Below are 57,671 nucleotides of genomic sequence, written 5' to 3'. Positions count from 1 at the left end.
TTATTGAGCAAGCTTTTCCTGCTGTGACCTTAAAGTGTATTAAAAACAAACAGGGGAGCATTTTAGGTTTTGTGGGTGTCCATGATGCCAAGGTTGAAATGCTGTTCATTCTAAACGAAGCCAGAGGACAAGGTATTGGTCAGCGGCTACTGCGATATGCCATCGAGCAGTTAAATGTCACCAAAGTAGACGTGAATGAGCAAAACCCTCAGGCTGTCGGTTTTTATGAGCATATGGGGTTTACTATCGTTTCACGTTCACCCTTAGATGATATGGGAAAACCTTTTCCCATTTTGCATATGGCACTGAAATAAAAAGGTATAATGGACGAGCGTTTTTTTGAAAGAAACAGGGAGAGACAATGAGAGAAATACTCATAAGCGGTGCCGATGTGGTGATTTTAACTATCATGGTCTGGTTTGTCGGCAGTTTTATCAATAGCAAATGGCCCTTTTTAGAGCGCTTTAATATTCCCGTTGCTGTAACGGGCGGTTTTTTATTTAGCCTATTGATGGCCATGATTTATCTTATTTTTAACATAAAGATACTGTTTGACTTGGCACTGAGAGATCAAATGATCTTAGTCTTCTTCTCCACTGTGGGCCTGACAGCCAAATTTCGAACATTAGCCGCAGGCGGCAAGGCACTCCTTATTCTCACTCTCGTCACGGCGGTGTTTCTCATTTTACAAGACTTATTGGGAGTGGGGATTGCCACAGCGTTGGGCGTGAATCCTGGATATGGGCTCTTTGGCGGCAGTGTCTCCTTTGCAGGCGGCTTCGGCACCGCGATTGCTTGGGGTGAGATAGCACAAGAAGCCGGATTAAAAGGGGCAACGGAAATCGGCATCATGTTTGCCACACTTGGCCTCATTGCTGGCGGGATTGTTGGCGGGCCGGTTGCGAGATTTCTCATCAATAAAAATCAATTAACAGCGTCAAATGAGGATATAACTCAAAAGCCTGAGCCAACACAGGCCCCCGCTAATCTTTCAATCGAGGCTAGAGTAAGAGGCGCTCTTGGCACCTTGATGATTTTGGCCATATGTGTGCAGGCTGGTGAACTGGTTAATACCTATCTTTCTGGGCGCGGCGTCACCTTACCCGGCTTTCTCACCGCCATGTTGAGCGCCATCATACTCACTAATATCGCGGACGGTTTTAAACTCACCTTGTCAAAGAGCGCGGTGGATATTGCTCAAGAGATCAGCTTGCAATTGTTTCTTTGCCTGAGCTTAATGAGCATGCAACTTTGGATATTGTCCAATACTCTAGGCCCAGTATTATTCGTAACCTTGGCACAAACAATACTCATGGTATTTTTCGCTATCTTTGTCGTATTTCGCTTTCTTGGACGTGATTATCAGGCTGCGGTTATCTCTTCTGGGTTTGTGGGGCTGGGATTGGGCGCCACGCCCGTGGGCATCGCCAATATGAACGCTGTCACGGCAAAACACGGCCCTTCACCTAAGGCCTTTATTTTGGTGCCTTTGGTCGGCGCCTTTTTTCTGGATTTAATGAATGCCACCATCATACAAGGATTTCTGAAAATGATTGGCACATATAGCTAAATCATAATGCCCATTCCCCTCTCATTGCCTTTGTCAATGAAAGGGGAATACATCCATTATTTAATGACTGGCATTCATATATGTTGTTGAAGGCAAAATTTTACAAACTGGGCTATTCACACGATTTTTTCGATCGATACAAATTTCTTGAGCCCAGTAACGCATGGCTTTAAAAGGAAAGTTCATATTGTAATCTGTGGAGGAAATCACCTTTGGATTAATTTGATCTTTAGCCACTTCACCACTTCTATTTTGAAACCAAGTCATCCATTGAGGTGTATTATCTTTATAAAAAACAACCGCCTCTTTATTATATTGATACTTCTTACCTTGAAATTCTCCACTGGTATTGGCATAAGCATGCATACTCGGAACTGGCGTGCCAAATTCAGAAATTTCTTTTAAAGGAACGGGTAATAAAAAAGAAGCCATAGTGTATTGAGCCGCACTATGGCAACTCATACAAGATGACATGGCAAGGTTCGCCCCTCCTTTATCGACAAAGGTGCAACTGTCTCCTTCACACAGCGTATCAGGATCACAGCCATCGCCAGAGCATTGATAATAAGGTGGCGCTTGCACCGCGCCATCATTAGGACCCGATAACCTTCCTCCCCACCCTAAGGTTTCTCTTGCATATAAAGGCGCTTGCTGGTTTATCCATGTTTCATTTAATGCCCTATTAATGTTAATGACTTGAGGATCATTACCCCACATCGCCCCCAGAGGCACCATATGTTTCCATGCTGTCGCCGCATCGGGAACAGTATAAAGATCGCCAACATCATGGACTAAAGTACTAAAGACCCATTTCGTCTCAGGCGAGGCTATCGAATCTTTGATCACAATATCAAATTGAAATAAATTGACATCAATAAGCTCTGGTTTATCGATTGAACTGGCGATATAGGTTTCAATGTCTTTACCTGCAAGATCACCCACTTTCTTAGCATGAGCCGTTTCATGTAATACTTTACTCGCCCCATTGCAATTAGTCGGGTTGACATAAATACTCCAAGGAAGTGCGTATTGCATAGGTTGCCATGTATCCGCATTGGCTGTCGTAAACGCCGCTTTTACAATAATAGAGCCTTCATCAAAAATCGCCGCATTATTCGTAAAGTTCGGTGATACAGCCCCTTGCCCCCAAACACGATACAAAGACTGGGCAGCAATATCATTATAAAAAACCAGAACATAGGTTGAAAACGGTTCCGTTAAACCAGATTTTGGAAACAATGCGGGTGACATACACGCTGAACCTAAGTAAGCACCATGTATACCATCACGAATGGGCGATAACCAAGGTTGATTATACCAACCACGTGACGCAGCATTCCACTGTGGAAATGAGCCCACTTTTCGACTATCAGACAATAAGGCAATCATGTCATCTTTAATGTGATTTTTAAGCAAGTTGACATATTGCTCAGCCGTTGCAGCATTAATGGGTTTGCCCTTTAGTGAACGTGTCCAAGGATAGCCTTTAACAGGGGGTTTCTTGTTAAATGCAGGGTAATTATAACTGCCTTCAAACCCACGATAGCCCGCAGGCACTCCTGATAAAGGGGGATCAAAAGGATTAATATTGGTATTTGCGATACGATTTTGATTATTCATTTCAAGGTCTGGCGTATAAAATGCCAGATTAGTTTGAATCGTTTCAAAGACAGTCGGCTCTTTTTTATGACTGGAGCAAGAGACAATAATCATTGTGCTTAGCAAAAGTAGGACAACTAATGAAATGGTCGACTTTAAAAGAGTCATAACAATATCCTTATTATCAGTATATTAATTATACAGCTGAGTATTGATTGCTCCCCAGTAAAGTGCCTGTCTGGAAAACATAAATTAAGCGTAGCAGAACTAAAATCTAATGAAGGATTAAGGCAAAAAATGGGTAACACAGCCAAAAAGCATCACCCCATCTTCATTGAAGGAAATTAACGATACTGCATGTTATTTAAGAGCAGCTTACTCAATACTCTGCTCCAGAGCTGATCCTCTGATGCCATAATAAGCAATATACACATAACACAATAAGGGTAAAATAAAGGCCAGTTGTAGACCAATACTATCAGCAATAACGCCTTGTAATAATGGTATTAATGCACCACCAACCACAGCTAAGCATAAAATACTAGAGCCTTGCTCAGTATGTTCTCCCAACCCACGTAAACCTAAACTAAAAATCGTAGGAAACATAATAGAATTACACAAGCCAACAAATACAATTGCCCACATCGCAAGGGAAGAATGAGTAAGAATAACCAAAATAAGTAAACCTATTGCTATAAGTGCATTAAAAAATAATACTTTTCCAGCAGGTAGTCTTTTTAAAACAAAAAAACCAATAAAGCGGCCTATCATGGCACCCGCCCAGTAATAGCTTAGGTAAACAGCGGCTTTTCCAGGGGTTAATCCCGCGATATGCGGTTCGCCTAAAAAACCGATTAAAAAACTGCCTACGCCCACTTCGGCTCCGACGTACAAAAAAATAGCTACGGCACCGAGTAATAAATGAGAAGATCTCCAGGGGGAGCTAATCTTCTTCGATGACCTTTTTGATACCGATGGCGATTCAAATTCAATCTTAGGTAACTGCAATACGGTAAAAATGATTGATGTTCCAAATAAGATGATCGAGAGAAAAATATAGATAAATTGTACAATTTGCATTTGGGTCATTTTTTGTAACCCAAACAAACTCCCCATAAGAATAAATATACCTGACAAGGCTAAAAATTGACTGAATAAAGGAGAGACCGTTGTGCCGAGAGAGTTAAATGCTTGACTTAAATTAAGTCTGCTCGCAGCCGTTTCTGAGGGACCTAATACAGTCACATAAGCATTGGTTGTGACTTGAAGCAGAATAATCCCCGAAGCAAGAACGAATAACGCCAGTAAAAATAACGGATAAATCAATAGCTGTATTGCCGGATAAAAAAGTAAACACCCAATACCAGACAAGAGTAGACCCAATATAATACCAGACTTATAGCCTACTTTTTTAAGTAACAGACCAGCAGGCAATGACACGATAAAATACGCAATAAAAAAAGAAAATTGGACTAACATGGCATGCGCATTATTAAGCGAAAAGATAGCCTTAACCTCTGGAATAAGAATATAATTCAAACTTGTAATAAATCCCCATAAGAAAAATAATAAAATCAAACAAGTTAATGTGAACATGTGCTTTTTTGAAGGAGGCCCACTCTCATTTTGCCCCATATAGGATGATGAAGCCGAAGTTGGGGTTAATGCCTTTGCCATATTGAATCTCATTCCTTTTGATTTTTAAATAAAGCTATGTCTATAGAAAAGGTAGTTGAAAGTCATTCAAAGCGATATGATCTGTTATGAATAAAATAAATATCAAGGTTTATCGCCACAAAAAGAGAATGAATAATCCCTAACCAAAAAGAACTAAAAATGCCAGTAAGCTTAACTTACTGGCATTACCTCTTAAGATCTTTTTTCTAGTAGCACTCTAACCAAATGAATGAGTCGGTTGCCCCCTAAAATGCTTCAGAACCCAATAAACGGGAATTAAATCACGCCCACCCCGATTTTTAAATAAGGACACAGGATAGTATAACCATTGCCATTTTTCTAACCACTTAGCTGCACTTTGCCAAACCGCTTCACCACCATGTAAACGATACTGCTCAATGGCTGGCAAAATAAAATCATGCAAGGGTCCGAGATAACGATACAAGCTATGGATAAACACGAGTAGATCTCGCACTTGTTGATGATTCAGATCTTTTTTGTATTGGCTTGCTTCAAAATCAATAAAGGTCACATGACCGTCTTGCCAACTAATATCACGTAAAGCTGGGCGACCATGAGCTAAGCTCATGGTATGCAAATTCGCCAGTGCCTTGGCGCTGTCATTTAAAATCTGGTGCATACGAGGCTTGCTAATAGACTTCTCGGTCAGCCATTGTTTTACCGTTGAGCCCACATCCTCAACCACAAAAAAGTCTCTTTCTGCCAACACTAACTTAGGCACAGGAGCCAGCTTCTCCGCCATGGTTTTTAAGGTTAGGACTTCGGTTTTGATGGCCTCTAACGGACTGGGTTTTAACATTCGCATCACTCCAGAATGATGCTCCGCTTGTTTCAACCAATACCGCTTCCCTCGGTATTCAAAATTTGAAACTCGCTCACCTTTATTAAGGACTAACAGCTCTGCAATAAAAGCCTTAAAAACATTATCTACCATAACTCAGACTCCATTCACATAAGACGGTAAATTGAATACTTACAAGAGAAAATATAAACAGAATAGAACTCCATCTAACAAAAAAGAGTGAAGTAATTAATAGCTTATTATATATCCTTGAAAAGGGAGCCACAAACCTTGAGCGAATAAAAAAGCGCCTTACGGCGCTTTTTGACATATTTACTTACGTTTAAACAAAAAGCCTTAACGTATTCAATTGACTAGTATTACTAAGTATTAACGACTTGCCTCTTCAGGCACCCAATCTTGAGCTTGATTCTCAAGCAAAACGGGAATGCCGTCATTGATGGGATAAACTAATTTATCAAACTTACAAATGAGCTGCTGTGCCTGCTTATCATAGCTTAATGCTCCCTTACAAACAGGGCATGCCACTATATCTAACAATTTTTTATCAAATATCATTGAATATATACCTTTAATCTTGACCTTATTTAAGAATATTCGCCCTTGGTTCCATTGACCTGCTCACTAATATTAACCAATAAGGCTTGCTCAAACCCCGATGACATAGTGGCATCAACCGCTAAATAACCCCAATTATCTTTAGCAAAATCTAGGCATTTAATGGCATCTTTCTCTGTCATCACTAAAGGATACCCGTCTGCTAGCTCGCTAATGGTGGAAAATTGATAAGCTTGATGATCATTAAACCCATGGGCTTTGTGCATTCGATACCCTAATTGTGCCAAGCTATTAAAAAACCGTTGCGGGTTGCCGATCCCAGCCATTGCCACAATAGGCTCATTTCGCTGAAAGGTGAAATGCGACTGTGCAAGCAGCGGTTTAATGGGTTTAGCGTGCAGATGCATTTGATATTCGCCCTTTTTTGCCTCGCCACCATTAACGATAATAAAATCGGCTTGACTCAATCGCCAATTTCCCTCCCTTAAAGGCCCTGCGGGTAATAAGCATCCATTACCTAAACGTCGATGGCCATCCACAACAATAATTTCAATATTTCTTTCCATGGCATAATGTTGCAGTCCATCATCACTGATAATAATGTCCACATCAAAATCGGCCAGTAACTGATGAGCGGCTTGAATACGCATTGGACCCACAACCATAGGTACCTGAGTACGCGCGACAATCATCGCAGGTTCATCACCCACTTCAACGGCTTTTGCGCCAGGATACACAGACTTTACGCCATCGATTGTCACACCATAGCCTCGACTGATCACGCCAGGTTTATAGCCATGTTCACGTAATAGCTCAATCAAATAAATCACTGTCGGTGTTTTTCCACTGCCTCCGACAGTAATGTTACCCACAATAATGACAGGCACAGGTAATGCTGTTTTTTGTTTAAGTCCTACAGCATACAAGTGCCGCCTGATTGCCGTCACCATGGCATACAGCCAAGATATCGGCATTAACACCCAGCGCCACAAGCTATTGCCATACCAAACTTGATTAATCCAGGCTTGCATTATTCACCAAACTGCATTTGATAAAGATTGGCATAGGCTCCATTTTGTTCCATTAACACATCATGGGTGCCTCGCTCAATCACTTGACCTTGATCAATAACCAAAATTTGATCTGCACTTTCAATGGTCGACAATCGATGCGCAATCACAATCGACGTTCGGTTTTGACGTAAGTTATCTAATCCTCGCTGAATGGCTTTTTCAGATTCAGTATCCAATGCTGAAGTGGCTTCATCTAAAATGAGCACAGGCGCATCACGCAAAATAGCACGAGCAATGGCAATACGCTGCCTTTGTCCGCCCGATAGCATGACACCATTCTCACCAATTTCTGTATCCAGTCCATTAGGGAGATCCTTAATAAATTCCATTGCATAAGCCAGCTCTGCAGCATGCTCTATTTGCTCTCGTGTCACGTGACCTGAATAAGCATAAGCAATGTTATTGGCGATAGTATCGTTAAACAGCGTCACTTGTTGGGACACAAGAGCCACTTGTTGACGTAACGACTTAAGCGTGTATTGCTCAATAGGCACATCATCAATACAAATATCACCCGCACTTAGCCCGGAATAAAAACGCGTAATTAAACTGGCAATGGTTGATTTTCCGGAACCAGAGCGCCCAACAAGGGCAATGGTTTTACCTTGTTCGACTGAGAAGTCAATGCCATTTAACGCTTTCTTGGATTGATTAGGATAACTAAAATCAACCCCTTTAAAGCATAAATCCCCACGGACTCGTTTCACTTCAAGTGAGCCCGTATCCTCTTCCGTTGGAGTATCTAACAACTCAAAGACAGTGGTGCAGGCCGCGATCCCTCGTTGAAAATCGGCATTAACACGGGTTAAATTTTTAATCGGCTGAAGCATCGCCATCATGGCACCGAGTAATGAAGCAAAGGTCCCCGCCGTTAAGTCAGCTCTCAGTGAATCAATACTGGCTGCATATAACACAAAGGCTAATGCAAAAGAGCCAATAATCATCACCAACGGCTGACTAATGGCCTGAGTGGTTGCCAATTTCATATTCTGATAACGATTACGATCATTAATGCGATGAAAGCGTTCAGACTCCACTTTTTGACCACCAAATGACAGCACATTCTTATGACCCTTGATCATTTGCTCTGTCGCCGCAGTCACGCCCCCCATTGCAGTTTGTATTTGCTTTGATACTTTTCGAAAGCGTCGACTCACCACTGTGATCACTAAACCTATAATCGGTCCAATGACTAAAATACACAAAGACAATTTCCAAGAATAAAAAAACATCAGCCCCAGCATACCCATCACAGTAATGCTGTCTCTGACAATAGTGATTAACGCACTGCCTGAAGCCCGTGCTATCTGCTCGGTATCATAGGTCACACGAGAAATTAAATTACCTGTGTTTTCGTTATCCATGTAACTCACGGGCAATTTCAAATAATGTTCAAAGACTTGTTGACGCATATCTTGAATCAGCCTAGCGCTCATATAAGCCACGCAATAGGTAGAGGCAAAGTTCGCCAATCCCCGCAATGTAAACAAACCAATCACCACAAAAGGCGCCATCATTAAGACATCACGGCTGGCATTAAAACCGCCACTGGTCCCTAAATCTAAGTGTCCCCCCATAGGACTTATTTTACTGGATCCTCCTCCAAACCCTTCATCAATAAAAGGTTTGATCACAGCAATAAAAGCAGCATCTACTAGTGCATAAACCATCAGTGCAATAATGGCACAAACAAAGACGGCTTTTAACGGTTTTAAATAGCCTAATAATCTCTTAAAGACCATCCAAGTTTCATTCTTATTAGATGTTATCATTGACCCAAGCTAGCAAATGGAAAAAGAGCATTCTACTCTGCTTTATCCACTTCGCCAAATCCAAACAAGCGGTTATACCAAAATGGGGCTAAATCTTGACGATATGTCACCCACCACCATGAATTTTGATCAAAAAAAACACTGATCTGCCCCATTTCCCCCGTATTCGCCACTTGGCTGCCCATATTCATATAACGAGAGACAACCTCAGGTTTTGGAAAACCATAACGGTTATTCAATCCTGCAGGAAAAACGGTCAACTGTGGCAAAATCGCTGTAATAAAATCATGACTCGATGAGGATAAACTCCCGTGATGAGGCGCGATGAGCAAAGTGCTATTGAATAAAGTACTATTTGCATCAGGTAGCTGCTTAAGCAATAATGCTTCTCCTTTCCCTTCAATATCCCCCGTTAACAATACGCTATGGAAAGCATCATTAATCTGGATCACACATGAGCCATTATTGCCTTTCATCTTTTGAATAGGGCCAAGCACCTTAAGTTGTAAACCTTGCCAATTTAGCTCATGAGGACGACAAACCTGCCCCTGATAAGCGGGAATATCTGTGATCACTTGCACATTAGGATAGGCACGAATCATATCATCAGCACCACCGGCATGATCATTATCGCCATGGCTTAATATCAAATAATCTAAATACCGAATTCCCCTCGCCCCTAAAAAAGGAATAATCACCCTATCAGCATAACTAAAATGCTCACCATAAGCCGCCCCAGTATCATAGAGTAATCCATGACCTGATTTTTCAATCAAGACGGCCAAGCCCTGACCCACATCTAAAATATGCACAGCCCATTGAGAGGATTTAGGGGGAAACAACCAAGTCAAGGTTTGCAAAATGAAAGGTAAAATCAATAAGGCACAACAGACTTTCCACTTTTTAGCGAGCACGCGAAACCAAAGGATCCCGCCCAATAACGCCAACATAGCGGTATCAATTACTCCCTCAGGCAATACTATCCAGCGCCCAACAAAATGAAAGCTCAAGGCTAATAGCTCACTAACAGGCCATAAGCTCCAATCAAAAAGTAAAAAAATGCGATGAAAGTCAAAACCCAATAAGAGTCCTGTGCTCCAAATGATGACAGTTAACACCATCACAGGGATCACAACCAGACTAAACCAAGGTACTAAAATCAAATTAATCCAAAAGCTGTGTAAAGTGATCCCACCAAAAAAAATGGCTTGAAGCACACCCAAACCTAAAGATAACCGCCATTGTATCCCCCAAAACAGCCAACATTTAGCCGTGAAATCTCCAACGAAAAGACGAGACTGACTTGAGGTTGCCACCGCTTCCTCATGAGACTGAACATGAGCAATATGACTTTGAATGGTCAATAAGATAATGGCCAATGCACCAAATGATAGCCAAAAACCTGGACTTAAACAGCTTACCGGATCCAGCAATAAAACAAAAAAAAGTGCATACAATAAACGCTCCCAAGGTGAGGAAAAACGCTTTAATAAACTCAGCCCCATCACTAGACACAGCATGATAAATGCCCGCTGAGTTGAAATGGAAAAACCCGCTAAATAGGCATAAAACCCCACAAGAACAAGACTTGAGAACGTCGCAATAAACAAGTGACTTCGTCCTAAAGGAAGAGTAAATTGCCGTAAAAGCCAAAATACACAGACAAAAACCCACACGCCAACAACACTTAAATGCAACCCCGAAATCGCCATTAAATGCCCAGTTCCGGTTTGCCGCAAAGCTTGCCAGCGGTGCGCTGAAATCCCTTGCTTATCTCCAGCGATCAAGGCGAGCATTAAATCACCATTATCAAAAGACGCCAACACAGGGACTAGAGTATGAATGAACTTCGCCCTTAACGGCACATTCTCTTTCAATAAGCGTCCTGAAAGCACTTTTCCCTTTGCTATGATATGCTTACTCAACAAATTTTTTTGTTGATTGTAACCCCCTTGATTCAACACACTTGATATCGACTTTGGTCTAATCGTGAGTTGCCAAGTTTGTCCTATTTGTAAAGGAGGCGGTTTTGACCAAGTTAATCTTAACTTTTTAGTTACCAAGTGGAATGAATTTACACCTGTTAGCTCAATGTCTAGATTTATCCAGTCGCCGTTTGAGTGAACTAATGCTATTATTTCGCCCTCGATTTTTACAGAGCTTGGATCGGCAGACCCATTCCATGACATAAGTTGATGAAAAAACAAGCTCAGCCAAGCGACAGCAAATAGGCTACCGGAAAGAAAGGGTGACAAACGAAATACAAAGCCTGATGTCAGCAATAAAATCAAGACAAAAGAAAAAGGTGGCAACGCAGGCCACAAAAGAGCAGAAAGAGTCGTGACACAAAAACCTAATAGAAATCGATTCATCATGAATAAGTTAAGGCTGTAAAGTAAAGATATGCCAAAAAAATTAATAGAAAGGTTTATGCCAAAGCCTGAAGTATTGCAAAATCATAAACATTTACGCATCTTTGGCAAATTGCTTCATAAAACCAATTTATGGGCATTAAATAGACGCTCTGCGCCTGGCGCATTTGCTGTGGGTCTTTTTGTCGGCTGGATCCCTATGCCTTTTCAGATGGTATTGGCTGCAGCGCTGGCTATTGTGTTTAATGTCAATATCCCTGTCGCTGTCGCGCTTGTCTGGATAACCAACCCATTAACCATGCCATTTATGTTTTACGGCGCCTATATTTTAGGCACAAAGATTTTAGGCTACCATGAGCGACCTTTTGCTTTTGAAGCCAGCTGGCATTGGATTGAGTCTTCTATCGGCACCATAGGCCCCCCTTTCCTTGTGGGATGCCTCACTTTAGGCATTATTTTTTCGGCCAGTAGCTATATTTTAATCAAGGGAATGTGGCGATATTCAATTATTTTGAAATGGAAAAGTCGAAACAGTAAAACCTTATCTCGAAAATAAATCATTTAAAAAAACCAGAACATATGTTCTGGTTTTCTTATTCTTTATGAAAAATGCTTCACGAAAAACACGACTATTTTTTGGCTAAAACACTGGCCATCGATGGCACAATGCTTGTAGGATCAAGCCTCATTTGATACCAATTTATTCGCCAATCCAGATGTGGCCCCGTCGCTCGTCCTGTCGCCCCCACCTCACCAAGCGGTTGGCCTTGTTTCACCTTATCGCCCACTTTGACATACAGTTTACTCAAGTGTAAAAAGCTAGAACTCAGGCCATAACCATGATCAATAATTAAGGTGCCACCAGAATAAAACATATCTTTCACAGACAAGCTAATGGTGCCGTCTGCTGGTGCCACAACAGGCGTTCCCGTCTTAGCCGCCACATCAACGCCATAATGGGGTGTCCCGGGTTTACCATTATAGACTCGCTGGCTGCCATAGACGCCTGAAATTCTGCCGGTTAAAGGCCAAATAAAATCTTGAGTAAACCCTAAATCTGCGCTAAAAGTGGCTCTAGCGGCTTTCACGTCTGCACTGTCTTTAGCCGCTCTTTTTTGCGCTTTAGGATCCGGCTTCATTATTTTCTGACTGATCCCATTCACTCGTTGAATTTGATATTCACGCTCCTTGAGAGTCAAAGGCACCCTTTGTGACAAGCCATCAGGATACACTAAACGTAAAGATTGGGATAATGCCGGCTGCCTTGAAAAACCAAAAACAAACTGGCCATTCGGTGTCACTTTAATGGCTTTATCATTTAAAAATACCTGAGTACCGGGCGTCGTTTTAGCACGGATCACAGCGCCAGGTTGCACTTCACCAAACAATTGCACACTCGCAAACACTTTTGGGATCAAACACAGATCCATGAGTATAAAAAAGCAGATTTGGCGCATCCAGCATCCCCTTATTGTTATTTAAATCGACTCAGCCACAGGCCCTTTCTCGACAATCGCGCCTTTACCGACCCCCTCAAACGCAACGACTTTGAAATGACTCGTGGGCACTTTTTCACTCAATGTATTGGCAATAAAATCGGCAAGTAACTCCACCGTCGTATCATGAGGGATAATATCACAACAGGTCTTTGATATAGCCAGTTGAAAATCCCCTTGAGGCGCTTGATAATGAAATCCGTAGTGTGTTTTATCAGATACTTGTGTTTGCACTGACAAAGAAAGTGTCTCAATCGGAACAATATCCTCTTCACTGCCTAAATAAATATCCTGCCAACGTGCTGCCCAATAATCATCCCATTGCGTCGCTGCCATGCCGTTTTCATAAATATGGATCGGGCTACGGTGACCATGTGCAATACGCTGGCAATTACCATCATGCTTTTTAAGCCCATGACTGTAATGATAAAAAGGTGTCGCATGCTCCTCGTTACGTAAAGTCAATGTCATCCCTTCAACATTATTTGGCAACACTTGAGTTAAGGCTTGCTTTAAAAAACTATTCACGCTATCAAAGGTAATGGCTTCACTGGGAATCAGGGCAAATGCCTGCTCGGGACACGCTAAGTGAATATCCCCTTTAGCACTGGTAAAGTCCATCCACACTCTATCGCCTTGTTGTTGCCAGCGCACTTCACTGCATGCGGTGGGGATCAATAAACGATGATCAGCAATATCATCAATGGTATCTTTGATCTTGCGTTTAACTTTAGCAAAATCCAACACCATATTTTGCTCATCAAGCCCACCACTGAGCACAACATCCACAATCCAACTTTCCCCCACCATGCCACGCTCTGCACACAAATACGAAAAATCGATGACGGTTAAATCTTTAACAAACAATTGCATTGAAACTCCCAGGCAGAAAAACAGTCTACCTATTCACGCCCATTCAGCAATGGCCAAAAGGCAAAAAAATGTAAAATAACCCACCACACCCATAAAACACACAGTTATGACAAAAATCGAGACAATGTCTTATAACGTAAAGGCGAATCGCCTATTTTAATATGATCCCCTTGCTTTTTTCGAGTATTATATGGATGTCTTAGACATAAAAATTAACTCTTCAACTCAGGTAGCCTATGAAAACCCTTATTTGCAATGCTCAATTGGTTAACGAAGGTACAATCTCATCGCAAGATCTGTTAATTGAACATGGCCGGATCAGCCAAATTGCCCCACATATTCCACCGACGTCAGAAATGAAAGTCATTGATGCAAAAGGCAAGTATTTATTACCCGGCATGATTGACGATCAAGTTCACTTCAGAGAGCCAGGTTTCCCTAATAAAGGCACCATAGCCACAGAGTCAAGAGCCGCAGTGGCAGGGGGGATCACCAGCTTTATGGAAATGCCCAACGTCAACCCACAAACAACCAATTACCAAGCCCTACAAGATAAGTATAATCGAGCTCAACAAAGCTCACTGGCAAATTTTAGTTTTTATCTCGGCGCCACCAATGATAATTTAGATGAAATTAAAAATCTGGATCCCAATGAAGCCTGCGGCGTTAAAATCTTCATGGGGGCATCAACTGGTAACATGTTGGTCAACAATCCAGAAACACTAGAAGGTATTTTTAAATACTCGCCAGTGCTGATTGTCACTCACTGCGAAGATTCCCCCATGATTGCTGACAATGAAGCCAAAGCTCGTGAGCAATATGGGGACAATATTCCCATGCGCCTTCACGGTGAAATTCGCTCTCGCGAAGCCTGTTTAAAATCCTCACAATTGGCCACCGAATTGGCGTTAAAACACCAAGCTAGGTTACATGTATTACATCTAACCACAGCTGATGAACTTTACCAATTTAAAGCAGGTAAAACATTAAGCGAATTGAAAGATGCCAATATCACTGCGGAAGTTTGCGTACATCACTTAACCTTTAATGACAGCGACTATGAACGTTTAGGCACTCAAATAAAATGTAACCCCGCCGTTAAAAAGCAAAGTGATCAACACGCCCTGATCCAAGCGGTCAAAGATGATGTTATCGATATTATCGCCACCGATCATGCCCCCCATACTTGGGATGAAAAGCAAGCAGAAAGTTATTTTAAGGCGCCAGCTGGCGTGCCGTTAGTGCAACATGCCTTATTATCACTACTGGACTTACATGCTCAAGGTCATTTTAGCCTAGAAAAAATTGTTCAGAAAACCAGCCATGCCGTGGCAGAGCGCTATCAAATCAAAGACAGAGGTTACTTACGTGAAGGCTATTTTGCCGATTTAGTCCTCATTGATCTCGACAGCCCCTTTACCGCAACAAAAGACAATACTCGCTATCATTGTGGTTGGACTCCTTTTGAAGGCCACACTTTTGCAGGTAGCATTGCAGGCACTTGGGTCAACGGTAACCATCTATTTGACGGTGAGAAGTTTATCGATAATACCTTTGGACAGAAACTAACCTTTAACCGATAAGCCCCTCTCAACAAAAATGCCAGTGAAGTAACACTGGCATTCTTTTTGTTGGAAATTGTAGTGCTAATGCCAGTACAGGCTAATAACATGTTAAAGCCGCGCTCAAATCACCGAGACTTAAGGAGAGTTACCCTTTTCTTCTTCAGCCATTTCCTTCGCTGATAAAGTGAGTATTTTTTGAAGATGTTCCGTTAAATAAACCCCTTTAGGATCCCATTTTTTCAGTCTGTTTCGAAAATGATCCAACTGAGGATACTGAGAGCGGATATAAACATCATCAAGGGTATACACCTTAGCCAAATGAGGCCTACCACCATATTGCTTATAGACCGCCTCTACAGAATAAAGCACATCAGGGATCTGTTCAAAATCGGTAAAAATAACTGCACCTAGACAAACCACAGCGTGATCATGAGCTAAACTCAGATAGTTTTTATCCGGCGCTATTGCGCGAATATCAAACAATACAGGTAAAAACAGTTCATGATCATCGCTCAATTGCTTTAGGTGCTTGATCACTTTCAAAGCGACATCCACGGGAAAGGCATACTCACAACTGTAGAGTTTTTGGTTATGAGGCTCGGTAAGCACTTTATGTAAAGGCCCGAGTTCCCACCTGTTTCTAAAAAACATTTTAACCAGTAAGCGCTGCAAAAAAGGCGTCATCCAAGGCTGATGTAAAGCTAAATAATGTGTTAAAAATAAAGCCTTTTCAGACCAGCAATCCCACCAGCGACGACCACGAGATCCTATGTCTGTAACGCCTAAATCAGCACAGATCGGCGCTTGCTTATTGGAAAGACAGGCTAAGGCCTTACCTGTATGGGGAAACCAATAAATGCCAAAATGATCATGACGCATATTAAGCTCGGTATAATCTGCTATCCAAACATCATCATGCATCAACACGCACTCTTGATTGACATGACACACATCAACACAGCGGACTGTAAGCGTGGAAACAATGCCTGCTCCACCTAAAGAACAACGCATGGCGCGCATAGCCTCATCGCCTTCTTTGAGCTCAACGATATTTCCCTGCCCGTCAATAAAACGACAAGCAATGATATGCTCAGCAATGATGGATTCTTGAGCACCCGCGCCATGAGTGGCTGTCATTAAAATACTGCCCATATGCTGAACATCGAGGTTAGGCATGTTAGGTAGCATCCAGCCTAAATCATAAGCGTGCTGGGCAAATTCAGCCAAAGACATGCCAGCCTGTACTTCTAAGGTCTTATGTTCATTGTTTTGAAACCTAAGCTTATTATAATCTTCAAGAGAAATGATAATGTCAGCGTCAGAGAGTAGCGGCGCCCAAGAATGTCCCTTTCCTACCACTCGAATTTTTTTATTCTCATTAATTGACTCTCTAACTTTCTCAACCAATTCCTTTTCCGTTTTAGGTTGGTAAAAGGCCTCAACAAGACAAGTTTGATTGCCAGACCAGTTTTTCCACTCCGTGCTATGATTCGACATCATTCACTCTCAGATTAAGCTATTCTCGTCTACCCTGATCCCGCTCATTTCAAAGTCCATTGATTGAAAGCTGAACGAAAAAACCAAGCATATTGCTTGGTTTTTTATCTTTTATTGCTTAATTATAGCCATCATTTTTTGATGCTGGGCGATCTACTGTCATTTTAGGGATCCACATAAATGGTGGGGTAAAGCTGTCAGGTTTCTCTTTCAGTGTTATCAACTTTTGCTTTTCTAACTCCAGCTTACGTCTTGCAGATAAAAAGCGCCTCAATTTCTTATTGGTTTTTTTCAACTGTTTTTGCTTTGCTTTAGCGCCATCAATCTCAAACTCTAATTGATCATATTGCGCTTGCAGTGCATCATTCCATATATCACTCTTTTCAGCTTCCTCATCCATCGCCAATTGCTTAACAGTCAGTTGCTCAATCTTTTGAGATAACGCCTCATACGTGTCTGCTATTGCAGTATACTCATCCACATAGGTATTGTAGATCACAATACTATTTAAATGATGACGTAAATGATCTTTTAGGACATCTTTTAACATCATAGTGTGAAATGCATCTGTCATGTCATCACACCAACTAAAGGCTGCAGAAAAAGTATTTTGATATTCTCGATTATGTTTAGTCGCATAAAAAGCAATAGCTTCATCAAATGACAGCTCATCATTTGATTCACCATTAAAATGAAAGAAATGGCCATAACCTTTTTGAACGTACAAATACTCAAACAAGCCTCGATAACTGGGGTACACTTGTTGACCCGATGTGCGTTGCTCTTTGGCAGTCTTTTGTTCAAAACGCGCAAAATTGGCCTCAATCGTTAGGGATAATGCATTAATCACATCCATATCTTTAGCCGCCACATGAAACGCATTTTCCATATCCAGATTCAATCCACCACGGGCTGTGACCATACCAATATTATCGAGTAATGTTTGTTGATCTTTACTCATCAACACGCTAACAGGTAACGCTTTCACATCAAGATCCGCATAAACTGAATAACGAGGCCCATTTTCCAATTTGAGCTCATTCAGTGAAATCATTAACCTTATCATATCGGCACGTAAATAAACGGGCGCCGTATTGTTCGCATTTGACGTGAAAAAATCTGCATGTTGACGTACGCTGTCCAGAGTCCAAATGTCCTTTAAAGACACATGTGTCAATGGCTGATTGGCATCTTCAGTCAAGCGTCTAAATAAATCTTCTGTTTGAGTAATTTGACTCACACTCGATACCTGTTTATCAAACCACACATTGATCTTATAACCTTTTTCTACCCAATCCTGAATATAAGGCGCAATGGGAAGCCCCTCTCTTTCAGATGGGAACACAAAGGTATTATCGGCAACTTCTCTTTTTCCAAGCCAAATTAAATTCACTGAGATGCTATCAAGCATTTTTTGCTCTGATACCACTTCTTCAGGAAAAGCCGCATTATAATTTTCGGCAAGGCTATCTTCCCCTTCCCACCAATCTTCATATTCCTGCTGAGTGAATCTTGCCAGTGTTTTATAATCAAAAACAACTTCCCTAACAAGCTGCCCCTCATCATGAACATTGACAGCTTGCTCAAGGTCAACAGCTGCATTGCCACTAAAGGGAAAATCAACATCCTCATGCGCTGCATTCTCATGCACTACATTCTCATGCACTAATAGTACGTTATTATCATCTGGTTGATATTGCACAGCTTGCTGTGTCGATGCCATGCCCTTTAATTGATTGAAACCAGGTTCAAACTCGTCGACACTCTCTAAACCTTTAACTGGAGCAGCGAATGACTCATCCATAGAATCTAACAAGGCTAATGTAGCATCAACATCAGTCTCTTCAAGGAATGTGTCATCCAGAGCATTGAGTAAGGCCAACGTTGCATCAACATCGGCATCAGCATCGGCATCGGCATCGGCATCGGCAAGTAGAGATTGCTCCTGTATTTCAATACAATCATCGGTATACACATACCCTATTTCACCTTGATCATTTTTCACCCACAACCAAGGTGCATTTGAGTTATCGATCACTTCTAATCGATCACCTGATTGAGTCGCCAGTTCATGAGTCTCAGGATTGGCTAATGTATCCGTGATTGACTGAACAAAATACGTCTTTGAAAAGTATTGCTCTTTATTTTCCTCACCAGCAATGGTACTTTGCAAGCCGCCAAAGGTTAAACAGGCCCCCATCAATGCATTTATGGCAGACTTCAACGTAAAGAAATGACAAGATTTTGCAGACAAAAGTAAATCACCTTAAACTTAATTCATTTAAGAGAAAGTTTTATACCAGCCTACTATCGATAAACCTAAGGTTTTTTATCACCAAGTCATAATCATTAACTCAAATGATGCTATAAGTTTACTTTTTAATTAATTGTTATTAAATAAACAGCAAGATAATTGATTTCTTTTGAAATAAATCATCATTTGCAACCTATCACCATCACTCAATGCGGGCAGTAAAACAACCTACCGTTGTTTTACATTGCCCCATTAAAATAACCTCTATTCCCCCTTTAAGCGGCGATCTAGCTGATCTTTTAAATTAGCGGGTACACCTTTAATCATGATGGTGTCAGAAATGGGGTCATATATGACTCGCTCTCCTAAATGCGTACCATCAAAACTCAAACTCACTCCACCGCCTGTACCGGAGAACTTTTTCAATTGCCTTAAAGTAGGCTTATCTGCCGGAAATTCATCTTCCAGAGCATAATCCCCCCCTTGAGCAAAATCATAAAATGACTCCATGCCTTGATCCGCAAGCTCATCCGCTAAGTCTTTAATTTCAATATCCGCGCCACTGTCGCAACGCTCACTGCAATAATCAAAAACTCGTTCACGAGTTTGCTGACGCTCATCTTTTGTCAGCTCACTACTGGCGACAAAATCTTCAACCGCCGTTAAAAGCGACTTATTTTGCGCTTTAGTATTCACTCCTTCCACACAACCCATGAAATCAAGGAAGAAGTCTGCCACTTTACGTCCCGCTCGCCCTCGCACAAAAGAAATGTACTTGCGTGAGCTTTTATCCGCCTGCCATTCTGTTAAATCAATACGCGCCGCTAATTGCACATTGTTCAAATCTAAATGGGTGTTCTCCGACAGCTCCATATCGTCTAATACTGTCATGGATGATTTTGCGTTAAGTAGCGATACAAATAAGTAGTCACTGGTCATATAGGTATAACAAGATAGCAGTAAAAACCCCCCTTGACTGAAATCATACTTTGACAACTCCTCTTGCAGTAACCGACTGGCAAGACCTGAAAACTCAACAAAGCCCAATTCACCAGAACGGTAATCCGTTAACGCATTTTCAAAAGCCGGATTCGCTTCACCGTCTTCACCGGCAATACCAAAATGACCAAAGCCTTTGCCCGCTTTACTGGTATAAGTTTGATGCAGTTCATCAAGCATAATTTCAACGGCTTGACTGTTTAATAAAGGTTGTGGACGCAATCGACAACTGAGTTGCCCCTCATTATTTTGAGAAATTGCATGAATAATTGCTTGTTCGACGTGAATACTCATAAGCCTCGATAGTGATAATAGAAGAAATCCGTTATTATATGCCGCTAATTGAATTAAAAGTGAAACATTTTTATATTATGGCTATCCAATCAAAATATACTAACACACAAGTTGAATCTATCATTGCTGAATTATTAGCAGTACTTGATAAACATCAATCACCTACCGATCTGTCACTCATGGCACTGGGCAATTGCGTTACCCATTTACTGACCAGCAAAGTCCCAGCGGAAGCAAGAACTGAAGTGACCGAACAATTTGCAAAAGCACTATCAAACTCAGTGAAAAATAACTAATATTAAGTACATATGTGAGACTGGGTAGGTTACTATGATTGTCCAGTTCTCTCATTTTATATAACTGAAACGGATGAATATGGTCGAGCGAGAAAAACAAATGGGACGTGATCGCGTCTCGCATTTAGTCAACTGGGGACATTGGTTTGCCTGCTTCAATGGTTTTTTAGCCATGATAGTCGGCCTGCGTTATCTTGAAAATGTCGGCTACCCAGACACTATAGTTGGTTGGGGCTATTTGTTCTTGCTTACCGTAGGACAATTTAGTTTTTTAGCTTTTATTGTCTACTTAGTCTGCTTATTTCCCATCACTTTATTATTGCCCTATTCCAAGATCCTACGAGGCCTTGCTGCAGTACTCGCCACCTTAGGACTTTGCCTCCTTCTCTATGACACTATCATTTATGACGATTATGGCTTACACCTGAGTCCTTTCGTCTTTGATTTAGCTTGGGCAAACCTGCATGCCTTACTGCGAGGCACATCCTATATTGTCACGCCCATTGGTATATTGATCTTAGAGTTAGTTGCCGCTAACTTTATTTGGAAGCGCATTCACAAAATCAGTAAAAAGAACTTAGGCAATAAAGTCGTCGCTTTTATTGGTATTTGTTTTATTGGCAGTCATCTGATCCATATTTGGGGGGATGCCACCGATATGACCGAAATCACCCGTTTTGATGATGCTTATCCCGTATCCTATCCCGCCACTGCTCGCTCTTTAATGGAAAGCTACGGCATTGATAGTAATTCAAAACATGATCCACAAAACCCTAGAAAAAGCAGCCTCAACTACCCCATTAGTCCATTACAGTGCCACAGTGCCGGCGCAAGTTATGGCAAAAGCAATGTATTATTTATTGCTATAGACAGTTTCCGTGCCGATATTGTCGATAAATACTCCATGCCTTTCTTTACCCAATACAGCGAGAAAAACCAAAACTATACCAATCATTTAAGTGGTGGAAATCAATTTGATAGCGGCATGTTTTCACTGTTATATGGCCTACAAGGCAATTATATTTCCGCTAATGATCTTCATTATCAAAGCCCGTTAATGACACAAACCTTTAAACAACAAGGCTATCAACTCGGCCTCTTTAGTGGTCGCTCACTCGCTATCCAGCCACAAGCTATTTTTGATGACTTTACCTTAATCCCATCAAGTAGCATGAATGGCGCAGCGGAATCTGATTTAAACACCATCAAACACTTCAAACAGTGGCAAAGTGAACAAACAGCGCCTTGGTTTGCACTCGTTAATTTAACCGCTCCCGATAGCTATGATACTCCAGTAGGATTTTTAGGCATTAAAACGGTCAAATCAGATGTCGCATTAAAACCGGCTCAAAAAGTCCTTTTCAACCAATATCGTCAATCTTTAAACTTTATCGACGACCAATTGAAAGTCATACTGAAAAATGTCCCAAGTGATACGCTAGTCATCATTACTGGCGCGACGGGCAAAATGCTCACCAGCAACAGTAACGAAGCAAGAGTCAATTTGATGCCACAGAGTGTGATAGTGCCCTTTGTTATTCACTGGCCAAATCAAAAGATCCCCAATATTGTCCCTTATCGTACTAGTCACTATGGGCTCGTCCCCACACTCATGTCTCAAGTATTGGGCTGTAGCAACCCTGCCAGTGATTACAGTGCAGGGCGGACATTAACCCAACCCAGTAAAGAGTCTTGGGTCTATGTTGGCGACAATCGCATTTTTGCTATTTATCAAAAAAATGAAATTACTGTCATTAATCGTCATGGTAAATATCGCATTTATGATAAAAATTATCGGTCACGATTAAACAAGAAAATGCAAGCTCAGGATCTCATTCAAGTCATGGATGAGAGTCAACGTTTTCATAATCATTAATCACTTCCCCCCAGTCATGGACTGCCACCTAATATGACTGGGGATTTAATCTTCAAAAACATCGCTTAAGACTATAAACTAAGCAATCGACTCAATAATTTACATTTATTACTTGCGCTACTATGCCCCTCTTGATAAAGTGCGTCTCACACCAACACAGCCCCCATTACTAACGATAGTACCTGATGTGTTGGTTGAAAAATCGGTATGTAGCGCAGCCCGGTAGCGCACTGTCATGGGGTGTCAGGGGTCGGAGGTTCGAATCCTCTCATACCGACCACATTTAAATAAAAAAGCCTATCTTCTAGATAGGCTTTTTTATTGCCACTTTCTTGTAGCGGGTCGCATGAAATGAGACAAGAGTTGTAGCGGATCGCATGAAATGAGACAAAAGTTCGCATGAAATGAGACTGATTAAAAATGTCGACACAAGGTTTCTTTTTCTTACTTAACATAGCGTTAGAACGAACACTAAAGCAAAAATCTTTATATTTACTTTCTAGTTAGTATTTATGCCCCATTTGAGCAATAAGACTTAAGTTATTGATTTTATAATATATAATATAACTAGAAAGTAGAAAGTTAAACTAGAAAGTAGCTTTCTAGTTAGCGTACTTAAACTAGAAAGTAAATTTTTCTCTTTGTTTTAAACTTTCTTCCTTTTCATTGTCCAATTCACCATCAAAAGCCGTTTAATGTGAGTTAAACGGCTTTTTAAATCGTCATTAAATCATCTTCAAATCGTGATTAAACAAGTTAAATCGTGGTGATCTCCGTGCTTTCTGTGGCTGTGCTGTACTCGTCTAAGGTTTTAAGGTAAGAATACGCCGCCTCTCTGGGTGTCATGTCGGTGTATAACTCATCCTCGAGTCTGATTTGATAGATATGAATGTTATAGCCGTCACGCACTTGGTCTATGGGTGGCCTGTCCTCGCCGATGGCTTGCTCGCTGGCAAATACACTTAACTGAAAGGTACAGATGTGTGCGCCGCCTTCGACTATCGCCAGCTCATTGCTATTGTCTAGGGTTTCACTCAATGACAAATTATTGCTGGTTGATAACTGACTGATGACTAAACAGGGATTATTAACCGTTATTCCGCTGGCCATGTCGATGCTGGGCATATTTAGCGCCATGTTGCTCTCCTTTTATTGCTCTATTGCTATGATGGTTAAATATTGCTTATTGACATTGCTATCCCCGTGGTGGCGGGCGTAGCTGGTAACTTTTATTCTGTAAGTAAAGTCTTCGGTGCTTGAGCTAGTGTCAGTATAAGTGGTTGAGCCGCTGCATGATTCCGACGTCGCGTATTGACTAAACTCAGGCATATAAGTAGAACCACTGGTACCGTTAAAGGTGCCACTGGTGCGCGTTGACCAACTGCCAGTGCCCAAACGGCGTTGTAATTGCCAGCCTAGTTTTGGCGTGGTCACACTGCCTGAATTGGAACGTCCCGCTCCTGACATGTCATAAGAGAACACCACAGATTTAGTGCGTCCGGATGTGGAAAACGGCCCTACAGTGAGCGGGTATGAGTTCACTGTATAACGGCTTTTTACTGTTGTGGTGCCTTCGTTTTTCAATGTGCCTGACGACAAAGTGCCACCAAAGTGACAGTTGCCTCTGTCATCTTTGTAATTAATGGCGTTGGATTTTTTAAGGGCGTTCCAGTTAGGGTTTGAGCCACTCATGAGCTTAGGGCCATACCATTGAATAAGGTCGTCAGGGCCAAAGGGGGTGGCGGCGGTGACTTCCATGTGAGTGCTACCGATTAAACGAATTTCCCCACCTTCCAATATGGGACTCGTTATTTTTTCCCCCGCTTTGATGTGCTCACCAAGGATGGCCCCCGCGGCAATACTGTTGGCTGTGAGGCCGCCGAACGTGGCGAGGCGGGCTTGCAGGCTATTAAATAAAGCACTACTGCCCACCAGTTTATTAATAAGGGCACTGTCGGCTTTTATCTCGTTCGCCGTCAGGCCGCCAAAGGCGGCTAATTTGGCTTTTAATGTATTAAATAAACCGTCATTAGCCAGTAATTGATTGGCGGATATCACTCCGCTACCCATTTCTGTGACAGAGGGGTTAACCCAATAATCAGTGGTTTGTGTGCCATCATTACCCCAATTGAGCATACGCAGGCGCACTTGGGTGGTATCGGCTTTTAACTGAATAATATAGGAGACATTTTGCGTGTCAGGTACAGTCATAGGATCAACATTGGCGCCGATAATATAAGCTTTCATGACTCGCCACTGGCCTGTACTGACATCTCCCCCCCAAAAATAGGGGTTATTGGTTTCAGAATGAAACCCACGGGTGCTGGCATAATACCGCAATACAGTATCATAGCCCTCTGTGCCACCTCTGGCATGTATCCCCAAATAGCGATTCCCCGTGCTACCGCCCGATGCCCGGTACACGCTGATATTCACCTCATAGACTTTATTATGATCAACATCAAAATAGTCTGAATATCTTATTACATTACTTGATGAGACAAACCGTGCCCCTAATACCTCCCTCCCTAAATAGGTCACCGATGCCAGATCACTATTAGCAAACGACCAGCCCTCACAATGGCCTGTCATAGTAAAATTATTCACTAGATTGCGTGCCGTCACGTGGAGCTTTTCAGTGGTAATAGCATTGGCGGCAATGGCCTCGGCGGCTAGGCCGCCAAACATGGCCAATTGCGCTTGTAATGTTAAAAAAAGGCCATTTTCGGCAATCAGCTTTTCAATCAACGCATTATTAACGTACAACTGCTCAGCCGCGATCGCATTAGACTCAACCATTCCGGCGCGAACAAGGTTAGTAGACACACAATCCCATTCCATGGCCACTGAAATGCGGTAGGTATAGTTATGCCAAGTCGCCACCACAGGCGCAGCGCTGCCATTAACGATAATGCGCGGATGATTTGACGCTGAGCCTAAGGCTGAAATTAATGTCCATTGCCACGCCGATCCCGTCCATGACAACACGCCCACGGTTTTAGTCACAGTCCCCGTTCCCACTGTCACTAAAGTCACTGAATATTGGGCCTTCACATTACTGGTATCGGGGTAAAGGATGGGCAAACTGCTGCCGTCATGAAAAAGCAAAGGATCATGATTCGTTAAAGACGCATGATACTCTCGCGTCCATTTTTTGGTCATATGATACGTATTTAAATTTGCAGCCGCTTCCGCGACATCCGCTTTCTCTGTGGCATCCAGCGCCGCAGTATTTATGGCGGCTTGTTTAGCCGCTTCCGCCTTAGCTGTGGCATCAGCAATGGCACGGGCCTCGGAGGCATCCACTTTGCCATCGGCGTGGGCTTTTGCTGTGGTCTCAGCCAAATTAGCTTTGGCAAGCGCATAGCTTTCAGCCGCACTTTGCGCAGCATTAGCCTTAGCGGCAGCATCTAACGCGGCGGCATTAATGGCCGCTTGTTTCGCCGCTTCCGCCTTGGCGGTGGCATCTTCAATGGCGCGCTGCTCTTCGGCATCCACTCTGCCGTCGGCATGGGCTTTTGCTGTGATTTCAGCCAAATTAGCTTTGGCTTGTGCATAACTTTCAGCGGCGGCTTGTGCAGCATTAGCCTTAGCGGCTGCATCTAAAGCAGCGGCATTAATGGCCGCTTGTTTGGCTGCTTCGGCCTTGGCCGTCGCATCGGCAATGGCGCGGGCTTCTTCGGCATCCACTTTTCCATCGGCATGGGCTTTTGCTGTGGTCTCTGCCAGTTCGGCTTTAGCTAAGGCATAGCTTTCAGCCGCACTTTGAGCCGCTTGAGCTTTGGCCTCGGCATCTAACGCGGCGGCATTAATGGCGGCTTGTTTGGCGGCATCGGCCTTGGCGGTGGCATCGGCTATTGCTCGGGCCTCGGAGGCATCCACTCTGCCGTCGGCATGGGCCTTAGCAGTAGTTTCAGCAAGGGCCGCTTTGGCCAGTGCATATTCTTGGGCCTCTATTTTGGCCGTCTCCGCCTTAGCGCTCGCATCATCCTTAGCAGTGCTTATCGCCGCTTGTTTCGCCGCTTCCGCCTTAGCTGTGGCATCGGCAATGGCGCGGGCTTCTTCGGCGTCCACTCTGCCGTCGGCGTGGGCTTTAGCTGTGATTTCAGCAAGTTCGGCTTTGGCTAAGGCATAACTTTCAGCCGCACTTTGCGCCGCTTGGGCTTTCGCTTGGGAGCCGCTGACGGTTTCCATGCCAATATCAATGAGATCCCCTTGGGCCGTCATCTCATAAAAGCTCAGCTCGTCAATATCGGCGATGCCCGTGCCATTACGATAATTGACGATAGCCACCAAGCGCACATACACAGTGCCCGCTCTGAAATTATCGTGTGCATCGCCAATGCCTGTGATGCTACCTTCAAAGGTGCAAAAGCCATCACTTTCATGGATCACACTGGATATGCCGCAATACCTATGGGTGCCTGCGCCACCTGAAATAAATGCATAGTTCGCATCCAGTGTCACGACACCCGCATAGATTTTACTTTGTTCACTGTCTTGATGCTGGCGCACGGTAAATTTCACTTTATAACGTTTGGCCGTATCCACAGGAAAAGCGCCAATGGTGAACACATATTGCTCTCCCGTTAAGCGCAGGACATTGCCCCCATATTGCCCGGCCTTTATCACTTGCGCGGTGTCAGACTCGGGGATCGACACTAACTCATTAGCAGGGCCCACAAACCCATGGCTATAGCCCGTTAAGCCGGACTCCATATAAAAGTTGGCTTGAGTGCGCATATAGGCCACATTGCTTAAAAGCGGGTTATCCAGAGCCGCTTGATACACAGCGTCGGCTTTAGCGGTGGCATCCAGTGCCGCAGCGGCTATGGCCTGTGCTTTGGCGGCCTCAGCTTTTGCCGTGGCATCTTCAATGGCTCGCTGTTCGGCGGCATCCACTTTGCCATCGGCGTGAGCTTTTGCTGTGGTTTCAGCCAAGTTGGCTTTTGCAAGGGCATAACTTTCGGCGGCAGCTTGTGCTGCATTAGCTTTGGCCTCGGCATCTAACGCAGCGGCATTAATGGCCGCTTGTTTGGCGGCCTCGGCTTTGGCCGTAGCATCGGCTATCGCTCGGGCTTCTTCGGCGTCCACTTTGCCGTCGGCATGGGCCTTAGCAGTAGTTTCAGCAAGGGCCGCTTTGGCCAGCGCGTAACTTTCGGCAGCAGTCTGTGCAGCCTGAGCTTTGGCCTCGGCATCCAAGGCCGCAGCATTAATGGCGGCTTGTTTGGCTGCTTCGGCCTTGGCGGTGGCATCTTCAATGGCGCGCTGTTCGGCTGCATCGACTCTGCCGTCAGCATAAGCGGCGGCGGTGGTTTCAACCACATTGGCCTTGGCAGCCGCATAACTCTCGGCGGCGGCTTGGGCGGCACTGGCTTTTAATTGAGCCATATCGCTGCCGATAATGTTATCGGTTAGCACATGCTGCACATTATCAAAAATGGTAACTTGTGATACTTGCCAACCTGTGGCCCAAGTGTCAATGTCATAGTTTGAATAACCTGCTTGCACATCCCGCACGGCTACTTTTGGATAATAAAACAGACTGTTAGCGTCCCCTATCCAAATGCAGCATTTTTCCCCATCATCGCCAAAGCGCACCGCATGATCACTTTGACTGTCGCCAATAATTTTGGCCGTGTGCTGCTTCCATGTGGGCGTGGCCCCATAGTTATAACCTGCTACATATAAAGAAAAACTCTTACCTTCTCGGTAATCGTACACATCCACGTAAAAGCTCAGCATGGTACTGCTGTACCACACAGGCAGAGTGATCTTAATTGCTCCCAAAGCATTATATTCACGCAGGCTATAAGTCCCGCCTTGGGGGCGAGCAATGCGAGTAACGTTATTTTCCGTCACGTTATTGCTTAATAGCGGATCGCCTTTAGCGGTTTCAAGTGCCGTATGAATCGCATTGGTTTGCGCGGTTTGGGCTTTAAGCAGCGCCCCCGCGGGGGTTTCGCCGCCCAGCTCAAAGGCGCTAATGCCTTGATTAAGTAATTGCTGGGCATTGAGTAAGTTATTAGATAAATTGCTGTTATTGAGCGCTGCTTGCAGGGCTAACAAGTCATCACTGCCATCGGGCAAGCGCCCGGCCATAATATTATCCAGCTGGGTTTCTTCTTCGGGGGTAAATACCGGGGGGATCTCGGTTTGGATCTTACTCCAGGTATAATCCTGCCAATTGCCTGACGCCGTAGGCGTTGCTTTATCTGTGGCTATGCCCATCCAGAGCTTATTTTCCCCTTGGCTTTCATTGGTCGTAAAGCCTGTGCCTTGGTTATCATCGGCCCACGCAAACCAGGAGTAACTTTTAAAACTGTCGCCCAACAACGCAACTAACGAGGTGTTATCTGAGCTGGTTTGCACATTTCGCGGGCCAAAATAACTGCTCACGCCATAATTATTTTTGCTTCGCGCCCAGACAAAATAACCAGTATTAGGGTGCAAACTGGGCCAGATGATCTCTTTACCTGAGCCTATATAAGCGGCCCCTGCAAAATCGTTGCTAATCGAACCCAGTAGCTCAAAGGTGGTGGTGTTAGCAATGAGTACCGCCGTTTGGGGTTTAAGCACTAGCTCCAGCGCCCCTGCAATCACTTCTATGCCGACTACGGGCGGCGGCGCATCGCTACCGATACTGAGCATCGCAGGCACATTGGAGCGATTGGAAAACAAATTCACCGCCCACACTTTACATGTATAGGTACCCACATCTAGCTTAGGCACATAATGCTGACTGATATCAGGGCTTGCTTGATACACTAGCCTGTCGCTTGTGTCAGTGATTTCTAATCGATAGCGATAACTGCTATTGCCGCCAGGTGCGCTCCAGCTTAACAGCCCTTGCCAGTTGGCATCATCCCCCATGGCCTCCCAGCTTAAATCCGCCACTGTGGGCACATTGCTGGCGTTAGGCAAGTTTAATGGCGGGGTCAATTTTCGGGCAGTGTAACTGCCCTTGTCATAATCATAGAGATCGGGATGGGTTTCTTTGAGCACCACCTTAATAGGCTTGCCAAAATCAAAGGCCCAATCCACCACTGAATAGGCTTTGTTAATGCCTAAGCGGGGCAAGTTCACATTAACCACTTTACCCACGGCCAGCCCAAGGCCTATCATGTTGAGGCTCAAGGTGAGTTGCTGGCCTGCACGGTTTAGCTCTAAATAAAGTTTCGCCAGTCGCTGAGCGGTATAGATAGACTGAGTAAAGGCTAAATCGATATCATGATCGATATACTCGCCGTTATCTTGAGCTTGATAATAAGACGACTCGTAAGGCGGAAAATCCGTGGGCTGAAAAAAATTCTCAGGATCCACAAAAGTGCCGCGCACCGCATTACACAAAGAGGCTCTAGGAGTAAAGGAGCGAATCGATACCTCACCCGCAAGATCGGCTTCTGTTATATCCATTACCGCAGGCCCCTGATACACCCCTGCGTATAAATGGTATTGGCCGGACACATAGGTTTGCATGCCAGCACCCGCCAGCAATAATTTATCCAGCACAGAGGCGGGAGTCATAGACTGAGTAAAAGTACCATTGCAAGTATAACGAGCCTCGCTATTGCCTTCGTCGTCATACTCTACTAATTCGTCGCTGTCATTAGCCGCCAGCGCATAAGCCGTTAAATTAATTTCGCTGATCTCCGCGCCAATGCCAGATTCAAACAAAGTAAAATCCAGCACACACAAGGCCCAGTTATTCGACCATTCCCAAGTGCTGCTGTCATTCCAGCGGTGCGACCCCATGCCGCCCACCGTACTGTCTTTGCGGGGATCATATACAGGCTTACCCCGCACTATGGCCTTAACGTTAGGCACACCACTGGAGAAGACTTCTTGATCGTGTTTTAAGCGCACCGCCAGATACGTGATCCCACGGCCCACGTGGCGCTCAGTCCAGTTGACACACTCATTCACTAAATCTGCATCGGCGCTGGTTTGATTGCCTAAATGCACATTAATGCGTGCATGATCATTAAAGGGCGCTCGCACCACATTATTTTCAAACGCCAGCTCATCATTAAAATAAATGGCGTCTACCGCCTCGCATTCATGGCTCGCCAGCGGCAGCACAAGGTGCAAATATTCGTTATCGTTCCCCGTTTCTTCACTAAACACGATAGGGCCGGACACCATGGCGCGGCCGTAGATACTGCGTCTGGCCTCGGTGCTGGAGCGCAGCATTTGCTGCTGTTGCATGGCCTCGTTTTCAAAATCATCGGGCATGGAAGGCATCATGGCCTCACGCAGGTATTTGCCTACGCCGATTTCCCACCAGGCATCTATGCCTACCGCATCAAAGACCAGCTTGCCCAGCGGTGTACCATCAACAAGCGCATCCACCACTTTACCCATGACGGCCTCCTAAGCGTGATTGAACAAGCTCTGATGCGAGATGCAAGGGCCAGCCATATTGAATACTGCTTGCGGGTAAACTCACTACCCCCTTTTGACTTAAGCCCCACACCCCATCGCCACCTGCGATGCCAAGCGCGCTCTTTTGAGGATCTTGAGTATGTAGCTCTTGCGTATTTTGAGGCCCTTGAGTATGTAGCTCTTGAGTAAAATCAGGTTTAATCAGCACGACATCGCCGCGGCGGCATAACAGGGGCGGCACATGTGGCCCCAAAAGCGCATCAAACAACGCCGTTAAATCATCAAACCCTGCGGTTTTAACGGCTCGCATTGCGCCTAATGCATTCGTGTATTGGCCACGATAGTCAGCGCCAATGTCCCCTAAATCGGCTCGGTCACCCCGCGCCAAAATCCAGTCAGCAATAAACAAACAGCAATCATGATCACCCCAGTTAAAGTCACGGTGTCGATGTTCATCAATAAAGGCGGTTAATCTATGGGGTAATGGATGACTTATATTGATACTCATACTCGATTCACCCTACGCCCGCTGCTACTGCTGCCACTGCCGCCTCCGCTCGAAGTGGTAGATTTGCCACCCGGCACGCCCCATTGCAACTCTCGCTCTGTGCTTTCACTGACAAACTCAAAGAAATCATCGCTGGACTCGCGGGCTTGATGATCGGCGTGGGTATAACGGCCATTGCGGGCATTTTTCCAATCCACGCCGCGAGAGTTAATTTCAAGCTTAATACTGGCCTTAGCGCCGTCACTCACTGTCATCACATCCATACGGCCTTGAAACAAAATATCCGCGGCCTGAACCCGCCCGGTAGTCATATTTAAAGCGGCCAAGTAAATCACTCCGCTACGGTTTTGATACTCTTCGGTCAGCGCCGTAGAGACCAATGAGGGCGGAATACCCGACAAAGTGAGACTCAATTTATTGGGCTGCACTTTGCCGTTTTGGGTCACATTACCGATTTTGCCCAGTGCGCCGACGCCCAAATAAACTTGGCCGTCATACTCAATTTGGCCCACACCGCTATGCACGCACACATCCCCTGAAACAAAATCCAGTTTGGTTAATAGCAGACCGCTAATATGGGCCTGTCTTAAATAGGTTTTCATGGTCTCGGTGGCAAAGTTAATCATGTGCTCACATCCTCTATAAATTCCAAACTAAAGCTGGATATCACACGGCTTTTGGTTGAACGCCGCAGGCCTTGATTGTCATCTTTTAACTGCATAACGGCGCACGGGCTTTGCACTATGATGGGGCTGCCATCGGCAGGGGCGCGCCTAAGTGCGGCTTGAAAATTCAGTACACACTCACCATCACTGCTCGCGGTGGCGTCAGAGGTTAAAATCACTAATTGCTCACCAATTTGACAATAATCGCCTGCTTGCAAAAAAGTGCCTGACTCAACCCCATCAATCGCCAATTGATTGCCTGTTTGGTTACTGCCTTTCACAAACGGCGTGCCGCGTCCATGGCCCCTAGGCGCACTAAAAGCATGGTCAAAGAGTTTTACCCGCCCCGCCATGCCCTGCATGTTTGACACAAAGGCATGCAAAGTTTGGCCTTGAGCACGAGTCAGATTGGCAAACTGCAATTTGGCGTGCCAGTAGGCACCGGGCAAACTTAAGGTTTGTGTTTGATTGCTATAAGGGTTAGTAAACACTTTAGTGCGATGCACTAAGCGCCAGTCACACGATGTGGGGTAAATGCCCTCGGGAAAGGTCAACAAAAAAAAGCCCTCGCTGCTACTGAGTGAGGGCTTAGTGTGGCGTGATTTTAGCGCCTTAAGGATATGAAAGGTTTCGGGACTCCCCACCTTGAAAACAGCACTCAAGGTGGGGAGAAAATGGCGCTCACGCGCCGAATAAAGAACAAGACAATATATTTTTCACGTTATCAGTCTTATCTTGCCTATTAATTGTCACTGTCTTTTCTTGTTGCCGATCTTTCCTTATTTCGTCACAAGTATAAATACGTTCGCCACCTTTCAACAAATAAGTGCCGTCACTGGGAACGGTGCGATCTTTTTCATTTTTCATCTTTACTTCTTATTAGCCCTTTTGGGCCTGCCACACGTCGCCGCGATTGTTGAGATCTTCAATGACCGCCGCCTTAGTCATGGCCACCAGTTGCGGCAATACATCTTCTAGGCTCTCCGCCTCACTTTGATTATTCACTACGATGGTGTTTTGTTGCTGCATGTTCATGCCGCGAGCGCCGCCACCTCGGCTGCTGGCTTGCATGGCGTTCATCATCACGGCGTGCTGCTTACGCGTGTATATGGTCTCGCCGCCGTCCAGTAAATACGTGCCTTCTCTGGGGATAGTGCCGCCGCCATGAAACTGGCCAATAATAGAAGGTAATAGCGCCATGCCCGCCACCATGGCCGCCATGCCCACGATAGCCGCAGTACCAAAAGACGCGATAGATGAGGTGGCCGCCGCGGGGGCCATGGACGCCGCCATAGAGGCCCCTGTGGTCGCTGCTGTGCTTTGGGCCACCGCCGCATTGGTTTGCATTATGCCTCTGTCTAGTGCTGCCGCTGCCAGCTTTTGCACCCCGTATTCCACCAGCATTTTCACCACAGCCTTAGCCGCCCCTTTAGCCGCTTGCTGAACCCCATCACTGAGGCTCTTAGCCTCAAACATGGCATCGGCAGTGGCGCTGCCCACGCCCGCGCTAAATTGCTGGAAAGTGGTCGTCCACATCTCTTTATAATCCAGCGTCAACTCGCCGTTGATTTCACGGATCGCATCACTGTGACGCAGGGCTTCATCTTCGATCCGCTGGTGAATCTCCATGCGTTTGGCCAGATCATCCTCTGGCGTTATGGCTAATTCATTATTCAAAATCGCCATATTGTCTTGGTGTTTTTGATTTTCGGCGCGGGTCGGACTTAATTCATTACTGAGCCGTTCATAATCACTCTCTATTGCATATTCATCCTTTAATGCGGCCAAAAGTTCGCGGCGCTTCTCTAATGGCACATTGGCCTGCTCAAAATAAGTTTTTAATAACTTCTCTTTATCGGCTAATTCGTTAGCCGCTGTGGTCACAGGATCGATGGCAGAGAGCAATTGCAAAATGCTGTCTTGTTGATCTTGAATTGCATCGGCGGCGGTTTTACTGGCATCAGCGGCTCTTTTTGTGGCGTCTATCTCTTTGGCAGTTTGCAAAATTTTGGCATTGACCACAGGATCTAAATCTTTTAATTTACCGTGCTCAATTTCATAACGCACTTTGGCCGCTTCGCTCACATCACCGAAAAGGGCTTTTTGTTTGGTCAGGCTTTCAAGTAAGGTTTTTTGCTCATTATTGATTACGCTAACTTGAGTTTGGCTCGTTTTTGTTTGAGTCTCTGCTTGCTTGGCTTTTAGCGCGGCTAAATCGTCATTGGCTTGTTTTAACTTAGCATTAACCTCATTGATTTCTTTGAGCTGGGCTTTGGCCGCCTCGCCTTGTTGCTCACTTAAGGCGGTGATGGCGTTAAACTCGGCTTGGTAAATAGACGTAAATCGCGTCGGCTGATAGGTTTGACTCAGTGCCTCTTCCTTTTGATCCTCAAGCTTGTCTATTTTTGCCATTTGCTGCTCAATCACATTATCCAGTTTACGGCTGGCGATTTTCTCGGTGCGGCCTAAGAGTGAGTCCACTTCATCATCTAACCCCGCAATATCAGCTTTAGCATCCCGTGCACTGAGCGCTAATGAACCTAATGCCGCCGCGCCCATGAGTAATAACCCCGCAGGCCCTCCAGCTAATGACATAGTGCGATTAAGCGCACGCGTGGCTAAGGTGGTGCGGGCCGTGGCAGCGGTAACGGCATTTCGCGCCGCCACTAAGCGCTGCTCGGCCACCACAGCTTGGCCCGATGTGAGCACTGCGCCCCGCTGTATGGTCGCTCTCTGTAATTCGGCTTGGGCTGTGGTCATGGCGGCAGCCTGCGCGGCCCGTTCGGCATTAGCTTTTGTGATGAGACTCGCGGTATGGGTGACCGCCGCTTGAGTGGCGCGAGTGAGGGCCATCACAAGGCCCACACCCACTAATTGGGTTAGTAGCTCAGCATTGTTAGTGACCCATCGAATGCTGTCGCTCAAGCTGGTCAATGCGCCACCCGCCCCCGTATTGATAGGTTTTTCAAAGGCGATCAGCATTTCATCATAGCTAAGCTGTACGGCTCTGATTTTGGCACTGATATTATTCGCCGTGGCCGCCGCTGCGCCGTCATATTCTTTTAATGCCTCAATTAAGGTGGTACGCAGAAACGCACTGGTGACTTTACCCTCAAGCACCATTTTTCTAAAGCCCCCCGTAAGTGGATCCAGTCCTGCCACTTCACCCATTTTATTGAGCAAGCCCGGCAGTGGCTCAACTAACTGATTAAGCTCTTCGGCCCGCACTATGGGGGAGGCCAGCGCTTGAGACAGGCCATACATGGCTTGGCTCAACTGCACGCTACTAGCCCCGACTGACGATTGGGCGTTGCTCATGCCCTCAGTGATTTGCCGCGCTTGCTTCTGCGTCACCAGTCCTGCATCTTGCATATTCAGCATTGATGCATAGCTATTACCTAATACAGTCAATTCCTTGTTGTGTTCCCTTGCGAGTTCAATTAAATACTTTTGATTGTCGGCATAGGCACTTGCAGAGCCTGATAACTGAGTCAATCGAGTGCGTAAATCCTGAAAACTGGCTAAATCCCTCACCATTTTTTGACTCAAATTAATAGCAGATAAGCCCGCAAAAGCGCTCCCTGCATACACCCCAAGGCGTTTGAGTGACAGGCCTGTTTGGTTACTTTGGCGCTCAACTCGGGATAGCCCTTGGCTGGCATTGCTGCCACTGGCGCTTGTGGCGTTCAGCTTAGTATTCAGCTTAGCCACCGCCTTTTCACTGCCGTTGACCGTGGAGATTAATTGACGGCCATCGGCGGTGAGGGTTAGGGCTATCTGTAAATCACTCATGGCGTTTCCTTAACTTTTAGTTAGTGCTCAAGGCTGGTACATTAGCTTTTCATTAACTGTTCATTAATGAGGCCTGTGACGGTATGGCCGATAAGGCGCAGCTTTTGATAATCTGTTGAGTCAACCTGTCGGCCCGACATGGCCACATCCGCTTGCACGGCCACTAGGTCTAAGCCTTCACAAATCGTTATTTGATTGTGGCTGTAACGCATGAGATCTTGCACTTGTAGCCACCAGATAAGGGCCGTTTCATGCTCTGCCCAAAATTCAATGGGATCATGTTTAGCCGGTACATCGGGGGTGATATTCAAAAGGCGCATCTCATCATCCATGGCCTGCTGCTCTTGGGGATTGAGCCTAGCGTGCTGCACGTCATGAAGGGCGCGCACCCCCTCTATGAGTTTTTTCTTGCCGCCTCGCCGCTGTTGGCTTGGCGATAGGCTGTGACTAGAGCCTCAGTGAAGGGCACGTGCTGATACAAGGCGGCGCGGTTATCAGGCGTATCAGTTAGGGGCGAGCCATCGGCGGCTTGAATGCCGCTAAAACCTGTCATAATGCGGTCAAACACAGCTGCATCGCCTTGCTGCATGGTTTTGATGTATTCATCATTGGGCAGTAGCACTAAGTCAAGAAAAATTTCATGTTCAATCACCTGCCCGCCATCACTGGCAATTTTAATCACGGCGGGCCACTGCTTAACATGGCGCTCTGGCGTAAAAATAAAGGCGGGCCTACTTGTGTTCCCGTGGGTGGTGTTCCCGTGGTTGGTGTTCCCGTGGGCGGTATTAGGGGCTGAATGAGTAGTGGTGGTATTAGTGGTTTGGCTCATAATCTTAAAACTCTTAATAAAGGGGGTTAAAACACGTTTAAATTCGGTTTAACTGGCATTTAAATCGGGCTATTTCGTACAGGCTATTTTGTAATAAGCAAATCGCTATTGCCGATGGGGCGAATAGGAATTTCGTAGGTTACAATGCCGTCTTGATCGCCATATTCGGCGCGGCCCAATTGCAGTTCATTGCAACTAAAACTAATGGTATTGCCCGCCACGCCATGGGTCAGCTCAAACTCAAGGATTTTCGTATTGGCCGCAAAGGGGTCAAAATCAGTGAGGCTCGCCGCTTCCAGCACGATTTTACCGCTAGGGGCATAATCAGAAATAATCACTTCCTCATGGCCCACATATTCTATGTATTGCACTTCATTGCCTTGGTCATACTCAAAGCTAATGAGCTTGACTGCACGGCCATCCAGCATACACGCCGTATTAGCCGCGCCGACTTTAAGCGGTGTTTGCCAGGCGGCAAAGTTAGTGGCCGGAATGGCCGCTGCCGTGATGGCCACAAACAAGCCCGTAAAGGTAAAGCTGATGGTGGGAAAAGATTTCGCTTTTGCCTCCACTTTCACGTTACCCCGCGCGCCCGTTAATGCATGCAAAGCGCCATCTAAGTAAAAATAAAAGGTCACGCTGTCACTGCTATCATCATGAATATTGCGCTCAATTTGCCCTGCCCCTGTGCTGCTTTGACGCAAACAGGCATTGAGTAAATGATCATAGGGGGCATGGGTGGTGGCCTCACCACTGCCCGCCCAGTCGAGGCCAAATTCCAACGTCACATAGGTCTCGGTGGCAATTTCGGCGCTATTGCCTAATAAGCCGTTATCGTAATCTAGGGCTGTATTTTCCCCCGCCAAGGGCGTAATTTTCATCTCACGCCCTAATACGCTGGTTGCGGTTTCCCCCGCGTCGATGGCATCCATGCCGTATTGGGTCTCTTTGGCAAACACCAGCGCTTTTTTTCTAAATTTACGCATGTCTCTCTCCTTTTATTGCGCTGCTTGCGCAGTATATTCGGTCATGAATTTATCCAGCCATGCCACATGGCCCGCGTTGATTTTCAGTAATCCGCCACCATTGAGCCACAGCGGCTCATAGTCATCGCTATCACTGTCAGATTGCGGCACAAAGCCAAACAAGCGCGAGCGCACGGCCTGCCTCATTGGCGTTAAACTGGGGCAAGCCCCGTTGCGTTTTGACATTAAACAGATCACGCCGATTTCCGCTTGCACACTTTGCAGCGCAGGGCCTGAGCCGCGCACATCGGGCTTGGCCTGCTCCGTCAGTTCAATGACATACAACTTAGGAAAGCGCTTATTTGACTTATCATCTAACTCTGATAAATCCAGCAAGCCCTCAACGGATAACCAAAGGGGGCTGCCTGTCACATCCAAGCTGGCATCACTTAGGCGGCTAATAATGGAGGCTATCATTAGAGAAAACCTGTTGATTTATCGCGAGCAAACACGCTGCCCGCGCTGGTGATCTCGGGCAAGTCATCGGCCTGCACTTCGCCATCATCGCTTACGCCTAGGCTCACCTTACCCACGGCCAGCAGCTCCAAAAAGCGCATGGCATGCTTATGGCGATTGCTCACCTGCTCGCTGGCTTGTTCGTCATAGAGCTGATAACGGGCAAGATCACAACAAATAGGCACAAGTACTTGAGGGATTGAGGCCAGCGGCAGGGCATAACGCCCCGCCAGATAGCCGTCGATAGTGGCGCTGGCATCACTGAGCGCCCCCTCAAGTACCGCCTGCACTAGCTCACCCGCCTGCCCGTCTTTATCTGTGAGTTCGATTAATTCTTGCTCACCAAAGCGGGCTGTCATTTGCTCAGCACTGGCATACATCATTTAAGCGTCCTTGACTTCTGTTTGAGCCTGATTGTCTTGATAGGCTTGCCACATGGCGTCACGTTCGCTGGCGCTAACACTGCGATTTAAGCGCTTTTCAAGCTCCGCCGCCTGCGGCTTGCCGCTAACAGTGAAGTGATCTTTATTGTCAAGACTCAGTGAGGCAATGGCCGAAAACACCTGCGCACTGTCATCTTGAGCATTGTCATCTTGCTCATTGGTACTTTCAGCTGGCGTTAACGGGGCTGCACTTGCACCAGCGTCCAAGGCCCCGCTCTGCGCTTGGCTGTCATCGGCAAGGGCCGACACCCCAGCTTTTGACAGTAGCTTGAGGCGAGGATCTGCCTCAATTTGCGCCAGCTGGGCTTTATCCAACTTAGGCAATGCATTCTCACCTTTGGTAAAGGCAATGCCCGCTCGCCGATAACCTGTGTGAGCCAGATTAAGGATCTTAGTACTCTTATTAGTACAGGTATTAGCACTGCTATCAGCACTGGTATTAGTATCCATGTGTTTCTCTCCATACTCTGCATAACTTGCTCATTCGTGATTGGTTAAATGCTTGCTCATTCCGTTACAGCTCAGGCACAACAAGCAACTCAAACTTGCCCTTAAGCTCGTTATTCACTGTAGTGCCGTTTTCATCGATAAAGTCACGGGTGAGCAATTTCGTGGCTTGCTTTTCGTCATCCGTAGATACAACTAATAAATTCGGCTTGACTTTCAGCTTTTTGCCCCCATCGCGAGTAAAGGCTTTCATGGCAGAATTGGCTGCCCACACATTAGTGGCATTCAGTTCAATCTTGCCTGCAAATGCCAGCTGCCAAAAGCCAAAGCCGGATTCACAACGCAAATCTGCGCCAAACTGAAACTCGTTTTTAACCCAGGTTGCAGGATCCGTGGGATTAAACAGGGTATTGAGATCCAGCTTGCGCCGCTCTTGAAAAATCAGCGGCTTAAGTGGACGGGTGGTGTCCATCAAATACCAAGGCTTACCCGTGTAAGCATCATCCACTAACACGTTAGAGACAGAGCTGTCTGTGCCTGTGCCGTCATGCTTGCTATTGACGGGGTGATCCGTATCAAAGAAGTTTTGCCTATCATAACAGGCTGTCGTAAACCCATTGGCGAGCAGTTCATATACCAGCTCGTTAGGGAACTCTTGCCCTTCTTGGGCCAGTGCCTGCACCATAGGCGCATAAATGCCTAAGGTATCATCTTCCACATCATCGCGATTAATGCCGATAGTGTTTTCGAACGTGCGGTTAGTGATGCTGTAACCGTGCTCTTTAATGGAGTTGATCACCCTATCGCCAATCCATTCTCGAAAGGACGGCATACTGCCCAGCCAGCCATAAGTATTGGATTTAGTATTGGACGGCACCACAGTGGCTATTTTTTTATAGCTAGGCTCAGTATTCACTAAGGCGTTTTGAAACTCCCTGCGCACCATAGTGCGCAGAGCTTGCAAACTTGCTGCATTAATAATGGCCATTATTTGTCATCCTTTTTCGCTGCTTTAAATTCGTCGTGTGACATGCCCCAGGCGTCCGCCATTTGCAACTCTTCGCTGGATAGGGCCGCCCCTTGCATATCTCCGCTGGACAGCGCAGGCGGGGTCACGGTTGTGGTCTGCTTGGTAGTAAGCGCCGCTATGGGCTGGCGACTATCCAGATGAGCGCTTAACGCTGCCATGCCTTGCTGCTTGCCCATGGCGAGTAAATAGTCCTCTTCACAGGCCAGCACTTTGCCCGCATCCAGCGCATCTTTAACCGCTTGCTCGATAGTGAGTTGGCCATTTTCGGCGCTGAGGCTCACCAGCTTTTCACGCAAGGCATTAAAAGTAGCAATAGGCACATACTGAGTTAAATCCACTGTTTGAGCGCCTGAGGTTTGAGCTTGTGCGGCTTGATTTTGAGCCGCTTGAGTTTGTGCCGTTAGCGCCGCCACTTGGGTTTTCAGTGGCTCCAGCTCAGCTGCTTGCGTCACTAAGCTGTCCAATGCACTGAGGGCGGCGGTGGCCTGCTCATCGGTCAGGGCAGCATTGGGATCGCCTATGTCTATGCCCAGTTTCATGAGTAGCTTTTTTAGGGTTTCATTCACGGGAATATCTCCTTTTTGAGGGGGGTTATTAGATTCGGTATTAGATTGAGTGTTCGATGTACTCGACATATGCGCGCCTATGTCAGCAATAATTTCCGCGCTAAGGCTGGCAAGGGGCAACATGCCATCGACACCGGGGCGGTTAGTGAGCGCGCCGCTATGAATGTATTGCGGGCGGCCCGTGTCGGTGTCATAACCAAACACCAAGGAAAAATATTTGTATTCTCGAGCTGTGAGATGAGCCTGTGCCTTGTCGTTAAAATCCGGCTTAATAAACAGCCCTTGCCCCTCGCGATACTGAATATCTTTGATGTTAAAAAAACCTGCGGCGGGGGCGGGTTGGCCGTTCTTTTCTATATGTAAAGTTTGGTGCTCATAATCAATCACCAAGTCCCCGGCTTGGTGAGGCGTATTGGCTTGCATGGCCGCAAAGGCGGTGGCATCCATTAACCATTTGCCAGAGGCCACATCACGAGGGCGGCCATCCACAGCATTAAAATAACCATCCGGCAAGGCTTGAATATAGCCGTCATCGGTGGGCTTAAGGGCAAAGGTCAGACTACTGGTGAGGGCGGCAAGTTGAAACATAGACACAGGGCAATGAAGAGAACATATGGCTATGGTGCAAAAAAAATGGTGGTGAATGGATATGAAACATTTCAGGACTCCCGTTCACGAGTAAAAGCGTTTCGTGATCGGGAGAAGGACGCTAGCGCGTCAAGAGCAAAAAACTAACCTAAGTGAAACAGCATGATCAAAATAAGTGAAAAGAGGGTCAGGGTCAAACCATGCAATAGTGTTTAAACCCTGTTTAAATCGCTCTGTATGCCACGAACGGCGATTAAGGTATACCATTGCATGATTTAGGCTCAGTCACGGCTTAAAATGCGTTTTATTCACACTTTTATAATACCTTGCTTAAATGCTGATTGAGCATGCCCATGATCTCAACCCGCTCGAACGGGGCCAGCCCTAAAAATGGCCGCGCTACGATATTGGCCTCATCGCGCCCCAGTTGATGGGTGGCAGCGTATTCAAGCGGGCTGCCCAAGCGAAAGTGAGTGGCAGCTAATTGATAATTTAAGGTATCGGCCAGTGTGCCGGACTCAGTTAAAATGCGATCGGCGCGTTTTTTCGTCAGCAGGCTGTCGGGGCTTAAGGGCTGCCAAGGCTTACCGTCGGGGGCTTGTTGATCGATAAAGCGTCCCTGCGTGCTTTCCAGCAAATACTCGGCAATGTCCCCCAGTACGGGATTAAGGTTTTGCCCTTGCTTGAGTAGCTTATTGAGCGCCTTGGCGACTTTGATCTGGCCTCTGGCGGTGATGTCTATGTGGGCACCTGCCATTAGAGCAAGCCTTTTTCTTGGGCCTCATTAAACTCTGAGGCAGTCATATTGTCGGAGGCAGACAAAAAGAAAGCTTCGTGTAATTCGTTTATTTCGCCGTGATCGGGATCGGTTTTCACTTTTGCTAACTCATGATATTGCGCCAACACTTCAAGGGTGATGGGCTGCTGTAATAATTCAAATGCCTGCTCTAATCGAGTTTGATCTTGGCTCTGATCTTCGGTCATGGTCTATTGTCCTGTCGCTTGATGAGCAATGGCCTGTTTTAGCGTTTGCTCTATTAAAGTATAGAGGGTTTCATTGTAATTTTTTACTTGCATTGGAGCCAGCATATAGGCGGTAAACCATTCGGCGAAATGCTCTTTGTGATTGGCAAAGCCATATTGGCTGACGCTGCCGTGAGCCATTAAATCGGGCTGCTCTGCTTTAAAATGCACTTGATGGCCTATTTCATGAAGCCAAGTGGTTAACACTCTCGCCGCCTCACTGATTTGCTCAGTGGCAGCGCTCACGCTCCAATAACGGTGAATGGGATCGGTAGTCTTACCGCGCACATAAAAACGTCTGGGGCCATCGTTATTCATGGCGGCAAGCACTACCTTGTCTGCCGCTTGCTTAACCGCTTGCATATCCATACTGGCTAATTGCACATTGGCTTTGGCTTTAACCACCACATGATCCCAGAGCTTGGCCGTAAACCCATTGACTCGGCTCGCATTACGCGTGTAATAGCGTCCTCTAGCCTCATAGGCAGATAAATCTAAATAATCCGCCACATCTTGGACAATGTGATTTGCCTTCTTGCCTCTACCCATTTCCGCCTGTTTGACGAATAAGGTTTTAGTTTGCTGCTTTGCTAAAAACTGCCCTAATAATGCCACTTGAGCAGCGCTGTCTGTGCTCGCTAATGCATCAAGACTTTGATTTAAGCCATGAACATTCACCCCCTTAATGGTGGAGTAAGCCGATGGCACAACCCGCTCAGGGGGCGTAAAAGGCTTAGCCGCTTGCTGGCTTAAGGCCGTTTGCTTAATCAGGTTCTCCCTTTTACTGGGGGCATAGTCAAAGCCCGGATCTATGCCTTTAGGGATTTGATGGGTTTCGCCTGTGGCCTTGTCTGTCCAGTCATAAACGCCATCTTTCGGCGGCTTAGTCACGGCTTTGCCTGCTCTGGCCAGCGCCTGACCACTACGGCCACGCACACGGCATTTACAACCCCAACCATTTTGCGGCATGTGGGTTTGCCACCATGAATGCTCTTTGGGCAATAGGGTGCCGTGCCATTTGAGGTGCATTTCTCTAGGGTAGCGGCTATCGCCGTGCTGGTATTCCCAATAATCGAAAGACTGCAACTGCTCATAGCGGCCCGCGTTATAGCTTTGGCGCACATTAGTGTCATAGATCACACTGGCACGCCAGTCGCTGCTACCTGTATGCTGCCAGCCATGCTGAGCCACAATCTGGTTAAACTCCCGTTTAAACCAGGTTAAGCTGCGCCCTTCAGCAATAGCATTATCCACCGCGCGACGAAAATCATTGAGTAAGTGATCTTTTAGCGCGCCCGCCACCATAAAGCTCTGGTTATGCCCCGTTTGCCAAATGTCATTCCAACGTTCGCTAGGCACATTGAGCTTAGCGCGAAAAAAGGCGATAGCCTCTTTAAAAGGTAAACTGCCGTAGTTAACCACCATGGAACACCTCGGCTTGTTCGGCCTTATTAGCCTCTGCCTTTTTCGCCGCCCGTTTGGCTATAAAGGTGTAGCCATATACTAGGCCCCCTCGACAATTAAACACCGCCACTTTTTGAGGGCGATGGATAAACGCCAAAATTCCTAATTGCGATTTATGAGACGGTTGGTGTATGACCCCAAAGCCAATGCAGGGATAACGGTATACCCAATAGCAATCAATCACTAATGCAGTCAAGTAACGGCCCATATAATAAGCGCAGCCATATAACAGCAACAAGATCACCACCGCGATAATGAGTTCAAAATAAGTCATGCGTCTTCCTCCACTGCCGCCTCTTCCTCCACCGCGTTACGACCCGCCAGCTCTGCCGCCACAAAGGCCATGCGCATCACCTCACTGGCATCATCTAAGGGAAGGTCTAATGTTTGCAGCGCACTGGCAATGGCTTCGAGGCTATCCGCGCTATCCACTATCTGTTGGATCTGCTCGATATAATGGTTAATCACAGGTGACATCACATGTTTAAGCTGAATGGCGAACACATCGGCAATGTCCAGCTCGCTCTCGGCCTGATTTTGGGATTGAATTACGCTTGGCGCTTTGCTATTAGCCGCGAGAGCCACTAGGGCTGCCTTGTCCTCGCTATCGGTTTTATTAATAGGCTTGTTGCTCTCGCTTGGCTGCGTCGTTGCGCTAAGCTGCAAAACGGCTTCCCCTTCGCTTGGCTCAGGAATGCGGGTTTTATCGTGTAGCCATTTTTGGGGTACTTGCATGCCTAAGCTGACAAAGGTTTTCAGCGGCGCGGCCAGTTTAGTGAGATCTTCCCCGTCCTGAGTGTCAAACACAAATCGAGGAGCACGGCGCGGGCTGGTGTGACTCTTGCAATTGAGGGCATACAGAGGGTAAACCAAATCACGGCTTAAGGTTTCGGCGAGCTGGGCTAAGTCGCTATTGCGCAGCTCTTCTCGCACCTCATTGTGCACATTGCCCAGTGCATTGGTGGAGCTTTTCCCGTCCGCCTGACTCGTGAGCGTGCCGCCCAGAATCACTTTGGACATGGTTTTTTCGCCCCATTGGATCATCAAATCAAAGGGATCGGCATGGCCATTAGCTGCGGCGTGAAAGTCCATCACCATGCCTTTTGGCATGATCCCTCCAGCGTTATGGCCAATGCTGGTCACGGCTTGCAGTAGCGCCCGTTTTTCATTATTTGTGGCCCCGCTGGGGTATTGGCCAATCCTAAGCGGCAGGCCATAAATCTCTAAAAACTCGGCTAAGTCGCGCACACTGTAATTTTTAAAGATAAAGGGCCACACTAATTGACGGATTAAACCTGCGCGGCCCACATAGCCAGACTTGGCCGCATGCACATGGTTGATCCAGCCGAACGCTTGCAGCTCTGCCCCTTCATAACCACCATCGCGCAGGCGCAACTCATTGCGGCGCTCGGGGTGTGTCATAAACCAAGCGGGATCCCGATACTCAGGCACATTAACAAACCACTCGCGGCCTTTCCGGCTCCATGTTAATTCATGCAGGCTAAAGCCTTTTAACATGGCATCGGCCATGTTTTTAATTAAGGTGGGTAAAAAGTCGGTATCAAATAGCATTTCGCTTAAGTATTCGGTGTCTTTTATTTCTGCGGCGCTGGCATTGCGCGGCGGTTTTAAAAAATGATCGACACCTAATAGCGCCCGCTTGCGCTTGTCTAACTCTGCATATAAGTGGCCGTCTTTTTCTTCTAAATCTTCCGCCAGCTCACACTGGGCAATTAAGTCCCCTTGCTCAGCCGCCAGCAGAATTTCCGCCGCCCGTGCAGGCGTTAATCCACTCGACGGATGCTCGCTAAAGGTGCGTTTAAGGCCCACCAAGCGCACATCATCGGTTTGATACTCGCTAGCGGCTTGCCTCTCAAAGGGGCGACCGAATCGATCCACTATTTGCTTATCTTTATTCACTCGTTCTTGCATTGTCTTATCCTTTTACCAGCAGCCTTGGTGATGACTGAAATCTTGTGCGTCATCTTGTTCATCGTCACACACTTTGGCGTTGGAATCGCCATGATGACGATGTTGACCGTGATGATGACCGTAATGTTGATTTAGTGGAATGGCAGTAAACTCGATGGGGCCGCCGTCAAAACTGGCAGCATAGATCATTAAAAATAAACTGATAGCCGCATCGCCATGGCGCTCTTTCTTCTCCCCTGTTTTACCGTCACTTAGACGGGGCGTACCCCGTTGATTAATCTCAAGCGCTCGCAGGTCTTGCATAGTGTCGTCATCACGAGGCACAGTAATAAGACCGTCCTCAAAGTGACTCTTAAAGCGCGGCATTTGTTCGCGGTAAAAGCTCTCGGTGAGCATGACGCATTCGATTATCTCGCTACCGTACCTGTCTTTGGCATATTCTGCTAAGGATGAGCCATTGCCTCTGGCATCCAGCGCCGCACCGCGAAAGCGCGGCAAGCGATCACAAATAAAAAATAAAATCTGCTCTTGCTGCCTAAAGGGCATGTTTTTCAATTCCACTTGCAGCTTGGTTTTAACATGCAAGTCGCTGGCTATTTCCCCGATATCAAATACTGTTAAATCCCCGGTACGTGCAAAATCTTCACCAAGGCAGTGAGCTAAATCAGGGTTTAAACTGTCTAACACTGGAGCTAAGTGCTCGTTGCACCAATCGGCTATTTCATCGAAACGTAAGTGCTCGGGCCAATGGCCAAAGGCGGCGTCTTTTTTAAGGCGAACAATGGGCACAGGTTGCATGCAGGACTCAATGAGCGCGCGGTTTAAATATGCCCCACCGCCAGACTTGGGCACACAATAATACTCTTCTTGAGCGTCCTCTTTGGAATGAGTGGCTTTAAGTAGCCCGGCCTTCCAGTCATCCTCAGCCCCTTGGCTCCACTGGATGCCCCGTATTTGACAAATACGTTGATACAGGCCCTCGGCGCAGGCATCATCGAGTGTAATACGGTGCACGCTATAGTCTTTTTTACCCGCGCGGCTATCATTAATCAGCTCATTAAAGACATTCTCGATGCCATTGTGAGTACTAATGAGGCGCACCTTAGCGCCCCACATGGTCAGCGCTAACGCCGCCTTAAGCACTTCTGGCAACTTTTCGTGAAACGCCGCCTCGTCGATAGTGACATTGCCTTGCATGCCTCGCAGATTCGAAGGATTAGAGCTGAGGGCTTGAATTTTATAGCCCGATGCAAAGTGAATGGTAAAGATGAGAATTTCTTTGCCATCTTGGCCATCATCAACAAAAACACTTTCTTCAATTTCGCCTGCGGCCTTATTAAAAATCTTGGCCCACATGGCAGCGGCGTCGATAAACTCCCGCGCCATCTCTTTTTGTGAGCCCACATAAAAATGATTGCAACCGCCTTGGCCACGGGCGGCACTGGCACACAGCACAGCATCAGCGGCCTCGGCCCAGGTCAAGCCCGTGCGGCGAGACTTTTCGGCAATTTTGAGCTGAGAATCATCCGCAATCCAGCGCTTTTGATAACCCAGCAGCACCTCTTTTGAGTTAAATACACTGAGTTCATTGGCTGACTCAATGGGGGTTTTGGTTTGACCAATAACAACGTCATTCATGGAAGGCACCTTTATTTATTCCTTTATCGGTTTGGGCTATTAACATATGTTCAGCCAGCATAGTGTTGAGCTGTTCGGGTTCACTGATAATCATGTCATCAAGCAACTTGACGGCTTGGCCCAATAGCACACAAGACGCCACTAAAAGCAGAAAAACACTCATGGCAATAAAGGTATAAGTCATTGACGGGGCAAACAGGCTAAGCAGCACAAGATACCAACTCATGCCACAAGCAAGGCGGCTTATTCTGTAATAGCGCCGTACATTGGGCAGGGCCACTAACTCGTCGATCAGCTTAAAATAGGGCGTTTTAATCCACTGAGGTAACCATTGCATCCATTGCATCACACACTCCTTATCAATTGAGTTAACGGGTTTTGGGTTTAAAGGGGTTAGACGATGCCTAAAATTTCACTTTTCAATTCGGCCACGGCTTTGGCGGTCAGCCCCTGAGTTTTCGCCACTTTTTCAGCGGTTTTGGCCGCTTCTTCGGCAAAGGCGCTACGAATGTCTTTTTCCCGTTTGTGGCTGGCCATGGCAGCAGATTCAAGGCGCTGCACCGCCAGCATGGCATCTTTAATCATGCCCACATCGGCGGCCTCGCCGTTATCATCTTGATTAAGCAGGGCTTTAAACAGCTGGCTGCGTGCCATTTCCAGTATGAGCTTGGTCACTTCCCCTGTGGGTTTGTCGCCTAATTCGGCCGTCCAAACCTGCGTGATTTCCCGCATTTCTCGCAGGCTTTTGCCTACTGCCTCCATTTTGCTGGCGTAGCGATTAAGGCCAGCGCGGCTGAGCTTTTGACTGTCATCGAGTCCCGCCGCACTAATGAGGCCGTTAATCTCATCGAGCAAGTCCACTTGCAGAATAGAGCCGTCCCGCAGGCCTGCATCCAAGCGACGACGGATATCATCAGGCAACAAGTCCACCTTTGAGCGGCGACCTCTTGTTGAGCTAACAGTATTAGTGTTTTCGGTCACTGTGTTTCTCCTGCCCTTCTTGTTTCAACCAATCCAGCCACTCTTGATAAATCTCTTGGATCTGTGCTTGCAGCTCTTGATGGGCGGTAAACACACGGGGGCACTCTTTCATCATCTGACGCCGTAACCCTTTGGTATGGGACGATAACTCGGCATCCTTTTCCCATATGCCTTTATGCAATTTATCCAGCACAAACATGTCAGCGATGAGCCTGATACCGTCTTTTTCACCTTGGGTTAATCGTTTTCGATTACGGCGAGTATGATTGTGAGGGGGTTGTTTTTTAATGGCCATATGCCGTCCTAGTATTTAACCTATTCATTAGTGCTGGCGTTCATCACTGTTGGGCACTAAGCGCGTGATAGTGACACTCTCCAAGCCTCTGGCCTCTTGCTCAAACATGCGCAGTACATTGAGTAATAACAACGGGTTATCAAACATCATTACTTGCTCCTATTGCTTACTTCTACTATCTACTTCTACTGTCTACTTCTAAATGGCGCTGGGGCGTTTAATGCCCGGCACATGTGCCCGCCCTTCGGCCACATCTTGGCCACGAGCACTGAGTTTGGCGACTTGGGTATTACCCACTTGCTTTAGACTGAGCAAACCTTGCTCGGCTAACCAAGCCAGTTGTGTACGCAATGCATCGCGGCTCACATCTAGCCCATAAACATTGAGAGAGTCTTGCAAGATGGACTCATTTAAATCAAAGCCCGGCACCTCGTGTAACAAGCGCAGAACGACTAAGCGTTGGTGCTCACTAAGAATTTGTTGTATTGCCATTACTTCCTCTTAACTCATTTTCTAATAACAGATCGGTTTTGCGTTCAAGGCGTGAAATACTGGTTTCAATGCCTTTTTGCGACTCAGCGACCGTGGCCGCGAGCGCGCTGATGGTATTGTCGAGTCGGCGCACATCGTCAATGCTGGGTAAATGCTCTATATCCTTTTCAATACGAGTAAATTTTTCACTAAGCGCATCAACCTTAATGGTTAGCGCCTTATGCTCTTTACGAGTGGAAAAATTGACTGTGAGCCAAGCCACAAAGCCTGCGAACGTCAGCGCCGCAAGGGCTGACAATAATTTAAAATGGTTATTAACAAACAGACTGACTTCATCCATGAATCGCCTCATATTGCTCTCCGTGAACCCGATTGAATGGGAACAACTGATTCATAGACGTGGCCCTTTAAATCGGCTAAAGGCGTCGGCTGTGCGCAGGCCCATGTAAGTTAATAGCGGAGTCAATAATATGCTGGCCAGCTCCCAGCTTGCCCCGTCACTTTTATCCAGCACCGCGCACAATTCGGTGATAATGATGTACAGCGCGCCGCTGTAACCGCTAAAGCGGGCCATTTTGGGCCGCGTTTGCCGCACATATTCGCCGCTGGCGTTATCGCCATTTTGCACGGTTGCTTGGGTTTGTTGGTGCAAAATCTCGCTCGATTGCAATTGCCGTGCCTGTACATCCGCTTCAATGCGTGCCTGTTGCACCTCCAGTTCGTTAGCGATATTTTGCAGCTTGAGCAGGTTTTCACTGGGCATGGTCTTGAGCGCCTGCTCTAGCTCCATTTGTGGGTGATTTGTTTTGGTGACGCGCTCGGTCAGCTCGGCCACGTTGTTGGCCACAGCAGCGGTGTTATCATCAAACAGGCCACCGATACTCCGTATAAGCCCGGGGCCAGATTGAATGAGGGTGGTGGCAAGGGCGGCGAGTGTTAGCATGCTTGATCTCCTGTTATCTTTTCGGCGGTTAAAATGTCAACTAAGGTGACGGCGTGCCATCCCTTGTTAAAAAAGCTTTGCCTCGTGGCGTGATGGCTGTATAAGCTTGGTGGTAACGGACATTTGATCAGCTCGGCTAAGGGGGCGAGATTAGCCGCTCTTAACCTAGTAAGACGCGTCAATTCAGCCTGAATACGTGCGAGGCGTCCGTCTTTCATGCATTGACGATAAACGCGGCTTTTAATTTTTCTGGCCATCCATCACTCCTCCTGTACCGTCAAGCTTGCCAGTCTGCAAAATGTGCGCGTGGTGCTGTGCGCGCTCAGGGGTTTGCTTGGCCCAGCGGCTATCAAGTGCATGCTCGGCGGCCATCACATAATCGCCAATGCTGAGGGATGCAAGCATATTTTTAAACAAACTCAAGCCTTTGACGCCTAACTGATAGGCCATAGATAACAGCACAACTTGGCGAGGGATATTTTGCTCCATGAATACAGCAGCAAGGCTGGAATAACTATCTAACTCATTGAGGCGCTGGATAATGCCGTGTTTAAGCCATGCCCGAGCGGCAGGCTCAGGCAGAGTGAATTTAAAGTTAGTTAAGGACTGGTTTTTCTTGCCGATGCGCTGACCATAGCCAATGGTTGGATAGCCCTCAGAGCAGTGATAGGGGGTATCACGAAAGCCCTCTTCGGCGGCGATAAACTCGCACGCAACGTTTATTAGTGACGGAATAGTAGGCGTGTAGGGGGACTGCTGGGCGTAGCGTTGCTCGTCGTAATGCATATAATGACTCAAATGTGGAATGCTGAGTCTATGATGCAAAAATAAGCAGAGGGTATGGATAGGAAAGGTTTCGGGACTCCCAACCTTGAAAACAGCACTCAAGGTTGGGAGAAAATGACGCTGGCGCGTCAAAGCATAAGACTGGGCTTAAAGCGGGTTTAACTTGGGATTAAATGCGGTTTAAAGAGAGATTAAAACAGAGTTAAACCACGTTTAAACGTCGTGCCATCGCCACTATGACGTGCACAAAGGCCCACCAACACAGGCTGATTAACAATATCCCAGCGCTATATGCTGCCATGATCGGATTAAACTCTTTTTTAATGATCCCCAGCTCTGATAAATACTCATTAGGCACTTCAGCCCAGCCCAGTTCAAAGAACATAAACAGGGCAATAACTATGCCCATCATCGCGATGAGCTGACCTAAAAAATTAAAACAGTCAAGGGCGGTAACATCATTGGTTGGAGATGAAGCGGGAGTCTGTTCAGGTGGTGTTTGAATGGGCTGTGACATGGGCCGTCCTGGCATTTGCTTTGCTGTATTTAGGTGAATAACATTAGCACAAAAATACAGCGTAACAAACAGACGGCTTCTCTTAGAAAAGTTTTCGTTGTTTGCGGGCGACGAACGCGGCTCGCTGCTCGGCGATGATCTGGCTCACGCGGCGCTCGGTGAGGCCATAGCTACGAGACAATAACTCTAAATTATTACCTTTAAATTCCCGCCAGATTTGAATATCCCGCAGGGCATCTTTAAGGCGCTCCCCGTTGGGAATATACACATCCCGGCCCCCTAAGTAAGTGCTCAAACTGGTGGCCAGCGCTTCGCTTAACATCAACGCGTTATTCACTTTGTAGCCCTCCAATGTAACTCGCATTAGCTCACACAGACTTTGCAGTGTTGACGGCCAACGATGAATAAAATCTTTACGCTCATCCTCGGTCAGGCTTTGCAATACGGCTAGAGTTTGCTCTAACTCCTCGGCGCTGCTGGGCACTAAGTCCAACTGCTTATCTTGACTCTCGCGCCCTATGTTATTTTGACCCATGAGCACCTCCTTGTTGATCGCGCTTTAACAGCTCACGCTTATGCCAATTCTTGAGGCTTTCAAGTACTTTGTAGGCTTGCTCAGGGTTAAGCCAAGCCACACTGTCTACGCCCTTGGCAATATCGTTAGTGATGTTGAGTCGAGCACTCATGCGGCGCACATAACTATCAAGGGCGGTTTCGCTGCCATCGCGGACGATATTTTGTTTAAACATAGTGATCCAAATGGCGCGAATTTTATCGATTTCGGCCACCTTAGCTTTGCCGCCTTTGGGGCTTAAACGCCCTGTAGCGGTTTGTTTACTCGGGCTTTTATAAGGAGTAAAACCTTTTTGTTTAAAGTGGGTTAGCACTTGTTCTAGCTCGCCCAAGCTCATGGCTCTAAGTGAGTCTTTGCCAGCACAGCTTTTCAGCATAGCGCGGTACACATACTCGTCGATGTTTAACTGCTGCTTAGCGATGTTGATCAAAGTGATTAACCGCCGCTTGGCGGGGTTTTTCACTTTGACTCTAACGGGAACTTGTGAATCTGTTTGTGGGTCTGTTTGGGGACTGAACGGGTAAGACATGATTGATTATCCTTATCTTGTGTGTGTCGCTTGTTTGCCATCTCTTGTTTGCCACCTCTTATTCGCCAATCTGGGGCCGCATAACGGTTTAAGTAATCGATGGCCCATGCGCGGCGGGCTGTTGGGGTAATGGTTTTGGCTTGCTGGCTATTTTGGCCGTAAAAAGCGCTGACATAATCAATCAACGCCTCGGCGTAGGGTGTCAGACTGACACCCTCTGCGTTAGTCTTGGCCTTAGTCTTATCGGACTTAGCCATGGCTCGCGGGCTTTTGGTTATTGTCAGTCTGTTTGTCAGCGCCTTGGCTTTGGTAGCCCAGACTCACCAACGTAAGGGCTTCGAGCTTGCTGTACTGACGTTTCAGTGAGCCAAACTGAGGAAAATACGGCTCCAACCATTCGCGTTTTTTATCGATATTAGGAAACCATTCCTTGGCTCGACGCTTGCCGAACCCTTTCAGTAATTCCGCTTTTTTCTTAGCACTGTACAATGCTTTACTGCGCTTACGCCAAACCTGTTGCGCAATGGGATCAAGGGGGTCTGCGTAACAAAGGCCGTGATTAATACTACCGTTAATAAACACTAAAATACCTAAGCGATTTTCAGCAATAAACTGCTTCTCTAAGTTGATTTTTGTGCCATTTAATAAGAACTCGACGCGGCCAAACACGCCGCTCATCTCCTTTTCGATTTGTTGCCACTGCTCGACAGTGATAGCGGCTGTGATACTGGCGTTAGTTGAAATTGTCATGGTCATCATCCTTAAAGTGAGCTGATATCAAGGGGGAGCTGCTGGTATTTACCGTTGTTTTTACGCTCGTAAAGGCGCAAATACTCACAAGTGCCCGTTACCTGAATGGCATCGGCAATGGCCTCCATGGCCGTTAACCACTTTGCATCATCAATATTCAGTTGGCGCAGGCTCAGCACTTGATTGACATTAATCCGGCCTTGTTGATCCACTCTAAAGGCATGATCTACCATAGCCATTAGCCTATCATCCGCCCCGCCCGACCATGAATGAATACACTCATCGATTAAGGCTTTGGCGGTCTGAATACGCTCATCAAACACGCGATGCTCACCAATAGCACGGCGCACTTGGTAGCGGCCATCAAAGGAGGTGAGCACCACATTGCCCTTACTGCCACCATATTTGACGCCATATTCGCTTGCCGAGAGATCCACAAAGTCGGTGAGTTGCTGCTGGGCCTGCTGCTTAAAGCCTTGCATAGTCTCACGCAGGGCCTGCGCTTGTTGCACGATATTGTGCACCAGATCATCGCGGATCAACTCTAAGGGCTTGATTTGACTTTCAGGCACTAAATGGCCAAGGGCGTTCTTTCTAAAGCCTGAGGGGGTTTGAGTCTCTTGTGTTGCTTGGTTTTCGATGTTGTTCATTGTTTTTCCTTAAACGGTTTTGTTATGGCTAAATCAGTGCAGTTGTGGGCGAGGTGGCGCGATATTGTGTGTCTGTGCTGGCTCTTTTGCTGACTCTTTTTTGACCCGCGCCAGCATTTCATCACTTAAGCGCGGAATAATGGTATTGAGCATGTCGAGCAATTTAAGCGCCATATCATCGCTCAGCTCACGCTGGCTCTCCTCATTGATCTCAAAGGCGGTTTGCCCTTCTAATGCTGGGCCATCAGTGGTGTATACCGTGTTAATTTCTAAAGTGATTTTTGCCATCAATATTTACTCCAGCAAACTGTAATGCCGTTAAATTGGGTCGCTAAACGCGTGCGTAAGCCGTGGCTGTCGCGCTCGGTGATTTCCACCGCCTTATCGATAAAGTCTTGGCTGGGGTGTTCAATACAGATCACCCTGTCGCTATGACTGCTAAGCACTTTCATGCCCCTAAGGGCTAGCGCGGCCACAATGCGCGCCCGTTCGGTATCAACGGCCATAGTGTTCTCCTTTTTCTTCTTTGGCGAGCAAGCGGTTATAACGCACAGCCAGGCTTTGCAACTCGGCTTTTAACAGCTTGACGAGTTGCGAGAGACCGCCATCGTCGCTGCGCACTTGCCGCTCAAGCCTGCCGATAGTGGCCTCAAACTTATACGTTGAAGCCATTTGAGCTTGCTGGGCCTTAGCCTCAAAGGGTTTAAAATGCTGATTGACAGGCTGAGACGAATGGGGGCAGCCCCCTCGACACGCTCGGTATAATTTCAACCGTGTTGGATGACTGGTCAGCGTATTGCGCTGATGTTTATCGCATTGATGTAAGGGGATCTCCCCCATGATTGGGCACGATACGGTTTTGGCCATGTATGCCCCCTCAACTAACGCTTGCATACGGTTTAAATCACCGGGGTATTTACCGTTAATCAACTGACTCACCACAGTTTTAGAGACCCCTAACTCATTGGCCACCGCCACTTGGCCACGGGCCTTGGCCTGCTGGCTTAAGATTGTCGTCCATGTCATTTCGCGGCTTCCTTATTATTAAAGGGGTAAAAGACTTGCTGATTTTGATCCCATATGCCGTTATTACGCACTTGGGGCGCTAATCGGCCAGAATTACGGATTAAGCGATAGTGGATACACTGGCCTCTAGGTCGCCCTTTGCGCGGATTAAGGGTCTTTAAATAGCCCGCCTTAACCAATTGCAATAAATAGCGATAAATGAGGCCTGATTTCACGCTGGTTGTGGTCATAATGAGGCGTTTATTGGCCTTGTTATGAATACGCAACACGTTCCAGACTTGCTGCCTGTCTGTGTGTAATTGACTGTTCTGTTGAGCAGGTTTAACCACATGTAGCTTGTGTTTATTAGCGACTCCCTGCTTAGCTGCACCTTGCTTGGCTGTTAGCCCTTTATTCTTTGCTGTTAGCCCTTTACTCTTGGCTATTAGCCCTTTATTCTTGGCTGTAGGCACCTCACACGCCGTAGCCAGATTTATATTGTTTCCCATAAAGTAAAATTCCTTTTATTATTATAAAATTAACGCTTTCCTTGGTGTATTCCATGGTTAAGAAACAACTGCCCATCGCCCCAAATTTCTTTATCCACATAAGGCTGATCATTGACCTTGGCAAAACGTTCGATTTTCTCCAGTGCAATCAATATCCGCCGCACTTCGCCCCCTGAGCGCACGCGAATATAGTCCAGTAAATCCTCCCCAACACTTATCCCATCTTCCAGTAACTCTGTGGCAAACATGTGCACGTCTTCCGCATCGGCGGGCTGAAACTCTACCCACTCACTGATACGATTAAAAAACTGCTTGCGATGACTAATACGGCGGGCAATTTCTTCCATGCCGATTAAAATGACTGGTTGCTCTGTGGCGTCGTAAATATCTCGAATGGTTTCCATCGTTTTGGCTTGGCCGACAATGTGATCCGCTTCATCGACAAACAGCGCAATTTGCTGCTCATTCATAACATTAATAATAAAATCAACGGACTTACGCAGAGGATACAAAGGCTCACTGCCTAGCTCCTTGGCCACACGAGCAAGAAAAGAGCTGGGCGTGTCGGTGGCGCAACAACGCACATAAATAGGTAAACTGCCACCGCTGGTTAACTGGTTAATGATATAGGCTACTGTGGTGGTTTTACCGTTACCCGCTGGGCCGTGGATCAGGCCGCACCCTGGAGTGATTTGACTGCGCCCCAGCAAATTAGAAAACATGTCTTGAGTGCGCAAAACGTTTTTTACTTCTACGGTTTTATATTTCATAATAATCCCTCATGTTGTGAATAAGGCTATGTCTATAGCCCAATGTGATAGGCGGACTCAGCGAACTTGGCGGTGGGCTGAGTCTGCCGATTTCAAAACCCTGTCTAGACGACTTCTCTGTAATACATTGTTTAAACGATATTGTTTAAGCCACTTCTCCTCTGTTTGGGTTAATGTTCGATTTAATGATTCTTTGGTTAACATCATGGCTTTTTCGTGATCGGTGCGGACTATATGGCTTTCATGCTTGGCGGCCCGCTGTTTACGCTCAGCCATTTCAAGGCGTTGACGTTCAATCATGGCTAACTCGTTGGCGCTCAATGAGTCTTGCCTACGCTGGCTGCCCGCCTCTAACCCTTTGATGCTGGCATTGTTATGTTCTACGGGGCGCTCGATATGACGTAAGCTATCGTTCAGGGCCTTTTTCTGCGCCAGTTCATCGGCGTATAAGTTGTTAATGCCAAACTCTTCTTGCAACTTCTTCGCGGTTTTGCGCATGACGGCCAAGTCTTTTTGCGCTTGCTTGCGACGTTCGCGATATAGCACTGGGGATATACCGTTATTCACTAGCTCGTGGTTTACCGCTTCAACATAGGTCTCAAAGCCCTCGATGGGGTATAAGGTGGCGCGGCCAATATCATTGGGATCCACAAAGACGCGCACTTTTTTACGCTGCCAGGCGACTTCCATCAATTCTGGCGCGGTATATCTAACATTGCCTGCCCGAACTCCACCCCGCGCCACTGTGCTGGTGCCGATGTAATTAAGTAGATAATCAAGCACATGCTCATTAGTGATGGCGCGCTTTTTGTAGCCACTTTCTGCATACAGCTCAAAAGGTGTTTTTTTGCTTTTATCGTGGGGGACGTGGTTATAATCAAACTCAAGGTAATTATTCAGCGCCTCTTGTAACTGGTGCGGCGTAAGAGCCAAGCCTAATCGCTCCGCCTGCACTTGCTTTTTACCGTCACCAATACGCATAGCAAAGGTGTGCATGGCCTCAATTTGCTGACGATCATTCACGCTATGGCCGATATAACCGGGCATTTTTTCCATCAATACGCGGCTCATGGTGCCAAAGAAGCGCTCAATAAAAGGTTTTTCCCAGCCTGAAAAGGCCGCCGCCCGCGATTGTTTAAGCTCTAGCATCTCAAAAATCGTGGTGGTGCGTTTTGACACATAATCGCTACCATTGTCCGTACGCATAATGGCCCCCTCTTCGGGAATGCCCCACTCAAGCAAGCACTTACGCAGCAATAAACAAATCGCTTCGCTATGTGATGCAGGCGAGACAATCAGCTGCACGCGACGGGTATACACATCGATAGCCGCCACAATGCAGTGGCGTTTGAGCTTACCATCCACATTTAACTCAACATCGGTGGGGGTAGAATCAAACTCCCAAACTTGGTTCGGGCCATCCACTTGCGGGTACATAGTGCTAAATAGCGGCCTGTATTTGTCGGTGTATTGAGTCGGATTAGT

Annotated in this window: 60 protein-coding genes and 1 tRNA gene (2 of these 61 cut by a window edge); 7 read left to right on the top strand and 54 right to left on the bottom strand. The window is 46.4% G+C overall.

The annotated features are described in order from the left end of the window. Both Q0791_RS00645 and gltS read left to right on the top strand, forming a co-directional pair. Positions 1-314 carry the 3' portion of a GNAT family N-acetyltransferase gene (locus Q0791_RS00645; protein WP_299001825.1) on the top strand. 121 nt of this gene lie to the left of the window's left edge, so the window shows 314 of its 435 coding nt (coding positions 122-435); its start codon lies off the left edge, out of view; its stop codon occupies positions 312-314. A 47-nt stretch (positions 315-361) separates the two neighbouring features. Further along, the gene (gene gltS, locus Q0791_RS00640; RefSeq protein WP_299001824.1) at positions 362-1,570 is read left to right on the top strand and encodes a sodium/glutamate symporter; all 1,209 of its coding nucleotides are present in this window, start codon (positions 362-364) and stop codon (positions 1,568-1,570) included. A 60-nt stretch (positions 1,571-1,630) separates the two neighbouring features. On the opposite strand, the gene Q0791_RS00635 is transcribed toward gltS, so the two are convergent. The 7 genes from Q0791_RS00635 to Q0791_RS00605 all read right to left on the bottom strand — a co-directional run bounded on the left by Q0791_RS00635 (position 1,631) and on the right by Q0791_RS00605 (position 11,444). Then, positions 1,631-3,337 carry a hypothetical protein gene (locus Q0791_RS00635; protein WP_299001823.1) on the bottom strand — a complete coding sequence of 569 codons (1,707 nt, stop codon included), beginning with the start codon at positions 3,335-3,337 and terminating at the stop codon, positions 1,631-1,633. A 207-nt stretch (positions 3,338-3,544) separates the two neighbouring features. Further along, on the bottom strand, positions 3,545-4,846 hold the full coding sequence (locus tag Q0791_RS00630; RefSeq protein ID WP_299001822.1) for a sugar MFS transporter: 1,302 nt from the start codon (positions 4,844-4,846) through the stop codon (positions 3,545-3,547). Positions 4,847-5,063: 217 nt separating this feature from the next. Beyond that, positions 5,064-5,801 (bottom strand): serine/threonine protein phosphatase, encoded by a 738-nt coding sequence (locus Q0791_RS00625; protein WP_299001821.1) that lies wholly within the window; start codon positions 5,799-5,801, stop codon positions 5,064-5,066. Between the two features lie 237 nt (positions 5,802-6,038). After that, positions 6,039-6,227, bottom strand: coding sequence for a Trm112 family protein (locus tag Q0791_RS00620; RefSeq protein ID WP_299001820.1), 189 nt, complete (start codon positions 6,225-6,227; stop codon positions 6,039-6,041). 29 nt (positions 6,228-6,256) lie between these two features. Further along, the gene (lpxK, locus tag Q0791_RS00615) at positions 6,257-7,258 is read right to left on the bottom strand and encodes a tetraacyldisaccharide 4'-kinase (protein ID WP_299001819.1); all 1,002 of its coding nucleotides are present in this window, start codon (positions 7,256-7,258) and stop codon (positions 6,257-6,259) included. Continuing rightward, positions 7,258-9,072 (bottom strand): lipid A export permease/ATP-binding protein MsbA, encoded by a 1,815-nt coding sequence (gene msbA / locus Q0791_RS00610; RefSeq protein ID WP_299001818.1) that lies wholly within the window; start codon positions 9,070-9,072, stop codon positions 7,258-7,260. The genes lpxK and msbA overlap by 1 nt, the downstream gene beginning before the upstream one ends. 32 nt (positions 9,073-9,104) lie before the next feature. Beyond that, positions 9,105-11,444 (bottom strand): DNA internalization-related competence protein ComEC/Rec2, encoded by a 2,340-nt coding sequence (locus Q0791_RS00605; RefSeq protein ID WP_299001930.1) that lies wholly within the window; start codon positions 11,442-11,444, stop codon positions 9,105-9,107. A gap of 31 nt (positions 11,445-11,475) precedes the next feature. Here Q0791_RS00605 and Q0791_RS00600 point away from each other — a divergent pair, with 31 nt between their 5' ends. Further along, complete coding sequence (locus tag Q0791_RS00600; RefSeq protein WP_299001817.1) at positions 11,476-12,000, top strand: DUF2062 domain-containing protein; 525 nt, start codon at positions 11,476-11,478, stop codon at positions 11,998-12,000. 73 nt (positions 12,001-12,073) lie between these two features. On the opposite strand, the gene Q0791_RS00595 is transcribed toward Q0791_RS00600, so the two are convergent. Continuing rightward, complete coding sequence (locus Q0791_RS00595; protein WP_299001815.1) at positions 12,074-12,901, bottom strand: M23 family metallopeptidase; 828 nt, start codon at positions 12,899-12,901, stop codon at positions 12,074-12,076. A 21-nt stretch (positions 12,902-12,922) separates the two neighbouring features. Then, positions 12,923-13,813 carry a 6-carboxytetrahydropterin synthase gene (locus Q0791_RS00590; protein WP_299001813.1) on the bottom strand — a complete coding sequence of 297 codons (891 nt, stop codon included), beginning with the start codon at positions 13,811-13,813 and terminating at the stop codon, positions 12,923-12,925. 236 nt (positions 13,814-14,049) lie between these two features. Here Q0791_RS00590 and Q0791_RS00585 point away from each other — a divergent pair, with 236 nt between their 5' ends. Continuing rightward, positions 14,050-15,396 carry a dihydroorotase gene (locus Q0791_RS00585; protein ID WP_299001811.1) on the top strand — a complete coding sequence of 449 codons (1,347 nt, stop codon included), beginning with the start codon at positions 14,050-14,052 and terminating at the stop codon, positions 15,394-15,396. A gap of 117 nt (positions 15,397-15,513) precedes the next feature. Here Q0791_RS00585 and Q0791_RS00580 read toward each other — a convergent pair whose 3' ends face one another. The 3 genes from Q0791_RS00580 to yejK all read right to left on the bottom strand — a co-directional run bounded on the left by Q0791_RS00580 (position 15,514) and on the right by yejK (position 20,422). Next, entirely contained in the window at positions 15,514-16,878 is a 1,365-nt protein-coding gene (locus Q0791_RS00580; protein ID WP_299001809.1) for a D-arabinono-1,4-lactone oxidase, read from the bottom strand. Between the two features lie 115 nt (positions 16,879-16,993). Next, the gene (locus Q0791_RS00575) at positions 16,994-19,129 is read right to left on the bottom strand and encodes a hypothetical protein (protein WP_299001807.1); all 2,136 of its coding nucleotides are present in this window, start codon (positions 19,127-19,129) and stop codon (positions 16,994-16,996) included. Positions 19,130-19,393: 264 nt separating this feature from the next. Further along, positions 19,394-20,422: a nucleoid-associated protein YejK gene (yejK, locus tag Q0791_RS00570; protein WP_299001805.1), complete on the bottom strand. Its 1,029-nt coding sequence runs from the start codon at positions 20,420-20,422 to the stop codon at positions 19,394-19,396. A gap of 77 nt (positions 20,423-20,499) precedes the next feature. Here yejK and Q0791_RS00565 point away from each other — a divergent pair, with 77 nt between their 5' ends. The 3 genes from Q0791_RS00565 to Q0791_RS00555 all read left to right on the top strand — a co-directional run bounded on the left by Q0791_RS00565 (position 20,500) and on the right by Q0791_RS00555 (position 22,874). Next, the gene (locus Q0791_RS00565; protein WP_299001928.1) at positions 20,500-20,718 is read left to right on the top strand and encodes a YejL family protein; all 219 of its coding nucleotides are present in this window, start codon (positions 20,500-20,502) and stop codon (positions 20,716-20,718) included. A gap of 79 nt (positions 20,719-20,797) precedes the next feature. Beyond that, positions 20,798-22,594 carry a DUF3413 domain-containing protein gene (locus tag Q0791_RS00560; RefSeq protein ID WP_299001803.1) on the top strand — a complete coding sequence of 599 codons (1,797 nt, stop codon included), beginning with the start codon at positions 20,798-20,800 and terminating at the stop codon, positions 22,592-22,594. A 203-nt stretch (positions 22,595-22,797) separates the two neighbouring features. Continuing rightward, a tRNA-Pro gene (locus tag Q0791_RS00555) sits at positions 22,798-22,874 on the top strand. A 476-nt stretch (positions 22,875-23,350) separates the two neighbouring features. Here Q0791_RS00555 and Q0791_RS00550 read toward each other — a convergent pair. The 42 genes from Q0791_RS00550 to Q0791_RS00345 all read right to left on the bottom strand — a co-directional run. Further along, positions 23,351-23,731, bottom strand: coding sequence for a hypothetical protein (locus Q0791_RS00550; RefSeq protein WP_299001801.1), 381 nt, complete (start codon positions 23,729-23,731; stop codon positions 23,351-23,353). A 12-nt stretch (positions 23,732-23,743) separates the two neighbouring features. Further along, on the bottom strand, positions 23,744-30,958 hold the full coding sequence (locus tag Q0791_RS00545; protein WP_299001800.1) for a hypothetical protein: 7,215 nt from the start codon (positions 30,956-30,958) through the stop codon (positions 23,744-23,746). After that, entirely contained in the window at positions 30,951-31,487 is a 537-nt protein-coding gene (locus Q0791_RS00540; protein ID WP_299001798.1) for a hypothetical protein, read from the bottom strand. Before Q0791_RS00540 ends, Q0791_RS00545 begins: the two co-directional genes overlap by 8 nt. Further along, positions 31,484-32,113 (bottom strand): hypothetical protein, encoded by a 630-nt coding sequence (locus tag Q0791_RS00535; protein ID WP_299001797.1) that lies wholly within the window; start codon positions 32,111-32,113, stop codon positions 31,484-31,486. Before Q0791_RS00535 ends, Q0791_RS00540 begins: the two co-directional genes overlap by 4 nt. After that, positions 32,110-32,709, bottom strand: a complete 600-nt coding sequence (locus Q0791_RS00530) for a hypothetical protein (RefSeq protein ID WP_299001796.1) — start codon at positions 32,707-32,709, stop codon at positions 32,110-32,112. The genes Q0791_RS00535 and Q0791_RS00530 overlap by 4 nt, the downstream gene beginning before the upstream one ends. Positions 32,710-32,833: 124 nt before the next feature. Continuing rightward, positions 32,834-33,019 carry a hypothetical protein gene (locus tag Q0791_RS00525; protein WP_299001794.1) on the bottom strand — a complete coding sequence of 62 codons (186 nt, stop codon included), beginning with the start codon at positions 33,017-33,019 and terminating at the stop codon, positions 32,834-32,836. Between the two features lie 12 nt (positions 33,020-33,031). Further along, positions 33,032-35,944, bottom strand: coding sequence for a tape measure protein (locus Q0791_RS00520; protein WP_299001792.1), 2,913 nt, complete (start codon positions 35,942-35,944; stop codon positions 33,032-33,034). Positions 35,945-35,985: 41 nt separating this feature from the next. Beyond that, positions 35,986-36,333: a hypothetical protein gene (locus Q0791_RS00515; protein WP_299001791.1), complete on the bottom strand. Its 348-nt coding sequence runs from the start codon at positions 36,331-36,333 to the stop codon at positions 35,986-35,988. A gap of 5 nt (positions 36,334-36,338) precedes the next feature. Further along, a complete protein-coding gene (locus Q0791_RS00510) occupies positions 36,339-36,773 on the bottom strand; it encodes a hypothetical protein (RefSeq protein WP_299001790.1) in 435 nt (144 codons plus the stop codon). Between the two features lie 83 nt (positions 36,774-36,856). Next, complete coding sequence (locus Q0791_RS00505) at positions 36,857-37,759, bottom strand: phage tail tube protein (protein ID WP_299001788.1); 903 nt, start codon at positions 37,757-37,759, stop codon at positions 36,857-36,859. 12 nt (positions 37,760-37,771) lie between these two features. Next, positions 37,772-38,215 (bottom strand): hypothetical protein, encoded by a 444-nt coding sequence (locus tag Q0791_RS00500; RefSeq protein ID WP_299001786.1) that lies wholly within the window; start codon positions 38,213-38,215, stop codon positions 37,772-37,774. Next, positions 38,215-38,637, bottom strand: a complete 423-nt coding sequence (locus Q0791_RS00495) for a phage protein Gp36 family protein (protein ID WP_299001784.1) — start codon at positions 38,635-38,637, stop codon at positions 38,215-38,217. The genes Q0791_RS00500 and Q0791_RS00495 overlap by 1 nt, the downstream gene beginning before the upstream one ends. Then, complete coding sequence (locus Q0791_RS00490; RefSeq protein ID WP_299001782.1) at positions 38,638-39,147, bottom strand: HI1506-related protein; 510 nt, start codon at positions 39,145-39,147, stop codon at positions 38,638-38,640. 64 nt (positions 39,148-39,211) lie between these two features. After that, positions 39,212-40,132 (bottom strand): Mu-like prophage major head subunit gpT family protein, encoded by a 921-nt coding sequence (locus Q0791_RS00485; RefSeq protein ID WP_299001780.1) that lies wholly within the window; start codon positions 40,130-40,132, stop codon positions 39,212-39,214. Then, positions 40,132-41,328, bottom strand: a complete 1,197-nt coding sequence (locus Q0791_RS00480; RefSeq protein WP_299001778.1) for a phage protease — start codon at positions 41,326-41,328, stop codon at positions 40,132-40,134. Before Q0791_RS00480 ends, Q0791_RS00485 begins: the two co-directional genes overlap by 1 nt. Before the next feature lie 316 nt (positions 41,329-41,644). After that, positions 41,645-42,085, bottom strand: coding sequence for a phage virion morphogenesis protein (locus tag Q0791_RS00475; protein WP_299001776.1), 441 nt, complete (start codon positions 42,083-42,085; stop codon positions 41,645-41,647). Then, the gene (locus Q0791_RS00470; RefSeq protein ID WP_299001774.1) at positions 42,085-42,312 is read right to left on the bottom strand and encodes a hypothetical protein; all 228 of its coding nucleotides are present in this window, start codon (positions 42,310-42,312) and stop codon (positions 42,085-42,087) included. The genes Q0791_RS00475 and Q0791_RS00470 overlap by 1 nt, the downstream gene beginning before the upstream one ends. 3 nt (positions 42,313-42,315) lie before the next feature. After that, positions 42,316-43,776, bottom strand: a complete 1,461-nt coding sequence (locus Q0791_RS00465; protein ID WP_299001772.1) for a phage minor head protein — start codon at positions 43,774-43,776, stop codon at positions 42,316-42,318. After that, complete coding sequence (locus Q0791_RS00460; protein ID WP_299001770.1) at positions 43,766-44,089, bottom strand: hypothetical protein; 324 nt, start codon at positions 44,087-44,089, stop codon at positions 43,766-43,768. The genes Q0791_RS00465 and Q0791_RS00460 overlap by 11 nt, the downstream gene beginning before the upstream one ends. Then, positions 44,086-45,747, bottom strand: a complete 1,662-nt coding sequence (locus tag Q0791_RS00455; protein ID WP_299001768.1) for a DUF935 domain-containing protein — start codon at positions 45,745-45,747, stop codon at positions 44,086-44,088. Before Q0791_RS00455 ends, Q0791_RS00460 begins: the two co-directional genes overlap by 4 nt. A 12-nt stretch (positions 45,748-45,759) precedes the next feature. Beyond that, a complete protein-coding gene (locus Q0791_RS00450; protein WP_299001766.1) occupies positions 45,760-47,385 on the bottom strand; it encodes a terminase family protein in 1,626 nt (541 codons plus the stop codon). Continuing rightward, complete coding sequence (locus tag Q0791_RS00445; RefSeq protein WP_299001764.1) at positions 47,378-47,731, bottom strand: hypothetical protein; 354 nt, start codon at positions 47,729-47,731, stop codon at positions 47,378-47,380. Before Q0791_RS00445 ends, Q0791_RS00450 begins: the two co-directional genes overlap by 8 nt. Before the next feature lie 47 nt (positions 47,732-47,778). Beyond that, the gene (locus tag Q0791_RS00440; RefSeq protein ID WP_366942479.1) at positions 47,779-48,306 is read right to left on the bottom strand and encodes a DUF3486 family protein; all 528 of its coding nucleotides are present in this window, start codon (positions 48,304-48,306) and stop codon (positions 47,779-47,781) included. Between the two features lie 43 nt (positions 48,307-48,349). Continuing rightward, a complete protein-coding gene (locus tag Q0791_RS00435; RefSeq protein ID WP_299001760.1) occupies positions 48,350-48,661 on the bottom strand; it encodes a hypothetical protein in 312 nt (103 codons plus the stop codon). 27 nt (positions 48,662-48,688) lie between these two features. Then, complete coding sequence (locus tag Q0791_RS00430; protein WP_299001758.1) at positions 48,689-48,811, bottom strand: hypothetical protein; 123 nt, start codon at positions 48,809-48,811, stop codon at positions 48,689-48,691. A 48-nt stretch (positions 48,812-48,859) separates the two neighbouring features. Next, a complete protein-coding gene (locus Q0791_RS00425; protein ID WP_299001756.1) occupies positions 48,860-49,153 on the bottom strand; it encodes an ArsR family transcriptional regulator in 294 nt (97 codons plus the stop codon). Then, positions 49,131-49,505, bottom strand: coding sequence for a DUF2730 family protein (locus Q0791_RS00420; RefSeq protein ID WP_299001755.1), 375 nt, complete (start codon positions 49,503-49,505; stop codon positions 49,131-49,133). The genes Q0791_RS00425 and Q0791_RS00420 overlap by 23 nt, the downstream gene beginning before the upstream one ends. Positions 49,506-49,544: 39 nt before the next feature. Next, positions 49,545-50,096: a hypothetical protein gene (locus tag Q0791_RS00415; RefSeq protein ID WP_299001754.1), complete on the bottom strand. Its 552-nt coding sequence runs from the start codon at positions 50,094-50,096 to the stop codon at positions 49,545-49,547. Beyond that, the gene (locus Q0791_RS00410) at positions 50,090-50,353 is read right to left on the bottom strand and encodes a hypothetical protein (RefSeq protein WP_299001753.1); all 264 of its coding nucleotides are present in this window, start codon (positions 50,351-50,353) and stop codon (positions 50,090-50,092) included. The genes Q0791_RS00415 and Q0791_RS00410 overlap by 7 nt, the downstream gene beginning before the upstream one ends. Then, entirely contained in the window at positions 50,337-50,882 is a 546-nt protein-coding gene (locus Q0791_RS00405; protein ID WP_299001752.1) for a lysozyme, read from the bottom strand. Before Q0791_RS00405 ends, Q0791_RS00410 begins: the two co-directional genes overlap by 17 nt. Before the next feature lie 202 nt (positions 50,883-51,084). Beyond that, complete coding sequence (locus Q0791_RS00400; RefSeq protein WP_299001751.1) at positions 51,085-51,399, bottom strand: hypothetical protein; 315 nt, start codon at positions 51,397-51,399, stop codon at positions 51,085-51,087. A gap of 82 nt (positions 51,400-51,481) precedes the next feature. Beyond that, entirely contained in the window at positions 51,482-51,934 is a 453-nt protein-coding gene (locus Q0791_RS00395; protein ID WP_299001750.1) for a Mor transcription activator family protein, read from the bottom strand. After that, entirely contained in the window at positions 51,921-52,502 is a 582-nt protein-coding gene (locus Q0791_RS00390) for a gp16 family protein (protein ID WP_299001749.1), read from the bottom strand. The genes Q0791_RS00395 and Q0791_RS00390 overlap by 14 nt, the downstream gene beginning before the upstream one ends. After that, a complete protein-coding gene (locus Q0791_RS00385) occupies positions 52,433-52,759 on the bottom strand; it encodes a hypothetical protein (RefSeq protein WP_299001748.1) in 327 nt (108 codons plus the stop codon). The genes Q0791_RS00390 and Q0791_RS00385 overlap by 70 nt, the downstream gene beginning before the upstream one ends. After that, the gene (locus tag Q0791_RS00380) at positions 52,752-53,252 is read right to left on the bottom strand and encodes a hypothetical protein (RefSeq protein WP_299001747.1); all 501 of its coding nucleotides are present in this window, start codon (positions 53,250-53,252) and stop codon (positions 52,752-52,754) included. The genes Q0791_RS00385 and Q0791_RS00380 overlap by 8 nt, the downstream gene beginning before the upstream one ends. Before the next feature lie 11 nt (positions 53,253-53,263). Continuing rightward, a complete protein-coding gene (locus Q0791_RS00375) occupies positions 53,264-53,902 on the bottom strand; it encodes a DUF3164 family protein (RefSeq protein ID WP_299001746.1) in 639 nt (212 codons plus the stop codon). 33 nt (positions 53,903-53,935) lie between these two features. Beyond that, positions 53,936-54,190, bottom strand: coding sequence for a hypothetical protein (locus Q0791_RS00370; protein ID WP_299001745.1), 255 nt, complete (start codon positions 54,188-54,190; stop codon positions 53,936-53,938). Beyond that, positions 54,190-54,408: a hypothetical protein gene (locus Q0791_RS00365; protein WP_299001744.1), complete on the bottom strand. Its 219-nt coding sequence runs from the start codon at positions 54,406-54,408 to the stop codon at positions 54,190-54,192. Before Q0791_RS00365 ends, Q0791_RS00370 begins: the two co-directional genes overlap by 1 nt. Beyond that, complete coding sequence (locus tag Q0791_RS00360; protein ID WP_299001743.1) at positions 54,398-54,928, bottom strand: helix-turn-helix transcriptional regulator; 531 nt, start codon at positions 54,926-54,928, stop codon at positions 54,398-54,400. The genes Q0791_RS00365 and Q0791_RS00360 overlap by 11 nt, the downstream gene beginning before the upstream one ends. Then, entirely contained in the window at positions 54,925-55,416 is a 492-nt protein-coding gene (locus Q0791_RS00355; RefSeq protein ID WP_299001742.1) for a hypothetical protein, read from the bottom strand. Before Q0791_RS00355 ends, Q0791_RS00360 begins: the two co-directional genes overlap by 4 nt. Before the next feature lie 29 nt (positions 55,417-55,445). After that, the gene (locus Q0791_RS00350) at positions 55,446-56,186 is read right to left on the bottom strand and encodes an ATP-binding protein (protein ID WP_299001741.1); all 741 of its coding nucleotides are present in this window, start codon (positions 56,184-56,186) and stop codon (positions 55,446-55,448) included. A 57-nt stretch (positions 56,187-56,243) separates the two neighbouring features. Then, a protein-coding gene (locus Q0791_RS00345) for a DNA-binding protein (protein WP_299001740.1) crosses the window boundary here: on the bottom strand, positions 56,244-57,671 show its 3' portion. The gene runs 798 nt beyond the window's last position; only the last 1,428 of its 2,226 coding nucleotides appear in the window; the start codon falls outside the window, past its right edge; it ends in the stop codon at positions 56,244-56,246.

Origin of the sequence: uncultured Shewanella sp. (assembly GCF_947495455.1) — a bacterium.
GTDB lineage: Bacteria > Pseudomonadota > Gammaproteobacteria > Enterobacterales > Shewanellaceae > Shewanella.
Note: the sequence above shows the minus strand (reverse complement) of the source record. Positions and strands in the feature narration are given on the sequence as shown.

Excerpts from the sequence above, each read along its gene's own strand:
- gltS (WP_299001824.1), top strand. The coding sequence starts at position 362 with ATGAGAGAAATACTCATAAGCGGTGCCGATGTGGTGATTTTAACTATC.
- Q0791_RS00635 (WP_299001823.1), bottom strand. The coding sequence starts at position 3,337 with ATGACTCTTTTAAAGTCGACCATTTCATTAGTTGTCCTACTTTTGCTA.
- Q0791_RS00630 (WP_299001822.1), bottom strand. The coding sequence starts at position 4,846 with ATGGCAAAGGCATTAACCCCAACTTCGGCTTCATCATCCTATATGGGG.
- Q0791_RS00625 (WP_299001821.1), bottom strand. The coding sequence starts at position 5,801 with ATGGTAGATAATGTTTTTAAGGCTTTTATTGCAGAGCTGTTAGTCCTT.
- Q0791_RS00620 (WP_299001820.1), bottom strand. The coding sequence starts at position 6,227 with ATGATATTTGATAAAAAATTGTTAGATATAGTGGCATGCCCTGTTTGT.
- lpxK (WP_299001819.1), bottom strand. The coding sequence starts at position 7,258 with ATGCAAGCCTGGATTAATCAAGTTTGGTATGGCAATAGCTTGTGGCGC.
- msbA (WP_299001818.1), bottom strand. The coding sequence starts at position 9,072 with ATGATAACATCTAATAAGAATGAAACTTGGATGGTCTTTAAGAGATTA.
- Q0791_RS00605 (WP_299001930.1), bottom strand. The coding sequence starts at position 11,444 with ATGAATCGATTTCTATTAGGTTTTTGTGTCACGACTCTTTCTGCTCTT.
- Q0791_RS00600 (WP_299001817.1), top strand. The coding sequence starts at position 11,476 with ATGCCAAAAAAATTAATAGAAAGGTTTATGCCAAAGCCTGAAGTATTG.
- Q0791_RS00595 (WP_299001815.1), bottom strand. The coding sequence starts at position 12,901 with ATGCGCCAAATCTGCTTTTTTATACTCATGGATCTGTGTTTGATCCCA.
- Q0791_RS00590 (WP_299001813.1), bottom strand. The coding sequence starts at position 13,813 with ATGCAATTGTTTGTTAAAGATTTAACCGTCATCGATTTTTCGTATTTG.
- Q0791_RS00585 (WP_299001811.1), top strand. The coding sequence starts at position 14,050 with ATGAAAACCCTTATTTGCAATGCTCAATTGGTTAACGAAGGTACAATC.
- Q0791_RS00580 (WP_299001809.1), bottom strand. The coding sequence starts at position 16,878 with ATGATGTCGAATCATAGCACGGAGTGGAAAAACTGGTCTGGCAATCAA.
- yejK (WP_299001805.1), bottom strand. The coding sequence starts at position 20,422 with ATGAGTATTCACGTCGAACAAGCAATTATTCATGCAATTTCTCAAAAT.
- Q0791_RS00565 (WP_299001928.1), top strand. The coding sequence starts at position 20,500 with ATGGCTATCCAATCAAAATATACTAACACACAAGTTGAATCTATCATT.
- Q0791_RS00560 (WP_299001803.1), top strand. The coding sequence starts at position 20,798 with ATGGTCGAGCGAGAAAAACAAATGGGACGTGATCGCGTCTCGCATTTA.
- Q0791_RS00550 (WP_299001801.1), bottom strand. The coding sequence starts at position 23,731 with ATGGCGCTAAATATGCCCAGCATCGACATGGCCAGCGGAATAACGGTT.
- Q0791_RS00545 (WP_299001800.1), bottom strand. The coding sequence starts at position 30,958 with ATGGGTAAAGTGGTGGATGCGCTTGTTGATGGTACACCGCTGGGCAAG.
- Q0791_RS00540 (WP_299001798.1), bottom strand. The coding sequence starts at position 31,487 with ATGAGTATCAATATAAGTCATCCATTACCCCATAGATTAACCGCCTTT.
- Q0791_RS00535 (WP_299001797.1), bottom strand. The coding sequence starts at position 32,113 with ATGATTAACTTTGCCACCGAGACCATGAAAACCTATTTAAGACAGGCC.
- Q0791_RS00525 (WP_299001794.1), bottom strand. The coding sequence starts at position 33,019 with ATGAAAAATGAAAAAGATCGCACCGTTCCCAGTGACGGCACTTATTTG.
- Q0791_RS00520 (WP_299001792.1), bottom strand. The coding sequence starts at position 35,944 with ATGAGTGATTTACAGATAGCCCTAACCCTCACCGCCGATGGCCGTCAA.
- Q0791_RS00510 (WP_299001790.1), bottom strand. The coding sequence starts at position 36,773 with ATGAGCCAAACCACTAATACCACCACTACTCATTCAGCCCCTAATACC.
- Q0791_RS00505 (WP_299001788.1), bottom strand. The coding sequence starts at position 37,759 with ATGCGTAAATTTAGAAAAAAAGCGCTGGTGTTTGCCAAAGAGACCCAA.
- Q0791_RS00500 (WP_299001786.1), bottom strand. The coding sequence starts at position 38,215 with ATGATAGCCTCCATTATTAGCCGCCTAAGTGATGCCAGCTTGGATGTG.
- Q0791_RS00495 (WP_299001784.1), bottom strand. The coding sequence starts at position 38,637 with ATGATGTATGCCAGTGCTGAGCAAATGACAGCCCGCTTTGGTGAGCAA.
- Q0791_RS00490 (WP_299001782.1), bottom strand. The coding sequence starts at position 39,147 with ATGGATACTAATACCAGTGCTGATAGCAGTGCTAATACCTGTACTAAT.
- Q0791_RS00485 (WP_299001780.1), bottom strand. The coding sequence starts at position 40,132 with ATGGCCATTATTAATGCAGCAAGTTTGCAAGCTCTGCGCACTATGGTG.
- Q0791_RS00480 (WP_299001778.1), bottom strand. The coding sequence starts at position 41,328 with ATGTTTCAACTTGCCGCCCTCACCAGTAGTCTGACCTTTGCCCTTAAG.
- Q0791_RS00475 (WP_299001776.1), bottom strand. The coding sequence starts at position 42,085 with ATGGCAGGTGCCCACATAGACATCACCGCCAGAGGCCAGATCAAAGTC.
- Q0791_RS00470 (WP_299001774.1), bottom strand. The coding sequence starts at position 42,312 with ATGACCGAAGATCAGAGCCAAGATCAAACTCGATTAGAGCAGGCATTT.
- Q0791_RS00465 (WP_299001772.1), bottom strand. The coding sequence starts at position 43,776 with ATGGTGGTTAACTACGGCAGTTTACCTTTTAAAGAGGCTATCGCCTTT.
- Q0791_RS00460 (WP_299001770.1), bottom strand. The coding sequence starts at position 44,089 with ATGACTTATTTTGAACTCATTATCGCGGTGGTGATCTTGTTGCTGTTA.
- Q0791_RS00455 (WP_299001768.1), bottom strand. The coding sequence starts at position 45,747 with ATGCAAGAACGAGTGAATAAAGATAAGCAAATAGTGGATCGATTCGGT.
- Q0791_RS00450 (WP_299001766.1), bottom strand. The coding sequence starts at position 47,385 with ATGAATGACGTTGTTATTGGTCAAACCAAAACCCCCATTGAGTCAGCC.
- Q0791_RS00445 (WP_299001764.1), bottom strand. The coding sequence starts at position 47,731 with ATGCAATGGATGCAATGGTTACCTCAGTGGATTAAAACGCCCTATTTT.
- Q0791_RS00435 (WP_299001760.1), bottom strand. The coding sequence starts at position 48,661 with ATGGCCATTAAAAAACAACCCCCTCACAATCATACTCGCCGTAATCGA.
- Q0791_RS00430 (WP_299001758.1), bottom strand. The coding sequence starts at position 48,811 with ATGATGTTTGATAACCCGTTGTTATTACTCAATGTACTGCGCATGTTT.
- Q0791_RS00425 (WP_299001756.1), bottom strand. The coding sequence starts at position 49,153 with ATGGCAATACAACAAATTCTTAGTGAGCACCAACGCTTAGTCGTTCTG.
- Q0791_RS00420 (WP_299001755.1), bottom strand. The coding sequence starts at position 49,505 with ATGAGGCGATTCATGGATGAAGTCAGTCTGTTTGTTAATAACCATTTT.
- Q0791_RS00415 (WP_299001754.1), bottom strand. The coding sequence starts at position 50,096 with ATGCTAACACTCGCCGCCCTTGCCACCACCCTCATTCAATCTGGCCCC.
- Q0791_RS00410 (WP_299001753.1), bottom strand. The coding sequence starts at position 50,353 with ATGGCCAGAAAAATTAAAAGCCGCGTTTATCGTCAATGCATGAAAGAC.
- Q0791_RS00405 (WP_299001752.1), bottom strand. The coding sequence starts at position 50,882 with ATGCATTACGACGAGCAACGCTACGCCCAGCAGTCCCCCTACACGCCT.
- Q0791_RS00400 (WP_299001751.1), bottom strand. The coding sequence starts at position 51,399 with ATGTCACAGCCCATTCAAACACCACCTGAACAGACTCCCGCTTCATCT.
- Q0791_RS00395 (WP_299001750.1), bottom strand. The coding sequence starts at position 51,934 with ATGGGTCAAAATAACATAGGGCGCGAGAGTCAAGATAAGCAGTTGGAC.
- Q0791_RS00390 (WP_299001749.1), bottom strand. The coding sequence starts at position 52,502 with ATGTCTTACCCGTTCAGTCCCCAAACAGACCCACAAACAGATTCACAA.
- Q0791_RS00385 (WP_299001748.1), bottom strand. The coding sequence starts at position 52,759 with ATGGCTAAGTCCGATAAGACTAAGGCCAAGACTAACGCAGAGGGTGTC.
- Q0791_RS00380 (WP_299001747.1), bottom strand. The coding sequence starts at position 53,252 with ATGACAATTTCAACTAACGCCAGTATCACAGCCGCTATCACTGTCGAG.
- Q0791_RS00375 (WP_299001746.1), bottom strand. The coding sequence starts at position 53,902 with ATGAACAACATCGAAAACCAAGCAACACAAGAGACTCAAACCCCCTCA.
- Q0791_RS00370 (WP_299001745.1), bottom strand. The coding sequence starts at position 54,190 with ATGGCAAAAATCACTTTAGAAATTAACACGGTATACACCACTGATGGC.
- Q0791_RS00365 (WP_299001744.1), bottom strand. The coding sequence starts at position 54,408 with ATGGCCGTTGATACCGAACGGGCGCGCATTGTGGCCGCGCTAGCCCTT.
- Q0791_RS00360 (WP_299001743.1), bottom strand. The coding sequence starts at position 54,928 with ATGACATGGACGACAATCTTAAGCCAGCAGGCCAAGGCCCGTGGCCAA.
- Q0791_RS00355 (WP_299001742.1), bottom strand. The coding sequence starts at position 55,416 with ATGGGAAACAATATAAATCTGGCTACGGCGTGTGAGGTGCCTACAGCC.
- Q0791_RS00350 (WP_299001741.1), bottom strand. The coding sequence starts at position 56,186 with ATGAAATATAAAACCGTAGAAGTAAAAAACGTTTTGCGCACTCAAGAC.